Annotated in this window: 52 protein-coding genes and 3 tRNA genes (1 of these 55 running past the window's edge); 30 read left to right on the forward strand and 25 right to left on the reverse strand. The window is 60.4% G+C overall.

Going from position 1 to position 56,642, the window contains the following annotated elements; genetic code table 11:
- Positions 1-54: 54 nt before the first annotated feature.
- Positions 55-444 (reverse strand): ester cyclase, encoded by a 390-nt coding sequence (locus AC2LD7_RS08185; protein WP_484597268.1) that lies wholly within the window; start codon positions 442-444, stop codon positions 55-57.
- A gap of 381 nt (positions 445-825) precedes the next feature.
- Between AC2LD7_RS08185 and AC2LD7_RS08190 the strand changes: the two genes are divergently transcribed.
- From AC2LD7_RS08190 to zigA, 9 genes are all read left to right on the forward strand, one after another.
- Complete coding sequence (locus AC2LD7_RS08190) at positions 826-1,275, forward strand: DUF2231 domain-containing protein (protein WP_484597269.1); 450 nt, start codon at positions 826-828, stop codon at positions 1,273-1,275.
- Positions 1,272-2,567, forward strand: coding sequence for a PQQ-dependent sugar dehydrogenase (locus AC2LD7_RS08195; protein WP_484597270.1), 1,296 nt, complete (start codon positions 1,272-1,274; stop codon positions 2,565-2,567). The genes AC2LD7_RS08190 and AC2LD7_RS08195 overlap by 4 nt, the downstream gene beginning before the upstream one ends.
- A 178-nt stretch (positions 2,568-2,745) precedes the next feature.
- Complete coding sequence (locus tag AC2LD7_RS08200; protein ID WP_484597271.1) at positions 2,746-3,903, forward strand: PQQ-dependent sugar dehydrogenase; 1,158 nt, start codon at positions 2,746-2,748, stop codon at positions 3,901-3,903.
- A 228-nt stretch (positions 3,904-4,131) separates the two neighbouring features.
- Positions 4,132-4,563 carry a GFA family protein gene (locus AC2LD7_RS08205; RefSeq protein WP_484597272.1) on the forward strand — a complete coding sequence of 144 codons (432 nt, stop codon included), beginning with the start codon at positions 4,132-4,134 and terminating at the stop codon, positions 4,561-4,563.
- 439 nt (positions 4,564-5,002) lie between these two features.
- The gene (locus AC2LD7_RS08210; protein WP_484597273.1) at positions 5,003-7,246 is read left to right on the forward strand and encodes an esterase-like activity of phytase family protein; all 2,244 of its coding nucleotides are present in this window, start codon (positions 5,003-5,005) and stop codon (positions 7,244-7,246) included.
- Between the two features lie 182 nt (positions 7,247-7,428).
- On the forward strand, positions 7,429-8,418 hold the full coding sequence (locus AC2LD7_RS08215) for a GlxA family transcriptional regulator (protein WP_484597274.1): 990 nt from the start codon (positions 7,429-7,431) through the stop codon (positions 8,416-8,418).
- A gap of 98 nt (positions 8,419-8,516) precedes the next feature.
- On the forward strand, positions 8,517-9,713 hold the full coding sequence (locus tag AC2LD7_RS08220) for an MFS transporter (protein ID WP_484597275.1): 1,197 nt from the start codon (positions 8,517-8,519) through the stop codon (positions 9,711-9,713).
- Positions 9,714-9,950: 237 nt separating this feature from the next.
- On the forward strand, positions 9,951-10,355 hold the full coding sequence (dksA, locus tag AC2LD7_RS08225; protein ID WP_484597276.1) for an RNA polymerase-binding protein DksA: 405 nt from the start codon (positions 9,951-9,953) through the stop codon (positions 10,353-10,355).
- Positions 10,356-10,364: 9 nt separating this feature from the next.
- Positions 10,365-11,567 (forward strand): zinc metallochaperone GTPase ZigA, encoded by a 1,203-nt coding sequence (zigA, locus tag AC2LD7_RS08230; RefSeq protein WP_484597277.1) that lies wholly within the window; start codon positions 10,365-10,367, stop codon positions 11,565-11,567.
- Positions 11,568-11,692: 125 nt separating this feature from the next.
- Here zigA and AC2LD7_RS08235 read toward each other — a convergent pair whose 3' ends face one another.
- Positions 11,693-12,022 carry a four-helix bundle copper-binding protein gene (locus AC2LD7_RS08235; RefSeq protein ID WP_484597278.1) on the reverse strand — a complete coding sequence of 110 codons (330 nt, stop codon included), beginning with the start codon at positions 12,020-12,022 and terminating at the stop codon, positions 11,693-11,695.
- Between the two features lie 177 nt (positions 12,023-12,199).
- On the opposite strand from AC2LD7_RS08235, the gene AC2LD7_RS08240 reads away from it, so the two are divergent.
- The 3 genes from AC2LD7_RS08240 to AC2LD7_RS08250 all read left to right on the forward strand — a co-directional run bounded on the left by AC2LD7_RS08240 (position 12,200) and on the right by AC2LD7_RS08250 (position 14,686).
- Positions 12,200-12,790 (forward strand): IMPACT family protein, encoded by a 591-nt coding sequence (locus AC2LD7_RS08240; protein ID WP_484597279.1) that lies wholly within the window; start codon positions 12,200-12,202, stop codon positions 12,788-12,790.
- 145 nt (positions 12,791-12,935) lie between these two features.
- On the forward strand, positions 12,936-13,211 hold the full coding sequence (locus tag AC2LD7_RS08245) for a hypothetical protein (RefSeq protein WP_484597280.1): 276 nt from the start codon (positions 12,936-12,938) through the stop codon (positions 13,209-13,211).
- A gap of 524 nt (positions 13,212-13,735) precedes the next feature.
- Positions 13,736-14,686, forward strand: a complete 951-nt coding sequence (locus tag AC2LD7_RS08250; protein ID WP_484597281.1) for an adenosine deaminase — start codon at positions 13,736-13,738, stop codon at positions 14,684-14,686.
- A 29-nt stretch (positions 14,687-14,715) separates the two neighbouring features.
- On the opposite strand, the gene AC2LD7_RS08255 is transcribed toward AC2LD7_RS08250, so the two are convergent.
- The gene (locus tag AC2LD7_RS08255; RefSeq protein WP_484597282.1) at positions 14,716-15,633 is read right to left on the reverse strand and encodes a LysR substrate-binding domain-containing protein; all 918 of its coding nucleotides are present in this window, start codon (positions 15,631-15,633) and stop codon (positions 14,716-14,718) included.
- 108 nt (positions 15,634-15,741) lie between these two features.
- On the opposite strand from AC2LD7_RS08255, the gene AC2LD7_RS08260 reads away from it, so the two are divergent.
- The gene (locus tag AC2LD7_RS08260; protein WP_484597283.1) at positions 15,742-16,755 is read left to right on the forward strand and encodes a zinc-binding alcohol dehydrogenase family protein; all 1,014 of its coding nucleotides are present in this window, start codon (positions 15,742-15,744) and stop codon (positions 16,753-16,755) included.
- 21 nt (positions 16,756-16,776) lie between these two features.
- On the opposite strand, the gene AC2LD7_RS08265 is transcribed toward AC2LD7_RS08260, so the two are convergent.
- The gene (locus tag AC2LD7_RS08265; RefSeq protein ID WP_484597284.1) at positions 16,777-17,982 is read right to left on the reverse strand and encodes a Bcr/CflA family multidrug efflux MFS transporter; all 1,206 of its coding nucleotides are present in this window, start codon (positions 17,980-17,982) and stop codon (positions 16,777-16,779) included.
- Between the two features lie 201 nt (positions 17,983-18,183).
- Here AC2LD7_RS08265 and AC2LD7_RS08270 point away from each other — a divergent pair, with 201 nt between their 5' ends.
- Positions 18,184-18,831, forward strand: coding sequence for a TetR family transcriptional regulator (locus tag AC2LD7_RS08270; RefSeq protein WP_484597285.1), 648 nt, complete (start codon positions 18,184-18,186; stop codon positions 18,829-18,831).
- Between the two features lie 59 nt (positions 18,832-18,890).
- Here AC2LD7_RS08270 and AC2LD7_RS08275 read toward each other — a convergent pair whose 3' ends face one another.
- Positions 18,891-19,082: a heavy-metal-associated domain-containing protein gene (locus AC2LD7_RS08275; RefSeq protein WP_484597286.1), complete on the reverse strand. Its 192-nt coding sequence runs from the start codon at positions 19,080-19,082 to the stop codon at positions 18,891-18,893.
- Between the two features lie 144 nt (positions 19,083-19,226).
- On the opposite strand from AC2LD7_RS08275, the gene AC2LD7_RS08280 reads away from it, so the two are divergent.
- Positions 19,227-21,611 (forward strand): heavy metal translocating P-type ATPase, encoded by a 2,385-nt coding sequence (locus AC2LD7_RS08280; RefSeq protein WP_484597287.1) that lies wholly within the window; start codon positions 19,227-19,229, stop codon positions 21,609-21,611.
- Positions 21,612-21,682: 71 nt separating this feature from the next.
- Entirely contained in the window at positions 21,683-22,081 is a 399-nt protein-coding gene (cueR, locus tag AC2LD7_RS08285; protein WP_484597288.1) for a Cu(I)-responsive transcriptional regulator, read from the forward strand.
- A 49-nt stretch (positions 22,082-22,130) separates the two neighbouring features.
- Here the strand turns inward: cueR and AC2LD7_RS08290 are convergent, their stop codons facing one another.
- From AC2LD7_RS08290 to AC2LD7_RS08300, 3 genes are all read right to left on the reverse strand, one after another.
- Complete coding sequence (locus tag AC2LD7_RS08290; protein WP_484597289.1) at positions 22,131-22,331, reverse strand: hypothetical protein; 201 nt, start codon at positions 22,329-22,331, stop codon at positions 22,131-22,133.
- A gap of 93 nt (positions 22,332-22,424) precedes the next feature.
- Positions 22,425-22,889, reverse strand: coding sequence for a bacterioferritin (gene bfr / locus AC2LD7_RS08295; RefSeq protein ID WP_484597290.1), 465 nt, complete (start codon positions 22,887-22,889; stop codon positions 22,425-22,427).
- Positions 22,890-23,044: 155 nt separating this feature from the next.
- The gene (locus AC2LD7_RS08300) at positions 23,045-23,935 is read right to left on the reverse strand and encodes a PA4780 family RIO1-like protein kinase (RefSeq protein WP_484597291.1); all 891 of its coding nucleotides are present in this window, start codon (positions 23,933-23,935) and stop codon (positions 23,045-23,047) included.
- Positions 23,936-24,093: 158 nt separating this feature from the next.
- Here AC2LD7_RS08300 and ada point away from each other — a divergent pair, with 158 nt between their 5' ends.
- The 3 genes from ada to AC2LD7_RS08315 all read left to right on the forward strand — a co-directional run bounded on the left by ada (position 24,094) and on the right by AC2LD7_RS08315 (position 26,273).
- Positions 24,094-25,131 carry a bifunctional DNA-binding transcriptional regulator/O6-methylguanine-DNA methyltransferase Ada gene (ada, locus tag AC2LD7_RS08305; RefSeq protein WP_484597292.1) on the forward strand — a complete coding sequence of 346 codons (1,038 nt, stop codon included), beginning with the start codon at positions 24,094-24,096 and terminating at the stop codon, positions 25,129-25,131.
- A 62-nt stretch (positions 25,132-25,193) separates the two neighbouring features.
- On the forward strand, positions 25,194-25,439 hold the full coding sequence (locus AC2LD7_RS08310; RefSeq protein ID WP_484597293.1) for a hypothetical protein: 246 nt from the start codon (positions 25,194-25,196) through the stop codon (positions 25,437-25,439).
- 54 nt (positions 25,440-25,493) lie between these two features.
- Entirely contained in the window at positions 25,494-26,273 is a 780-nt protein-coding gene (locus AC2LD7_RS08315) for a TatD family hydrolase (protein WP_484597294.1), read from the forward strand.
- 136 nt (positions 26,274-26,409) lie between these two features.
- On the opposite strand, the gene AC2LD7_RS08320 is transcribed toward AC2LD7_RS08315, so the two are convergent.
- The 6 genes from AC2LD7_RS08320 to nfi all read right to left on the reverse strand — a co-directional run bounded on the left by AC2LD7_RS08320 (position 26,410) and on the right by nfi (position 31,883).
- Complete coding sequence (locus AC2LD7_RS08320) at positions 26,410-26,778, reverse strand: DUF3140 domain-containing protein (RefSeq protein WP_484597295.1); 369 nt, start codon at positions 26,776-26,778, stop codon at positions 26,410-26,412.
- Entirely contained in the window at positions 26,775-27,293 is a 519-nt protein-coding gene (locus tag AC2LD7_RS08325) for a DUF5872 domain-containing protein (protein ID WP_484597296.1), read from the reverse strand. The genes AC2LD7_RS08320 and AC2LD7_RS08325 overlap by 4 nt, the downstream gene beginning before the upstream one ends.
- Before the next feature lie 99 nt (positions 27,294-27,392).
- Positions 27,393-29,423: a methyl-accepting chemotaxis protein gene (locus tag AC2LD7_RS08330; RefSeq protein WP_484597297.1), complete on the reverse strand. Its 2,031-nt coding sequence runs from the start codon at positions 29,421-29,423 to the stop codon at positions 27,393-27,395.
- Between the two features lie 248 nt (positions 29,424-29,671).
- Complete coding sequence (gene ampE / locus AC2LD7_RS08335) at positions 29,672-30,508, reverse strand: regulatory signaling modulator protein AmpE (RefSeq protein ID WP_484597298.1); 837 nt, start codon at positions 30,506-30,508, stop codon at positions 29,672-29,674.
- A gap of 23 nt (positions 30,509-30,531) precedes the next feature.
- Complete coding sequence (gene ampD, locus AC2LD7_RS08340) at positions 30,532-31,083, reverse strand: 1,6-anhydro-N-acetylmuramyl-L-alanine amidase AmpD (RefSeq protein WP_484597299.1); 552 nt, start codon at positions 31,081-31,083, stop codon at positions 30,532-30,534.
- Positions 31,084-31,154: 71 nt separating this feature from the next.
- Complete coding sequence (gene nfi, locus AC2LD7_RS08345) at positions 31,155-31,883, reverse strand: deoxyribonuclease V (protein WP_484597300.1); 729 nt, start codon at positions 31,881-31,883, stop codon at positions 31,155-31,157.
- A gap of 173 nt (positions 31,884-32,056) precedes the next feature.
- Between nfi and AC2LD7_RS08350 the strand changes: the two genes are divergently transcribed.
- Positions 32,057-33,049, forward strand: coding sequence for a GlxA family transcriptional regulator (locus tag AC2LD7_RS08350; protein ID WP_484597301.1), 993 nt, complete (start codon positions 32,057-32,059; stop codon positions 33,047-33,049).
- Positions 33,050-33,147: 98 nt separating this feature from the next.
- Here AC2LD7_RS08350 and zapE read toward each other — a convergent pair whose 3' ends face one another.
- From zapE to AC2LD7_RS08365, 3 genes are all read right to left on the reverse strand, one after another.
- A complete protein-coding gene (gene zapE / locus AC2LD7_RS08355; protein ID WP_484597371.1) occupies positions 33,148-34,242 on the reverse strand; it encodes a cell division protein ZapE in 1,095 nt (364 codons plus the stop codon).
- 154 nt (positions 34,243-34,396) lie between these two features.
- Positions 34,397-35,755, reverse strand: a complete 1,359-nt coding sequence (locus AC2LD7_RS08360) for a tryptophan--tRNA ligase (protein WP_484597302.1) — start codon at positions 35,753-35,755, stop codon at positions 34,397-34,399.
- 39 nt (positions 35,756-35,794) lie between these two features.
- Positions 35,795-36,421: an alpha/beta hydrolase gene (locus AC2LD7_RS08365; protein ID WP_484597303.1), complete on the reverse strand. Its 627-nt coding sequence runs from the start codon at positions 36,419-36,421 to the stop codon at positions 35,795-35,797.
- Positions 36,422-36,673: 252 nt separating this feature from the next.
- Here AC2LD7_RS08365 and AC2LD7_RS08370 point away from each other — a divergent pair, with 252 nt between their 5' ends.
- Complete coding sequence (locus AC2LD7_RS08370; RefSeq protein WP_484597304.1) at positions 36,674-37,105, forward strand: Z-ring associated ZapG family protein; 432 nt, start codon at positions 36,674-36,676, stop codon at positions 37,103-37,105.
- Between the two features lie 44 nt (positions 37,106-37,149).
- On the opposite strand, the gene nadC is transcribed toward AC2LD7_RS08370, so the two are convergent.
- Complete coding sequence (gene nadC / locus AC2LD7_RS08375) at positions 37,150-37,998, reverse strand: carboxylating nicotinate-nucleotide diphosphorylase (RefSeq protein WP_484597305.1); 849 nt, start codon at positions 37,996-37,998, stop codon at positions 37,150-37,152.
- A 338-nt stretch (positions 37,999-38,336) separates the two neighbouring features.
- On the opposite strand from nadC, the gene AC2LD7_RS08380 reads away from it, so the two are divergent.
- The 3 genes from AC2LD7_RS08380 to AC2LD7_RS08390 all read left to right on the forward strand — a co-directional run bounded on the left by AC2LD7_RS08380 (position 38,337) and on the right by AC2LD7_RS08390 (position 42,425).
- Positions 38,337-40,619, forward strand: a complete 2,283-nt coding sequence (locus tag AC2LD7_RS08380; protein ID WP_484597306.1) for a DUF1631 domain-containing protein — start codon at positions 38,337-38,339, stop codon at positions 40,617-40,619.
- Between the two features lie 279 nt (positions 40,620-40,898).
- Positions 40,899-41,072 (forward strand): DUF3094 family protein, encoded by a 174-nt coding sequence (locus AC2LD7_RS08385; protein ID WP_408102138.1) that lies wholly within the window; start codon positions 40,899-40,901, stop codon positions 41,070-41,072.
- A gap of 60 nt (positions 41,073-41,132) precedes the next feature.
- Positions 41,133-42,425 carry an NAD(P)/FAD-dependent oxidoreductase gene (locus AC2LD7_RS08390; RefSeq protein WP_484597307.1) on the forward strand — a complete coding sequence of 431 codons (1,293 nt, stop codon included), beginning with the start codon at positions 41,133-41,135 and terminating at the stop codon, positions 42,423-42,425.
- A 176-nt stretch (positions 42,426-42,601) separates the two neighbouring features.
- Here AC2LD7_RS08390 and AC2LD7_RS08395 read toward each other — a convergent pair.
- The 6 genes from AC2LD7_RS08395 to rluD all read right to left on the reverse strand — a co-directional run bounded on the left by AC2LD7_RS08395 (position 42,602) and on the right by rluD (position 47,630).
- Positions 42,602-42,677 (reverse strand) — tRNA-Lys (locus AC2LD7_RS08395).
- Positions 42,678-42,682: 5 nt separating this feature from the next.
- A tRNA-Pro gene (locus tag AC2LD7_RS08400) sits at positions 42,683-42,759 on the reverse strand.
- 9 nt (positions 42,760-42,768) lie between these two features.
- Positions 42,769-42,844: transfer RNA gene (locus AC2LD7_RS08405), tRNA-Asn, on the reverse strand.
- A gap of 217 nt (positions 42,845-43,061) precedes the next feature.
- Positions 43,062-45,632 carry an ATP-dependent chaperone ClpB gene (clpB, locus tag AC2LD7_RS08410; protein WP_484597308.1) on the reverse strand — a complete coding sequence of 857 codons (2,571 nt, stop codon included), beginning with the start codon at positions 45,630-45,632 and terminating at the stop codon, positions 43,062-43,064.
- Positions 45,633-45,921: 289 nt separating this feature from the next.
- Positions 45,922-46,659 carry a peptidoglycan editing factor PgeF gene (gene pgeF / locus AC2LD7_RS08415; protein WP_484597309.1) on the reverse strand — a complete coding sequence of 246 codons (738 nt, stop codon included), beginning with the start codon at positions 46,657-46,659 and terminating at the stop codon, positions 45,922-45,924.
- Positions 46,656-47,630 carry a 23S rRNA pseudouridine(1911/1915/1917) synthase RluD gene (rluD, locus tag AC2LD7_RS08420; RefSeq protein ID WP_484597310.1) on the reverse strand — a complete coding sequence of 325 codons (975 nt, stop codon included), beginning with the start codon at positions 47,628-47,630 and terminating at the stop codon, positions 46,656-46,658. The genes pgeF and rluD overlap by 4 nt, the downstream gene beginning before the upstream one ends.
- 392 nt (positions 47,631-48,022) lie before the next feature.
- Here rluD and AC2LD7_RS08425 point away from each other — a divergent pair, with 392 nt between their 5' ends.
- The 4 genes from AC2LD7_RS08425 to AC2LD7_RS08440 all read left to right on the forward strand — a co-directional run bounded on the left by AC2LD7_RS08425 (position 48,023) and on the right by AC2LD7_RS08440 (position 52,417).
- On the forward strand, positions 48,023-49,030 hold the full coding sequence (locus tag AC2LD7_RS08425; RefSeq protein WP_484597311.1) for an outer membrane protein assembly factor BamD: 1,008 nt from the start codon (positions 48,023-48,025) through the stop codon (positions 49,028-49,030).
- Positions 49,031-49,132: 102 nt separating this feature from the next.
- Entirely contained in the window at positions 49,133-49,369 is a 237-nt protein-coding gene (locus AC2LD7_RS08430) for a PP0621 family protein (protein WP_484597312.1), read from the forward strand.
- Complete coding sequence (locus AC2LD7_RS08435; RefSeq protein WP_484597313.1) at positions 49,359-50,951, forward strand: sensor histidine kinase; 1,593 nt, start codon at positions 49,359-49,361, stop codon at positions 50,949-50,951. The genes AC2LD7_RS08430 and AC2LD7_RS08435 overlap by 11 nt, the downstream gene beginning before the upstream one ends.
- 125 nt (positions 50,952-51,076) lie before the next feature.
- The gene (locus AC2LD7_RS08440) at positions 51,077-52,417 is read left to right on the forward strand and encodes a sigma-54-dependent transcriptional regulator (RefSeq protein ID WP_484597314.1); all 1,341 of its coding nucleotides are present in this window, start codon (positions 51,077-51,079) and stop codon (positions 52,415-52,417) included.
- A 149-nt stretch (positions 52,418-52,566) separates the two neighbouring features.
- Here the strand turns inward: AC2LD7_RS08440 and AC2LD7_RS08445 are convergent, their stop codons facing one another.
- Positions 52,567-53,622 (reverse strand): DUF2333 family protein, encoded by a 1,056-nt coding sequence (locus tag AC2LD7_RS08445; protein ID WP_484597315.1) that lies wholly within the window; start codon positions 53,620-53,622, stop codon positions 52,567-52,569.
- Positions 53,623-53,827: 205 nt separating this feature from the next.
- Between AC2LD7_RS08445 and AC2LD7_RS08450 the strand changes: the two genes are divergently transcribed.
- The gene (locus tag AC2LD7_RS08450; RefSeq protein WP_484597316.1) at positions 53,828-55,450 is read left to right on the forward strand and encodes a diguanylate cyclase; all 1,623 of its coding nucleotides are present in this window, start codon (positions 53,828-53,830) and stop codon (positions 55,448-55,450) included.
- A gap of 38 nt (positions 55,451-55,488) precedes the next feature.
- Positions 55,489-56,642, forward strand: partial view of a methyl-accepting chemotaxis protein gene (locus AC2LD7_RS08455; RefSeq protein ID WP_484597317.1) — the 5' portion only. Its footprint extends 823 nt past the window's final position; the window shows 1,154 of its 1,977 coding nt (coding positions 1-1,154); it begins with the start codon at positions 55,489-55,491; the stop codon falls past the right edge of the window.

Consider the following 56,642-nt stretch of genomic DNA (forward strand, 5'->3'; position numbering starts at 1 on the left):
GTGGAATCCGGGTATTTTGCCAAAATCTGGAAGTCTTCTTCAGAGTTTCCCTAACTAACCAAGTTGCGCCTCAATCGTCACCTTGTCGATAACCGACCACACACTCCAAATCCGCCCCTCCCGAAACTCATAAAATACGTTCTCACCAAATTCAACGCGCCTGCCGTTTACCGGCAGGCCGAAGAGCGCCCCAATGGGTGTGCAGTCAAACTGCAGCCGGCAGGCTACGTTTGGCGGGTCGACGATCAGTTGTTGAATATTAAAGCTCAGATCCGGGATCGCCTTGAAGTCATCTTCCAACATGGCGCGATAACCGGAAAGGCCTATGAGCCGGCCGTTGTAGTGGGCATCGCTGTGAACGAAGGCCCCGAGGTTCGGCCAGTCCTGCTGGTTCAGGCAGGCGATGTAGCGGCGATAGTGCTCTACGAGATCGGATTTCTTCATGAGTTGGGCAAAAGGGTCGGGGAAAAGTATTTGTCCGGCGCCTTGTATCGGCTGGGTAGTTCACCTGTGCTGAATGTAACTAGCCCATCGAAACCCGTTCGATTGCATAGCGACACGCGGCTCCTACAGTTGTTTAGTCGATACGCAGCCTATCGTCGAGTTACTCGCGGCAGGAACGAACGTGCAACTGATATCAGTTGCACGATTCACAGTCGAAAAGTGGCGCGAGGCAGTCATTCCGATGGCACTAGGCACGCCGATCAGAGTGAACTAATTCCCCAGCGGTACGATCCCCTCTTATGCACATTCAGAGCGAACCCGGCGGGCTAGCGCATCCGCAACGGCATCAGGCCAGGGTCGCCCAGCGATGAGGAGGCCTTCGTGACCGTTATCACCCACAACACTCACCACACGACACACAGCATCTCCCGCCACATACCGAACCCGCTGCACGCGACGCTACTTGCCGGCACCGTTCCCCTCTTTCTCGGCGCCATGCTCAGTGATATCGCCTACTACCGCACCTACGAGATCCAGTGGACCAATTTCTCCTCCTGGCTGATTGCCGGGGGCCTGGTTTTCTGCGGGCTGGCGATACTGTTTGCGTTGGTCAATCTGATCCGAGCGACGCAGAAAAAAGGGCGACCGCTGGTTTACCTTCTGCTCCTGCTGGCCACTTGGGTGCTGGGCTTCATCAACGCACTCGAGCACGCCAAGGACGCCTGGGCAGCGATGCCCTCAGGCCTGGTTCTATCGGTAATAGTCACCGTACTGGCCTGCGTGGCGACCTGGATCGGTCTCACCAATCTGCGTGCAGGAGGTGAAGCATGAAGCACACGAGCCCACTAACCATCCTGACCGTGGCGTTGTTTTTGAGTGCATGTGGTGGCGAGGATCAGAATATCGCTCAATCGCTCGGCGCCGACCCCAAGCTCCCCGAGCCCCAGCGAGGTCTGCTGCCCAGCATGACGATCGCTGAGCCGGCCAACTGGGGCGACGAGAAGCCGACGGTGCCGCAGGGTTACGCCGTCACGGCCATCGCTACCGATCTGAAGATCCCGCGCCAGACCCTCGTCCTGCCCAATGGCGACATCCTTGTGGCAGAAGGCCGGGGGGGCAATGCACCGAAGCTGAAGCCAAAGGATGTGATCGCCGGTTACATCAAGGCGCAGGGCAACACCTCCGTTAAAAGTGGCAATCGCCTGACGTTGCTGCGAGATGCCGATGGCGATGGCACCTATGAACTCCAGACCGTATTTGCCGATAACCTCAACGCGCCGTACGGGCTGGCCCTGTTCGAGGGCAACCTGTACGTAGCCAATCAGGATGCACTGGTACGCTTCGATTATCAGGAGGGTCAGACCGAAGCCAGCGGTACGCCGACCAAGGTCACCGATCTCCCATCGGAGATTAACCATCATTGGACCAAATCGCTGGCCGTTAGCCCCGACGGACGCTTTCTGTATGTCGGCATCGGTTCCAACAGCAACATCACCGAGCGCGGACTGGAGGCGGAAGTCGACCGCGCCATGATCTGGCAGATCGACGCCGAAACCGGTGCCCACAAGCCTTATGCAACCGGTGTACGCAATCCAACGGCGTTGGCGATACAGCCAGGGTCCGGCCAATTATGGGCGGTGGCGAACGAACGGGACGAGCTGGGCCCGAATCTGGTTCCGGATTACTTGACCTCAATACGAGAAGGCGGTTTCTACGGCTGGCCGTATAGCTACTGGGGTCAGAATGTCGATGATCGTGTGCGACCGCAGAATCCTGACTTGGTCGCCTCTGCGATCAAGCCGGACTACGCGTTAGGCCCCCACGTCGCCGCGCTAGGCCTGGACTTCTCTTCGCCGGTCATGGGTGAGAAGTTCGCAGAAGGCGTGTTCGTCGGCGAGCACGGCAGCTGGAACCGCGAGGCCCCGTCCGGCTACAAGGTCGTCTTCGTGCCATTCAGCAACGGTCGCCCATCCGGCGAGCCGATGGACTTCGTGACGGGCTTTCAAACCTCCGACGCGAAGACTCGTGGGAGGCCGGTGGGTGTGACCGTCGACCCGAGCGGTGCGCTGATCGTCGCCGACGATCTGGCAAACACCGTATGGCGGGTGACCCGCACGCAGTGATCCGTTTAATCGGACACTAAGCGAAGCCGACAACCCCACGGTTGTCGGCTACTGCTGGGATCGAACGACCGCCGCCCGGCAATTTACCGCTGGAGCTTTGCGAAGCATCACTGGGCGCCCTGCCCTGACGCGCCAAGTAACAAATCCGAATTCAATATCGATCACCTTGCGCAGTAACGTGGCGCTGACTTTCGAGGAGAGGATGGTTATGACGCGTGTTTCCAAGCAGATCGCCAGCACGATCGCCTTAGGTTTCGCCTCAATCGCTGCAACTGCAGCACCGGAGGTGCTTGAGGAGGGCCAATGGCCCTTCAGCGCAACGCCACGCGCCACCTTCTCCGAGCCCTGGGCGATGACCTTCCTCTCGGACGGCACGGCGCTCGTCACGGAAAAACGCGGCGTGCTCAAGCACGTCGATGTAAAAACGGGTAAGACCCATGAGATAGACGGCGTACCCGACGTGGCCTACGGCGGCCAGGGCGGGCTCGGCGACGTCATCCTTCATCCGGACTATGCGCAGAATCGCGTCGTTTACATCAGCTACGCCGAAAAAGGTGACGGCGGTAATCGTGGCGCGGCCGTCGCACGCGCAACACTCGAGCTGGGCGCTGATGGCGGCTCGCTTTCCGATCTGAAGGTGATCTGGCGGCAGACGCCCAAGGTTTCCGGCGGCGGGCATTACGGGCATCGCCTCGCATTCGGCCCGGACGGCAAGCTCTGGATTTCGTCTGGCGAGCGGCAGAAGTTCACCCCGGCACAGGACATTAAAAGCAACCTCGGCAAGATCATCCGCCTGAACGAGGATGGGAGCGTACCGTCCGACAATCCGTTCGCTGATCAAGGCGGCGTGACGGCGCAAATTTGGTCACTGGGGCATCGCAATCCACTCGGGATCGCGTTCGACGCCCAAGGTCGCCTGTGGGAACACGAAATGGGGCCGGAAGGGGGCGACGAGTTCAATCTGATTCAGAAGGGTGGCAACTACGGTTATCCGGAGGTCTCCAACGGAGATCACTACGGTGGAAAGCCCATTCCAGATCACGACACGCGCCCCGAATTCACCGCACCCAAGATCTTCTGGACGCCGGTGATCTCCCCTGCTGACCTCATCATCTACGACGGTGAGCGGTTCGCCGACTGGGGAGGCGACGCACTCATCGGCGGCCTTTCGGCCAGGGGCCTACTGCGCATCACCTTGAATGGTGAAGAAGCCACTGAAGCGGCACGCTACGACATGGGTGCGCGCATCCGCGAAGTCGAACAAGGCCCTGATGGCAGCATTTGGTTGCTGGAAGATGGGGGCGACGGTCGTCTGTTGGAACTTCAACCGAAGTAGTACCCAGCGAAAGGTGTCCGCGACACGGGAAATGTTTATTAGCGTGTGGACAGCGCGCTAAATATCCGCTCCCTTTAGGCCCCAACCTCCACTCGACAGGCTCGATCAGCTCCTGTACATATCGCCGAGCCCCACGCGGACCGAGCCGCTGGCAAAGACCCACACAGCGGGAAACTCTCGGCACGTGCCATGACTGACCTGCTTGCAGATCGAAAGCGAACAGGCTGATTGAACAATCGTTATCACAAGGAAGGCGAATCAATGAATCAATCAGGCAGTTGCCTCTGCGGCGGTATCCGATACGAGATACAGGGTCCCCTCACGGACGTTCTGAACTGTCACTGTTCAATGTGCCGAAAGCTGCATGCTTCTGCTTTCAGAACCCGCGCCAAGGTGCGCTCGGCGGACTGGAAGACCGTCACTGGTCAAGAACTGATCAAGTTCTATGAGTCATCCCCAGGCGAGCACAAAGGGTTCTGCTCGAACTGCGGTTCTAGCCTGTACACGAAGTTCGACGCCCACCCCGAGGTGTACGGTTTCCCACTGGGAACACTCGATACCGATCCAGGGGTAAAAGCGCAGCGCCACGTGTTTGTCGATAGCAAAGCGCCGTGGTTTCAGATTACGGACGATTTGCCTCAGCATGCTGAGTACGACTGAGGCAGGCTGAGCGATGAGACAGGCTGTTACCCGTATCCTCTGGATTTGGCTCGCCAGTTGCCTTCTACATGGCTTGATGTTGGCGCTCGCGATTTTCACCCCAGCGTTTCAAGGGACGCCATTCGAGGCCTTCGGAGTTACTGCGGTGGCGCTTCCGTATCTCCTGCATCAAGTCGGTTTGCCTGTTTTGCAGAATGGTGGTTTGAGCGGTTGGGGAATGTCATCCCCCAATTTTTTGGGTTGGCTTCTTTCGGCCATGGCCTGGTTTGTAATCTATTGGCTTGTCGCCACGGCCCTTGAGCGACTCGCCCGGTACTGAGCGGATGTGCGGCACGGTTCACCTCATCTAAGTTCGTCCCTCCATTTGCGTAACGCCCTCGTAACAATCCCCGCCTAGCGTGTTTTGGCTAACTCCCAATTACCGAACGCCGAGGCCCGCATGAGAACTCCGACCCGCCTGACCCGCACCGCGCTTTCCACGGCGCTGACACTGACCCTGCTGCCGTTGGCCTCGCAGGCCGCGTCTTCGCGTGCCGCGGCCTCACATGGGGTCGACTATTTCGAGCGGGTCGCGACCTTTCCGGTGTACCGCAATCTCGGTTCGGACGAGGACGTCACGCGCCAGACGGTCGCCGAAATCACCGCGGTGAGCCGCGATGGCCGGACGCTGATTTACACCGACAGTCCCGGCGGGCGGATCGGCTTGGTGGACATTCGCGATCCGAAATCACCGAAGCCCGCAGGCTTCGTGCAGCTCGAAGGCGAACCGACGTCTGTGGCCGTGCACCAGCACTATGCACTGGTAGCGGTGAACACCTCGCTCGGCTTTGCCCAGCCCGACGGCGTGCTGGCGGTGTTCGACATTCGCAACCCCGCGCAGCCCAAACGCGTCGCCACGCTGCCCATGGGTGGCCAGCCGGACTCCATCGCCATCAGCCCGAGGGGCCGTTACGCCGCGGTAGCCATCGAAAACGAGCGTGACGAGGAGCTGAACGACGGACTGATCCCGCAGTTGCCAGCCGGCTTTCTGCGCATCGTCGACCTCAAGGGTCAACCGTCGCGCTGGAGCACACGGGACGTCAATTTGACCGGCCTGGCCGACGTGGCACCGAGTGATCCCGAGCCCGAGTACGTCAGCATCACTGATCAAGACGTCGCTGCCGTCACCCTGCAGGAGAACAACCACATCGTGCTCGTCGACCTGCGCCGTGGCCGCGTGCTGCGCCACTTCAGCGCCGGTCAGGTCGATCTGGACGGCGTCGACGTAGAGGAAAACGACCGCATCGAACCGGTCGGCGTGCTCAAAGGCAAACGCCGCGAGCCGGACTCGATTGCCTGGGTCGGCCCGCTGCTGGCGACCGCCAATGAGGGCGATTACGAGGACGCCAATGGCGAAGAAGGCGGCAGCCGAAGCTTCACCCTGTTCGATTACAACGGTCAGCTCTGGTACGAATCCGGCGCGTCGCTGGAGCAGGCATTCATCCGCGCGGGCCACTATCCGGAAAGCCGTTCGGAAAACAAAGGCATCGAGCCGGAAGGCATCGCCTCCGCCAGTTTCCGCAAGCAGGATTTTCTCTTCGTCGGCAGCGAGCGTGGCAATGCGGTGGCCGTCTATGACGTCGCCCGCCCATGGGCGCCGGTAGTGCACCAGCTGTTACCGGCCGGCATGGGTCCGGAAGGGATTCTGCCGATTCCCTCGCGCAACCTGTTGGTGGTCAGTAGCGAAGAAGATTCGGCCGAAGACGGCTATCGCTCGACCATCTCGATCTATCAGTTCGGCGCCAAGTCTGCGTCGTACCCAGAGATCCGCTCGACCGAAAGCAAGCTGATCCCTTGGGGCGCGCTCAGCGGCCTGGTCGCGGACCGTGCGCAGGAAAACCGCCTGTACGCGGTGCCGGACAGCTATTACCAGGCCTCGCGCATCTTCAATGTCGATACGAGCAAGACGCCGGCCGTCATCGACGGGCAAATCGAGCTACGCAAAGCAGGCGCGACCGTCGACTACGATCTGGAAGGTATCGCCCAGGCCGCCAATGGCGAATTCTGGCTGGCGTCGGAAGGCAACGGCAAGGCCAAGCCAAACCTGTTGATCCACACCAACGCGCAAGGCGAAGTGCTTGAAGAACACGCTCTGCCCGCAGACGCGGCGGCGCAGCAGACCAGCAATGGTTTCGAGGGCGTTGCGGTGGTCGGCGAAGGCGCCAGCACCCGCGTGTACGTAGCCTTTCAGCGGGAGTGGCAGAACGACCCGGCCGGCAAGGTGCGCATCGGCGTGTTCAATCCGAACAGCGGTGAGTGGGGCTTCTATCACTACCCGCTCGATCCGGCTGTCGAAGGCGGTTGGGTTGGATTGTCTGAGCTCACGTCGATCGGCAACGGCCAGTTCCTCGTTATCGAACGCGACAACCAGCAGGGTCCTGCAGCTGAGGTCAAACGGCTCTACCGCATCGACCTGAGCGGCATGCAGCCGGCTGCCGAGGGTCAGAGTTTCCCGCTTGTCACCAAGCACCTGGAACGCGACCTGCTGCCTGATCTGAAGAGCACCGGCGGCTGGGTGCTGGACAAGGTCGAAGGTGCCGCGGTCGACAAGCAGGGCCGTCTGTTCGTCGTTACCGATAACGACGGTGTGGAGGATGCCAACGGCGAAACGCGCTTCATGCGTCTCGGGACCATCAAGCGATAAGCGCAACCGGGCCGCGGAGCGGCGGCGCGCGCTGCGTTGTCCTCCCACCGACTAATAAGCGAAGCGCCCAAGACGTTGGGCGCCAACCCGAGCGCAAAATGGCAAGATCCGTGGGAAGCTTGTCATTGTGACAATGGCACAGCCGCCACACACTGCACCCCACTTTCCTGTAGAGGTGCACCATGGACGCTACTCGCACCATCGCCTGTCTGGTTTACCCGGATGTCATGAGCCTTGACGTCACCGGTCCGATGCAAGTCTTCGCGTCGGCCAATGTCGAGCGCCGACGGCAAGGTCTGCCGTCCTATTACGAACTCCTGCTGATTGGCGAAAAGCCCGGTCCCTTCGCAACCTCGGCGGGGCTGCAGCTGGTTGCAGACGCCGAGTGGGCCAGTATCGATCCGGTCGCGCTGGATACGTTGTTGATTCCGGGAGGCAATGGTGTGGAGCTGCAGATGCACAACCGGCCTTTGCTCGACTGGCTGCGACGCGCCGAACCCAGTGTGCGTCGCCTGGGATCGGTGTGTTCCGGCGCCTTGATTCTGGCCGAAGCCGGGCTGTTCGACGGTCGCAAGGCCACCACCCACTGGGCCGATCTCCAGGCCCTTGGCGAATACCCGACCGTGGATGTGCAAGGCGACCGGCTGCACACTTACGATCCGGCGGATCCAGAAACGGCTCACCTATTCAGTTCCGCTGGCGTCACCGCCGGCATCGACCTCGCGCTAGCGCTGGTCGAGGCCGATCTCGGGCGCGCACTGGCCCTCTCGGTCGCCCAGCGGCTGGTGATGTTCCTCCGCCGACCGGGCGGCCAGACGCAGTTCAGCCCCATGCTGGCCGCACCGACCGGCGGCGTGGCCCGTCTCGCCGCGCTGCTCGAATGGATACCCGGCAACCTGGGCGATGACCTGTCCATCGAAGCCTTGGCCGACCAGGCGCACATGACGCCGCGCACCCTGTGCCGCCTGTTCAACCAGGAAGTGGGCATGGGACCGGGGCAATACATCGAGCGAGTGCGGCTGGAGGCCGCCCGCAGCCTGCTGTTGAGCGCCGAGGCGTCGATCGCGACGGTGGCGCGCCTGACCGGTTTCGGCCATCCGGAAAATCTCAGACGCAGCTTCCAAAAACATCTTTCGGTGAGCCCTCGGGACTTTTTCCAGCGCTTCGGCTGATCGGAATCCCAGCCGGACATCAACTCCTCAACCACAACAGGCCCGGCGTCAAGCCAGGCGCGGCTGTGCCTGCTTTCTCATGACACGGGATTGACCTTATGCATCTTCTATTCAGCAACGCCCAAATTTTCCGACTGTTCGTCGCCCAAGCGCTGTTCTGGTCTTGCGCGATGACCGGCATCATCCTCACCTCGATCGTCGGCCTTCGCCTGGCACCGTCAGCGGGCCTCGCGACCCTACCACTCGCCCTGCTGATGCTCGGCGGCCTGCTCGCCTTGCAGCCCATTGCTTGGCTCATGCAGCGGCGTGGTCGTAAGGTCGGCTTTCTATTCGGAGCCCTGGCCGGCGTGGCGGGCGGTCTTATTAGTGCGCTATCGCTCTGGCTCGACAGCTTTACCTTGCTCTGCCTCGGCGCGCTGCCAATCGGCGCCTATCAGGCGTCGGCTATGTACTACCGTTTTGCCGCGCTGGAAGCGGTGGGCGAGTCCTTCAAAGGCCGGGCCGCGGCATGCGTGATCGGCGGTGGCGTGGTCGCCGCGCTGGTGGCGCCTTCACTCGGCACAACCGCCCGTGGCTTGGTAACCACACCCTTTGCCGGTGCCTACCTGCTGATTGCGGTTCTGGCCGCAGCGGGGCTCGTAGTCCTTGCTGGGCTGAAGCCAGGCAGCGGTACATCCGCCTCGCAAGTCGCCTCTTCGTCAGTGGCCCCTTCGTCTGTGTCGTGGCGTGAGCTTCTCGCGCGGCCCACCGTGAGGGCCGCCGTGTTGACCACCGCAGCCGGACACGGCCTGATGGTGCTAGTGATGAACGCGACGCCATTGGCGATGCATGGCGAAGGCCTGAATCTGCAGGCCAGCGGCCAGGTGATCCAGTGGCATATGCTCGGGATGTTCCTGCCGGCGTTCGTTGCCGGGCCGCTGGTGGACAGGCTGGGCAGCCGACTGGTCGCCTGTCTTGGCGGCGCCTTGCTCATATCCAGTGCCATGATTGCCCTGCTCGGTGTTAGCCACTGGCACTTCATGGTCAGCAGCGGCCTGCTCGGTATCGGCTGGAACCTCATGCTCGTGGCAGGCACCACCCAACTGGGCCACGGCCATGCACCGGAAGAACGAGCGCGTGCACAAGGCCTCATGGAGCTCAGCAATGGCAGCGTCGCCGCGGTGATGTCCTTCGCCTCAGGCGCGCTCATCGCTCAGGCGGGTTGGGCCGCCGTCAACATTGGGCTCTTGCCGATCGTGACTCTGGTTGTGCTGGTGCAAATTGCGGAAGCCTACCGTGATCGCCAGCCAGCCTGAGGCGTGAATTTCCAGGCGTTTCGACCCGGAACGATAGCGATGCGCTGATCCACTTCGACCGCGCCTACACGCCTGCAAGGCCGCCTGATTCTTCTCGCGTCCCCCTGCGCCTTTTCAGGCGCAGGTCTCTCCTTCCAATCCTCCCCCAGCTATCGACCCTCCGATGGGTTGCTTTGCATGGCTCGATAAATGTTATGTTATAACTACAAACTAGCAACCACTACCCGCGCACGTCCCATGACCGAAGCAGAACTTCTCGCCCAACCCGCCGACGCCTACATGAACGAAGCCCAGCAAGCCTTCTTCCGTGACCTGCTGCTGCGCCAACGCGCGGAATTACAGGCGCGCATCGCCGAGGAATTCCTCGTTCTGCGTGAGCAGGAGCCCAGCAGTGATCCGGCCGATTTGGGCAGCGCTGAGGAACAGCGCCAGTGGCAGCTGCGCTTGCTGGAGCGCGAGAAAAAGCTGCTCGACAAGATCGACGATTCACGCGCCGACCTCGCGCGCGGTGAGTACGGCTGGTGCGCTGAAACCGGCGAGCCCATCGGCCTGAAACGCCTTCTGCTACGCCCCACCACGACGCTGTGCATCGAAGCGAAAGAACGCCAGGAAGCACGTGAAAAACATCAACGAACCGCCTGAAGGATCGCCATGAACCGCCTCCCTGTAACCGTGCTGTCCGGCTTCCTAGGTGCCGGCAAGAGCACCCTGCTCAACCACATTCTGAAGAACCGCGAAGGCCGCCGCGTGGCGGTCATCGTCAACGACATGAGTGAAATCAACATCGATGGCGCCGAGGTCCAGCGCGACGTCAGCCTCAACCGCGGCGAAGAAAAACTGGTGGAAATGAGCAATGGCTGCATTTGCTGCACCCTGCGCGAAGACCTGCTCGAGGAAGTCGGGAAGCTGGCCCGCGAAGGACGTTTCGACTATTTGCTGATCGAATCCACCGGTATATCCGAGCCCATGCCAGTGGCCGAAACCTTCACCTTCCGCGACGAACAGGGCGATAGCCTGGCGGACCTGGCGCGGCTGGACACCATGGTCACGGTGGTCGACGGGGTGAACTTTCTCCGCGACTTCCATGAAGCGGAAAACCTGGCGAGCCGCGGCGAAACCCTCGGTGATGATGACCAGCGCTCGATCACCGACTTGTTGATCGAGCAGGTCGAATTCGCCGACGTCATCCTAATCAGCAAGGTCGATCTGATCTCTAGTACCGAACGCGAAGAGCTCACCGCGATCCTTGGCCGCCTGAACACCCATGCCGAAATTCTGCCGATGAGCATGGGCAGCATGTCGCTGGCGAAGATCCTCGACACACGCCGCTTCGACTTCGAGCGCGCTGCCGAGGCACCAGGCTGGCTCAAGGAGATGCGCGGAGAGCACGCGCCAGAAACCGAGGAATATGGCATCGCGTCCACCGCGTATCTGGCGCGACGGCCGTTTCATCCACAACGCTTTCACGACTTTCTCAACCGCGAGTGGAGTAATGGCCGGCTTCTGCGCTCGAAGGGCTATTTCTGGCTGGCGAGTCGGCCACAAGAGGCGGGCAGTTGGTCGCAGGCCGGCGGGCTGATGCGCTACGACTATGCCGGCCGCTGGTGGCGCTTCACCCCCGAAGCACAATGGCCGGAAGACGATGAAAGCCGCACGACGATACGCAGCAAGTGGCATGAGGAATGTGGCGATTGCCGCCAGGAATTGGTGTTCATCGGCCAACACATCGACTTCGATCAGCTGCGCGCCGAGCTTGATGATTGCCTGCTCAGCGATACCGAATGGCAGCTCGGCCCGGAACACTGGCTGCGCCTGCCGGATCCGTTCGGCGCCTGGCATCAGGCGATCGCCTGAGTTCGCCGGACACACACCGTGACGCCCCGGCAGCTTCGGCGAAGCTGCCAGCGATTCTAGCTGTCCGGCGATCTGTCAAAAAGGTCATGCAACCGCTGAAGCATGACCTTTCGGTCCGAGTGACATCAGGCAGCCATGCGCTCGCATTCTTCGGCGCACTGGCGGCAGGCTTCGGCACAAGCCTGACAATGGTCCATCTGATGTTTGCCGCATTCTTCGCCGCACTGGCGGCAAACTTGTGCGCAGAGCTTACAAAAAGCTTGGGCATAGGCGCTGTCACGGGTCATCAACACCGCGGCCATTGCGCACATATCGGCACAATCGCGGTCCAGCTCGATGCAGCGAGCCATCATCTTCACGTCCTCCTCGCGCAGGCAGGACGCAGCGCAGGTTTCGCAGACCAGCGCACAATTGGAACAAGCCTGGATGCACGCCTGATACTTGGAATTGAGCATCGCTGTTTCTCCTCGGTGATTGCGGTTGGGTATGGATCACCCCCGGCGTCTGTCTTTCGTTGGGGGATGCCGGGCGACTTAAAGTTCAGCCTGATCCACCGAGCGGCATCCCGGCACATCGGCGGAACGCACAGGGCGCCGCTACAATGCTCGCTCATTCCAAGCCCACGCCGCCCTATGACGTTCACCCTCGCCGCGCCTTGCGATTTTCAGGAAACCATCCGTAAAAGCCGCTTTCTGGCCAAGGCCGCCCCCGTATCCAGCCCTGAGGAAGCCCAGGCGTTCGTTCAGGCCGTCAGCGATCCCACCGCGTCGCACAATTGCTGGGCCTGGAAGATAGGCAATCAATATCGCTTCAGCGATGACGGCGAACCCGGCGGAACGGCAGGGCGGCCGATGCTCACCGCCATCGAAGGTCAAGATTGCGACCGGGTCGTGGTTGTGGTGATTCGCTGGTTCGGTGGCATTCAGCTCGGCACCGGCGGGCTGGCCCGCGCCTACGGCGGCTCGGCGGCGAAATGTTTGCAGGCCGGCAAGCGCGCCGAGCTGGTATCGCGGGTTCGCTGCAGCTTTCATTGCCGCTTCGCCGAATTGGCGCTGCTCAAGGCACGCTTGAGCGAATACGACGCTCTGATCGAAAGCGAGGCGTTCGATGCGGAGGGCGCCGAACTCCAGTTGGCGCTGCCTGCAGCGGAGCAACCAAGGCTGCAGCAATTGCTTGCCGACATCAGCCGTGGACGAACCACGTTGCGTTCGCTGGACACCTGAACACCTCACTCCGTTGAACTGCGTGCAACCGGAGAAGTCCCTACTACAACGGCACTTACCGTTGGGCCGGTGTTTTACAGCGCGCTGATCGGCAAACGAGTGAAAGTGCCGAACGCACCTTCCGTTGCGAAAGAGGAGTCAACCAATGAAAAGCAATTACAAGTGGCTCATCCCAGGAGCCGTATTGCTCGCTTCCATAGGCCTGGCCGGTTGCGATGTCGAAAAAACCGAGGAAGGCTCGCTGCCCGACGTGGAAGTCGAAGGCGGCAATCTGCCCGAGTACGATGTAGATGCCCCGGACGTGGACGTTGGCACCAAAGAAAAGACTATTACCGTGCCTGACGTGGACGTGAACATGCCCGAGGACGATGAGCCAGATATGGGCGAGCCGGTCGAGCCTGCACCTACACCACAGAATTGACCGCTAGCTGATACGTGTGCCTTCATGGCGCGCGTTTTAAGAGCCATGCCCGACTTCGGTCGGGCATGGCTTTTTTCGTTAGCAGGTTACCCACTGATGAGGTGCATCAATCTGTGGATAACCTTGGGAACAATTGACCGACCCCAGCAGTGACGTGGACTTGAGAGGCCAGATCAAATTTTAGCCTAAACAATTTGACCCCTTCTTGCATGTAAAAAATCATTGATTTTCAAGGTTTTTTAGACAAATCAAACACGCCGTACGCTAAGCATTCAAAGCTATCAAGTTGTATTCGCTTATACCCAGATCACGTGGAAAACATTGTGGATAACCACTGGAGAAAGCGCGCTGAAGCGCGCCGGCTCTCTTGTGGGCCGCTGTGGTCGTTTTTTGCACAAACGTCGAATGCTGCCCGCGGCTTGTTCACCTTGCATTCCAAACAGAACGCAGCGGTTAAGTTGACCCTGGGGTCAAGGAGCCAACAATGGTTAGAATGCGGTTTTATTCCAGACGGGGTTTCTCCTATGTACGACTGGCTCAACGCCTTGCCCAAAGCCGAGCTGCACCTGCACCTCGAAGGTTCACTGGAACCCGAGCTGCTATTCAAACTGGCCGAACGCAACAGGATTGCCCTGCCCTGGGCTGACGTCGAGGCGCTACGCAGTGCCTATGCCTTCGGCAACCTGCAGGAGTTTCTCGACCTCTACTATGCCGGCGCTGACGTGCTGCGCACCGAGCAGGACTTCTACGACCTGACCTGGGCCTATCTGCAAAAGTGCAAAGAGCAGAACGTGGTCCATACCGAGCCCTTCTTCGACCCGCAAACCCATACCGACCGCGGCATTCCGTTCGAAGTGGCGATGCGCGGCATCAACGGCGCGCTGGTCGACGGCCGCAAGCTTCTCGGCGTCAGCAGCGGCCTGATTCTCAGCTTTCTGCGTCACCTATCCGAAGAAGAAGCCTTCAAGACGCTGGAACAGGCAATGCCCTTTCGCGACGCCTTTTTCGCGGTCGGCCTCGACAGTTCGGAACTTGGTCATCCGCCGAGCAAGTTCGAACGGGTTTTCGCTAAAGCCCGTGCCGAAGGTTTCCTCGCCGTTGCTCATGCCGGTGAAGAAGGCCCGCCGGAATACATTTGGGAGGCGTTGGATCTGCTCAAAGTCAGCCGAATCGACCATGGCGTTCGCGCTGCCGAAGACCCAACGTTGATCGCACGGCTGATCGAGGAACAGATCCCATTGACCGTCTGCCCGCTGTCGAACACCAAGCTCTGCGTGTTCGACGACATGAGCCAGCACAACATCCTGCAGTTGCTGGAACAAGGCGTGAAGGTCACGGTGAATTCCGACGACCCGGCCTATTTCGGCGGCTACGTAACCGAGAATTTCATGGCCCTGCACGACGGCCTGGGCATGACCGAAGATCAGGCGCGGCGCCTGGCGCAGAACAGCCTAGACGCGCGCCTGGCCAACTGAGTCGCTCGGAGCCGATGCAGCGGCTCGGCTCAGCGCATGAACGGCGCCTGATCGATCAGCACCCGGCAACGCTCGATCAGGTGTTCGCGCAACAGGCGCAGGGTTTCACTCAGGTGAGCGCGATGCGCGCAGATCAGGTTTAGCGGAGCCGGCTCTCCCAACAGAGACGGCAACACCACCGTTAACCGCCCGGCCTGCACGTCTTGTGCGACATCCAGCCACGACTTGTAAACCAGCCCATGACCCGCCAATGCCCAGCGATGCACCACATCGGCGTCGTCGCTGATGCGATCGCCCGCTACCACCTGCGCCATCTCCCTTCGCCCGTCATGGAAACACCAGCGCTCGTGAACGCGCCCGGCCAGCATGAAGCGCAGACAATTATGTTCGGCCAGTTCATTCAGCTGACGCGGCACACCATGAAGCGCCAGATAGGCTGGCGCGCCGCACAGCACGCGTCGATTCGCCGCTGCCACCGGAAGCGCCACCAGACTGGAATCCTCCGGCGTGCCATAGCGCAAGGCGATATCTACCGGCTGGCGGAAAAGATCAGCATTGCGGTCAGCCAGGAGCAGTCGCAGGCTGATTAGAGGGTGCCGTTGCTGAAACTCATCGAGCCAGGGCAACAACACATTGCGGCCGAGATCCGACGGCGCGGCCAACTGCAGCTGGCCACTGATGGATGCTTTGCCACCTGCCAACAACTGCTGCCCTTCGGCCAGGCTTTGCAAAGCCGCTCGTGCATGCATCAAGTACTGCTCGCCTTCGCCCGTCAGGCGCAAGCTGCGCGTGGAGCGCACCAGCAATCGACAACCCAGCTCCGCCTCAAGCCGCTTGAGAGCGGCGCTGGCCACCGCTGGCGATAGCTCCAATGTGCGGGCCGCCGCGGACAGGCTGCCAAGATCAGCGGTGCGAACGAAAACTTGCAGATCATCGGTGCGTAGCATTTTCAATGTTCCGTTGAAAGAGCGTCGTCGAATATGCGGTTTTTCTTCGCAGCGCGAAAGCCGAAGATGGCATCCCTCGCTCAATCGCGCCATCAACAAAGGAACAACATGAAAGCCATCGCGTATCGCCAATCGCTCCCCATCGATAACCCAGAATCGCTTATGGATATCGAGCTGCCCGAGCCGACGCCGGGACCGCGTGATCTGTTGGTCGAGGTCCGTGCGATTTCGGTGAATCCGGTAGATACCAAGATCCGCATGCGCGTGCAGCCGGAGGACGGCCAACATCAGGTGCTAGGTTGGGATGTCGCCGGCGTGGTGCGCGCCGTGGGCGACGAGGTCAGTCTGTTCAAGCCTGGCGACGAGGTGTTCTATGCCGGCGCACTGGATCGTCCGGGTGCGAACAGCGAGCTGCATCTGGTCGATGAACGCATCGTCGGTCGCAAGCCATCTTCGCTGGATTTCGCGGCGGCGGCGGCTTTACCGCTGACCTCGATCACGGCTTGGGAGCTGCTGTTCGAACGGCTGCAGATCATTGAGGGAACCGAAGATCAAAACCAACGCCTGTTGATCATCGGTGCCGCCGGCGGTGTCGGCTCTATCCTTGTTCAACTAGCCCGTCAGTTGACCGGACTGAAGGTAATCGCCAGCGCCTCGCGCCCCGACACCCAGGCGTGGGTCCGCGAGCGCGGCGCCCATGAGGTGATCGACCACAGCCAGCCGCTCACTGATGAACTGCAGCGCTTGGGCATCGCCGACGTCACTCACGTCGCCAGCTTGACCCACACCGACCTGCATCTGCCGCAGATCGTCGAAGCCCTGCAACCGCAGGGACGCCTGGCGCTGATCGACGACCCGGCGAGCCTCGATATCAGCCTGCTCAAGCGCAAGAGCTTGTCGTTGCACTGGGAGTTCATGTACACGCGCTCGCTGTACCAGACGCCGGACATGATCGCTCAGCACCATTTGCTCAACCGCGTCGCCGAGCTGATCGACAAGGGTGTGCTGAAGACGACCCTGGGAGAGCATTACGGGCAAATCAACGCACAGAACCTGCGCCGCGCCCATGCCTTCATCGAAAGCGGCAAAGCCAAGGGCAAGATAGTGCTCGAAGGCTTCTGAGTCGATCTGCGCAGCGGTGCTTCAGTTCGAAGGCGAGGCACTGCTGTTGTGCCGCTGCGAAACCATCTGCTGCCCGGTGTACCAGGCCAGGCAAGTCGCGAGCAACGCACAGACGGCGATCACCAGTGCCATCGGCACCGCCGTACCGTTGTGCAGTGCGCCGACCGCCGCCGACGCACCCGCCGCGATACCGAACTGCAAACTACCCATCAGCGCCGACGCAAGCCCGGCCTGCTGGCCTTGCTTAGCCATCGCGCAAGCCGTGGCGTTGGGCAAAATGCTGCCGAGACTGGCCATGCCCATGAACAGCGGGATCAGTAGAGGCCAGAGCGCGTCGGGCTTGCTCAGCGCGATCACCAGCAGTACCGCAGCACAGGCCAGGTAGAACCAGACGAAACGCCGCAACCAGAACCCTGGCCCCCGTAACCGCAGCAGGCGAGCATTGATCTGCGTGACAACGATGAAGCCTGCCGCGTTGGTGCCGAACAGCCAGCCGTAGTGCTCGGTCGGGACGCCGTAGAGCTCGATGAATATGAATGGGGACCCTGCGATATAGGCAAACATGCCGGCCATTCCCACCCCGCCGCAGAGTGCGAAAGCGATGAACTCTCGATCACGGAACAACTCGATGTAGCGCCTGAAAGTGCCGCTGAGGTGCAGTTTGGGTGCATCCGTCGGCAATGTTTCCGGCAACCACAAGGCGATCGCGACACCGCATGCGGCACCGAATATCGTCAGCGAGACAAAAATCGCATGCCAGCCGAACGCATTCATCAATAGGCCGCCCGCCAGCGGTGCGAGGATTGGCGCCAGCCCCATGACCAACATCAGCTGGGAAAATACTTTCGCCGCCTGCACGGCATCACAGCTGTCACGCACGACGGCGCGCGTAACCACCATGCCGGCACAGCCGCCAAGCGCCTGAACGAATCGCGCCGCAATCAGCCAATCCAACGTCGGTGCGAAGGAACATGCCAGCGATGCCAGCGTGAACAGCGTGACCCCGATCAACAGTGGCCAACGCCGTCCGTAGCGATCAGCCAGGGGACCGTAGGCCAGTTGACCCAGGGCAAGCCCGATGAAATAAGCCGCCAACGATAGCTGCACATGCTCGACGTCGGTCGCGAAATCTCGCGCCATCGCCGGAAAGGCGGGCAGATAGAAATCGATAGCCAGCGGGCCGAAGGCGCTGAGGGCACCCAATATCAAGAGAAGCGGGAGGCGCATTGAGGGGACTCGCAAGCAGAAAAGTCGATGCGCCAGCGCACGACAGGGTCGCGGCTGAGATCGAACGTTTACAGAGAAGGTCAGATGCTGTTACATACACAGACGATTGTAAACAATCAAAGTTGCAGATATTGAAGAACGAATCCCGCACTACCCGCCCGACAGGGCCCTAACGCAGCCCGACGCTGCCGTAGCTCAGACATGCGAAGAACCAAAGAAGACGCTGAAAAGACTCGTATTGCCCTGCTCGCTTCCGCCGAGCGCTTGTTTCTGGACAAAGGGGTAGCTCATACCAGCCTCGACCAGATCGCCCGCGACGCTGGCGTCACCCGCGGTGCGGTGTATTGGCATTTCCAGAACAAGGCTCACCTGTTTCACGAGATGCTCAACCAGGTCCGTCTGCCACCCGAGCAGCTTGCGGCCCGTATCTACAGTTGTGAGGGCCAAGCGCTGAAAACCCTGCGCGACCTGTGCATCGAAGCCATCGAGTCGCTAGGCCGGGATGAGCAAAAAAAACGAATATTCACCATTCTGCTTCATCGTTGCGAATTTACGGAGGAGTTACGTGAAGCCGAAGAGCGTCATCACGCCTTCATCAATGAGTTCATTGATCTATGCGAAAAGCTGTTGGCCAGCGCCAGCGACCGTTTACAACCAGGCGTTACGCCACGCCTGGCGGCGCTGGCACTGCATGGATTGATTATTGGATTATTCAGTGACTGGACCCGTGACCCGAAGCTGTTCGATCCGGCGCGCGACACCGCGGCACTGATCGACCCTATGTTTCGAGCGCTCATCCGTGATTGGCATAACGTCCAGGAAACACCCGTCATGTCGGCCCCTGTCTAAAGACGCAGCCGGGGCAGCGTGCTGCGATCACCGCGACGGCTATCCAGACGTCGCACCCGCTACTGAACCTTATAACCCTCTTCTTCGATCGCCTCGCGAATGGCCTTTTCGCTCAAGCTTCCCTCAACCTGTACCACGCCCGCGCCGAGATCTACATGAACCTCGGCGCTCGCATCGCGCGCCTGGATAGAATCGATCACCGCGCGCTCGCAATGCGAGCAGGTCATGCCATTCACGTTGAAGGTTTGCATCGATACCGCCTCCTGCCTATGAGCAGGCTCAACCTTGCCACATTGAACAAGGTTCATGCCCGCCGCTGCGACAACTGGCACCGGGCTTGACCTTGCCATAAGGTTAAGGTTGATCATCGCTGACAGGCTAATCGGGAGCGAATCATGTCCAGCTCATCAATCTATACCCTGCCCATCACCGGCATGACCTGCGCCAGCTGCGCCGGACGAGTCGAGCGCGCGCTGCTGAAGGTCCCCGGTGTGGAACGCGCAGCCGTGAATTTGGCCGCCGAGCAAGTCCGTATCGAAACCGCCGAGGCCGATCTTGCCGGGCTGATCCAGGCCGTGGAGAAAGCCGGTTATGGGGTACCGGTACAGACTCTCGAACTGGCAATCGACGGTATGACCTGCGCCAGTTGCGTAGGCCGGGTCGAGCGCGCGTTGCTAAACCTGCCAGGCGTGCGTAGTGCGTCGGTGAATCTAGCCAGCGAGCGCGCTCATATCGAGGTGCTCGGCACAGTTGACCCAGCAGTATTGATCCAGGCGGTCGAAGCGGCCGGCTACAAAGCCCAGGCCAGCGGCTCGGAACAGCCGGCCTCAGACAATACCGAGCGTCGTCTACGCCGCGAACGCTGGGCGGTCATCGCCGCGCTGCTGCTGGCTGCACCGCTGGTAGTGCCGATGTTCGGCGAGCTACTCGATCAACACTGGATGCTGCCGCCCTGGGTGCAATTTCTCCTGGCGACACCGGTGCAGTTCATCCTCGGCGCGCGCTTTTACATCGCTGGCTGGAAGGCGGTGCGGGCCGGCGCCGGCAACATGGACCTGTTGGTTGCCATCGGCACCAGCGCTGGCTACGGCTTGAGCCTCTACCAATGGTGGGTCGCGTCTGCCGGCCAAACGCCGCATTTGTACTTCGAGGCATCGGCAGTCGTCATCGCCCTGGTGTTGCTCGGCAAGTATCTAGAGAGCCGCGCCAAACGCCAGACCAGCGCCGCCATCCGCGCGCTCGAAGCGCTGCGTCCCGATCGTGCGGTGCGGGTCGTGGGAGGTAGCGAAGAGGAAGTCGCTATCGCTGCGCTGCGGCTGGATGACTTGTTGCTGGTGAAGCCCGGCGAGCGTTTCCCGGTTGATGGCGAGGTGGTCGAAGGCGAAAGTCAGGCCGACGAGGCGTTGATCAGTGGCGAGAGCCTGCCGGTTGCCAAAGGCCCCGGCGACCGCATCACCGGCGGCGCTATCAATGGCGAGGGGCGTTTGCTGGTACGCACCACCGCGCTGGGTGGCGAGACAGTGCTGGCGCGCATCATCCGCCTGGTCGAAGACGCCCAGGCTGCCAAGGCGCCGATCCAGAAGTTGGTGGACAAGGTCAGCCAGGTATTCGTCCCGGCCGTGCTGGTGATCGCCGTATGCACGGTGATCGGCTGGCTGGTGGCTGGCGCCTCGGTAGAAGTCGCTCTGATCAATGCAGTCGCGGTGCTGGTGATTGCCTGTCCGTGCGCCCTCGGGCTCGCCACCCCAGCGGCGATCATGGCCGGCACAGGCGTGGCGGCGCGCTACGGCATTCTGATCAAGGACGCCGAGGCGCTGGAAGTCGCACATGCCGTCACGGCGGTAGCCTTCGACAAGACCGGCACCCTCACCTCAGGTAAGCCGCGGATCGTGCATCTGCATGCGAACGATGGCGACGAGACCGCGCTGCAGCAGCAGGCCGGCGCGCTGCAACGCGGCAGTGAACATCCGCTGGCGCGGGCGGTGCTCGATCGCTGCGAAGAGTACGGGCTGGACGTGCCTGATGTGGAGCAGAGCCAATCGCTGACTGGGCGCGGCATCGCTGGTGATCTCGACGGCCGTTCGCTGGCCCTGGGCAATCGGCGCCTGCTGGACGATAACGGCCTGCAGCCGGGCGCTCTCACCAGTCAGGCGCAAGCCTGGGAAGCCGAAGGACGCACGCTGTCCTGGTTGATCGAGACGGCTCCGCAGCCGCGTGTGCTTGGCCTGTTCGCTTTCGGCGATAGCCTTAAGGACGGTGCGGCGGAGGCTATCGCCGCGCTGAACACGAGACGTATCAAAAGCCACCTGATCACAGGCGACAACCGTGGCAGTGCCCGTGTGGTGGCCGAGGCACTGCATATCGACAACGTGCATGCCGAGGTCTTGCCGGCGGACAAGGCCGCGACTGTTACCGAGCTGAAAAGAGCCGGCGCGGTCGTAGCGATGGTCGGCGATGGCATCAATGATGCGCCGGCACTGGCTGCAGCCGACGTCGGCATCGCCATGGGCGGCGGCACCGACGTGGCCATGCACGCAGCCGGCATTACGTTGATGCGCGGCGATCCGCGGCTGGTGCCTGCTGCGCTGGAAATCAGCCGACGCACGTATCGCAAGATTCAGCAGAACCTGTTCTGGGCGTTCATCTACAACCTGGTGGGTATTCCGCTAGCGGCCCTGGGTTTCCTCAGCCCGGTGGTAGCGGGCGCGGCGATGGCGCTGTCGAGCGTCAGCGTGGTCAGCAATGCGCTGTTGCTCAAGCGCTGGAAACCGGAGGAATAGTAGATGCACCAATCGCAACGAAACCTCGTTAAACCGATGCAATCTCGATCCGTGTCAGCCGTGGAGAGAGCATGAATATTGGTCAGGCAGCGAAGAAAACCGGGTTGTCGGCGAAGATGATTCGCTACTACGAATCCATCGATTTGATCAGCCCCGCCGGGCGCAGCGCCAACGGCTATCGTCACTATGGCGAGGAAGACCTGCATCGCCTCGCCTTCATCAAGCGCTCACGCGATATGGGGTTTTCTCTCGAAGAAGTGGGCAAGCTGCTCACGCTCTGGCAGGACCGCCAGCGCGCCAGTGCCGACGTGAAGGCGCTGGCTGGTGCGCATATCGACGCGTTGAACCAGAAGATCGCCGAATTGGTGGGCCTGCGCGATACGCTGCAGGAGCTAGTCGAAACCTGCCACGGAGATGACCGGCCAGACTGTCCGATCCTCAAGGATTTAGAATCGGGTGGATGCTGTTGAAGAGCGCGTGCGCGCCCTCACAGGTACGGTCGCTGTGGAATCAACGCGACTATCGTCGACGATGCGCGGTCCAGATCAGGAGGCAGATCAGCGCAGTCATGATGCTCATCTCGAGCATCAACGGCGCAGTAATCAGCTGATGCAGGACGCTCCGGTCCTGATTAAGCAGGTAGGCCACCAGCAGCAACAGTGCCAGCGCACCCATGAATACAGCAGTACCTTGAACGACTCCTTTCCAGCGCTTCATCATTCGTCACTCCCTGCGACGTTCGGATTTGCATACTGGCGTATTGAACCCGTCGGAGTGATCTGGTTCCCAACGTGCGAAAAAATCTGGCAGTCGTCAGGCCTGCGACTGCAAATAATTTTGCAACCCGATACGGTCGATCAGCGCGAGCTGCTGTTCCAGCCAGTACGCATGATCTTCTTCCGTGTCCAGTAGCTGCAGCGCGAGGATGTCGCGCGTCTGGTAATCGCCGTGCTGCTCAGCCAGTGCCATACCCTTGGCCAGGGCTTCACGAACCTTGTACTCCAGAGCCAGATCGCTGCGCAGCATCTCCGGCACGGTATGTCCTGCGTTTATCACCTCAGGCGTCATATCGGGCGTGCCTTCGAGGAACAGGATGCGTTTGAGCAGCGCATCGGCGTGCTGGGTTTCTTCTTCCATCTCGTGGTTGATGCGCTCGTAGAGCTTGGTGAAGCCCCAGTCGGCATACATCCGCGAGTGCAAGAAATATTGATCGCGCGCGGCCAGCTCTCCACGCAGCAGTTCTTTCAGATATTCGATGACTTGTGGCTGACCTTGCATTGCGACTCTCTCCTGCTCGCATTGAAACGCCGACAATAATACGCCCAATCCGCGGCTGACGAAGCGTGCCCCAGCCGTTACCGGATAAGCGTGCCCCGTGAGTCAGCATAGGCCGACAACTCATATGAAGCATGTCGGCACCACTCAGAGGCAGCTTAGTTACGCATCCACGGCGGTGTCGGCGGCTCGTCGCTGGGCTCGTCCGTCGCATTGCGCAACGCTTCCTTGCGCGCCTGATCAGCGAGTGTCGCCTTGATTTCACGCATCACCGCATCGAGATCGGCAGCATCTTCCGGTTCGGCGAATTCCCCGCTCAGTTCGGTATCCGGCGTCAGCTTGCCATCTTCATAAAGCGCCCACATTTCCTTGGCGTAGCGAGTGAATTTGAGCTCCGGAGCGAACTGTCCGAAATAGGCCGACATGTTGCCCACATCCCGTTCGAGCATCTCGAATGCATGGTTGTTGCCAGCCGCATCCACCGCCTGTGGCAGGTCGATGATCACCGGGCCATGTTCGTCGAGCAGCACGTTGAACTCGGACAGGTCGCCATGCACCAGGCCGGCGCAAAGCATCTTCACGACCTCGCCGACCATGAAGGCATGAAATTCCCGGGCATCGTCTGGATGCAGATCAACGTCGTTGAGACGCGGTGCGGCATCACCGTCTTCGCCCGATATCATTTCCATCAACAGCACGCCGTCGAGGAAATCGTACGGCTTGGGCACGCGCACCCCGGCATCCGCCAGACGGAACAAGGCGGCGACTTCAGCGTTCTGCCAGTTCTCTTCCTTTTCCTTGCGCCCGTGCTTGGAGCCCTTGGCCATGGCGCGGGCGTCGCGGCTGCTACGCACCTTGCGCCCTTCCTGATATTTCACTGCCTGGCGAAAACTGCGGTTGTTGGCCTCTTTGTATACCTTTGCGCAACGCAGTTCGTCACCACAGCGCACCACATATACAGCTGCTTCCTTGCCGCTCATCAGCGGCCGCAGCACTTCGTCGATCAGCCCATCCTCGACCAGCGGCTCGAGTCGTTTTGGCGTTTTCATCAGCGGCTTACAGACCCTATTCGACTATGCAGGTCTGCAGGTTACGGTAATCGTCAGCACGCTTCCATGCTCGCCCGCAAGTTTGAAAGCGCATTGCGGATTGGCGTCGAAGGCGAGCAGGACGGACAATTGAGCACAACCACTCAAGGAGTCGCGAAATGATCGATTTCGAACGCTGCTGGCAAGCCCTCTGCGAACGCGATGCAGGCTTCGATGGCCGCTTCGTATTCGCCGTCCGCTCGACCCGTATCTTCTGCCGCCCAAGCTGCCCGGCGCGCCGGCCGCGGCGTGACGGCGTCAGTTTCTTCAGTAATGCCGCTGATGCCGAAGCCGCTGGCTATCGCGCCTGCATGCGCTGCGCGCCTCACGGGCAGAGCCCAGCCGAACAGCTGGATGGCTTGGTAATTGCCGCTTGCCGTCTGCTCGACGCAAGCGCTGCGCCGATGACGCTGGACACGCTGGCTGCCCGCATTGGTCTGTCCTCGTCGCATTTGGCTCGCGCGTTCAAGGCCCGCACCGGTCTTACGCCTCACGCTTGGGCCGCAGCGCGTCGCCGCGAGCGGCTGGAGACGCATTTGCCCGCTGCCGACTCGGTGCTGGATGCAGCACTGGATGCGGGCTACGGCAGCACCCGCGGCGCCTATCAGAACGTCACGGCACTGAGCCCAGCGCAGCGCCGGCGCAAGGGTGCCGGCGAGTCGCTGCGCTATGCGATTAGCACGTGTCCGCTGGGTCTGCTGTTAGTCGCTGCCAGCGACAATGGCATCTGCGCCCTGTTGTTCGGTGACGATGAGCAGGCGTTGCTGGGCGAGCTTCAGTCGCGCTTCGCCGCAGCCGAATTGCGGCTCGATCAGACTGGCTTGGGCGGCTGGTTGCAGCCGATTCTGGCCCAACTGGACGAGCCATCACGTGCCGTTCGGCTACCGCTAGACCTGCGCGGCAGCGCTTTTCAACAACGCGTCTGGCAAGCATTGCAAGACATTCCGCCTGGCCAGACCCGTCGCTACGGCGAGCTCGCCGAAAGTCTCGGCAGCCACGCCCGCGCGGTCGCCCGTGCCTGCGCGAGCAACCCAGTCGGATTGCTGGTGCCCTGCCATCGGGTCGTTGGGGCCAACCAAGCGCTGACCGGCTACCGCTGGGGCATCGAGCGCAAAGCAGCACTGCTCGAATCGGAGCGTGAAGACTCGGGAGCCTGAGGGCGATTCGGCGGTCGGATACTCCATAGCCCCCGAACCGTAAATCCAGACCGAGAGCCGCCATGACCGAACTGAAACGCTACCGTATTCACTATCTGATCAACGGAAACCCAGCCTCGCTGACGCTCAGCTCCTTCGAAGAACCCGGCCTGGAACAAGCCGAACTGGAGATTCTCCTGCATCATGTCCGCGAGCCACGCGCGGCGACCGACGCACCCTGGGAAATCCCGGTACGTCCGAGCGAGCATAGCCGCATGGCTGAATTGGGCGTCAGCGACATCCAGATCGAGGAAGAAACCGTCCGCTGAGTTCAGCAATTTCCGTGTCCCAGTCCTTACCAATACCAGGCCAGGAGATCTGCCGTGCCCCTGATCGATACCCACACGCACCTCGACTTCGACCCCTTCGACGCCGATCGCAGTGAGGTGTTGGCCCGCTGTGCGACGGTTGGTGTGGAGCGCGTGCTAGTGCTAGGCGTGCATCAGGCGAACTGGGAAAGGGTCTGGCAACTGGCTCTGGACGAGCCGGCGGTGTATGCGGCGCTGGGGTTGCATCCGGTATTTCTGCAAGACCACAGGCCCGAGCATATCGACAACCTGCACGGCTGGCTGCAGCGCTTGCGCGGGCAGGACAAGCTCTGCGCAATCGGCGAGATCGGCCTGGACTATTACATCGAGAATCCGAACAAGGAGCGCCAACAGCAAATGCTGGAAGCTCAGCTCGACCTGGCGGACGAGTTCGACCTGCCGGTGCTGTTGCATGTGCGCCGCGCCCATGCCCCGATGATTGCCACCCTGAAGCAGCGCAAGCTCAAGCGTGCGGGTATCGCCCACGCGTTCAGCGGCAGTTGGGAGGAAGCGCGGGAATACATCAGACTCGGCTACAAGCTCGGTCTCGGCGGTGCCGGTACCTGGCCCCAGGCGCATCGCATGCATCGGGTGCTTCAGCAGTTGCCGCTAGACAGCATCGTGCTGGAAACCGACGCGCCGGATATCACGCCGCACAGCCATGCCGGGCAGCGCAACAGCCCGGCATTTCTTCCGGACATCTGCCGCGAGCTGGCCGAGCTGCGCGGCATCAGCCCCGAAGAACTGGCGGATGCCAGTTACCGCAACAGCTGCGAGCTGTTTGGCTGGACGTAATGATCATCTGACTGAACCGGCACGTGCGTCATCGAACGCCGCATCGCCGCAGCTGCCAGCGAATCATTACGATCAGACGGAACGCCCTGTCAACGTTGAAGCCGAGGTCACCCGCTTCAATACGGAACAGCGGAACTCAGTCCTCCAGCGGATCGTGGCCCCAGTTCATCAGCGAATGGCGCCAACGGCTATCGTGTATGTCGCCCTTTGGCCGCTGGGCCAGATGCCGGTGAACGTAGCCGATGACCTTGCGCATGGCTTGGTAGTCGTCTTCTTCGAGATCAGCTTGACGCCGCCCCTTGAGTTCCAGAATGCGCTCGCCCATGGCATGGCCAACCGCTTCGCCATCGCCCGGCGCGGTGACTTTCTCCCCCTCGGCAGTCATGCCAACGCTGCGGCTGGTCTCGGTCTCTAGCCAGCGGCGCAGGGCAGATGACGCCATGTTCACGACCTGATGGAATTCATCGCGGATGTCCCGACGGGCATTGTCATCAAGTGTGCTCATCGCTCGCCCTCGCGTTCGAGCGCCTTGATCAGCTCGTCTTTCTTCATCTTCGAACGACCACGAATATTGCGCCGGGCAGCGCGGCGCATCAGCTCGGTCTTGTTCAGGCCGCTGAGCGCTGGTTCGCGTTCGCGACTGGTCTTGCGCGCCACATCGGCGGGCTGGCTTGAATGCTGCTGCCCGCGGCGACTGTCGGCGCGCTTCTTGAGCGTGGTGCGGGCATATTCTTCGTCGTTGAGCGACTCGCGGGCATGCTTGGGCAGGTACCGTTCGCCGGTTTCACCGGAGGGCTTACCGGATTTTGTGCCCCAGTCCTCGCGGGTCCACTCACGCAGATGGTTGTCGGTTGATTTCTTGCCTTCGTAGCCACCGCCGCGCTTTTTGTATTCCTGCACGGCATATTGCGCCTTGCGCGCAGACCACTGGCCGGGCTCGCCGCCCTTGTCGCCATCGGTGACTTCTTTCTTGACCCGCTCCCACAGTTGCGGATCGGTCTTTTTCGCGGTGCTGGACATAGCGCGCTCCCGGGTTCGCCTTTTTGGCAGACCGGGTATGCGAGGCGCTGTTCACAAGGATGCGATGGACGGTTGCGCGTCGCCGCCTGAGGCCGACGATCAGACCCGGAACGCGCCGATCAGCTGTTGCAGGCGTCCCACCAGTTCGGTCAGTTCGCGGCTGGCTTGCTCGGTATGCCCGGCTCCTTCAGCAGTACGCTGGCCGGCTTCGTTGATGGCGACGATGTTGCGATCGATGTCGTGGGCCACTGCCGTCTGTTCCTCTGCAGCGGCGGCGATCTGCTGGTTCTGGTCAACGATGGCGCCGACCGCGCCGAGAATATTTTCCAGCGCCTGACGAACCTGCGCCGACTGGCTGACCGTTTCCTCGGCCATCGAATGGCTGGAATGCATGGTCTTGACCGCAGCGCCGACACCGCCCTGGAGTCGCGCAATCATCTGCTCGATTTCTTCGGTGGATTGCTGGGTGCGCTTGGCCAGACTGCGCACTTCGTCAGCGACCACAGCGAAACCACGCCCCTGTTCGCCGGCCCGTGCGGCCTCGATTGCGGCATTGAGTGCCAGCAGATTGGTCTGCTCGGCGACACCTTTAATTACATCCAGTACTTGGCTGATGGCCTTGCTGTCGCTGGCGAGCTGATTGATCACGTTGACCGACTGCTCGATCTCCGCCGCCAACCGTTCGATGCCGCCGACCTGCGACTCGACCAGGCTGCGACCGCTAACCGTTTCCTCATTGACACTCTGCGCGCTGCCGACTGCCGCTTCGGCACTGGTTGCGACCTCTTGGGCGGTCGCCGACATCTGGTTCATCGCAGTGGCGACCTGCTCAATCTGTCCGCGCTGCTCGGACACCGTCTGATTGCTCTCGCCAGAGACGGTTTCGACGCGCGAAGCCTGGCGTTCCACCTCACCGACCGTCTGGCCGACCCGCTCGATCAGCTCACGTATCTTTGCCACGGTCTCGTTGAATACCTGGCCCAGCTCGCCCAGTTCATCGCGGCTCTGCACTTTGAAACGCGCGGTCATATCGCCAGCGGCGACCTGACCCATGGTCGCACCGAGGCTGCTCAGCGACGCGCGAGTCGACATGTAAAAGGCGCTATAGAGATAGACCACCAGCACGAACACCAGTACCAACGCGGCCAGCAGCAAAGTCATGAGCAGGCGCTTCTGTTCCAGACGCTGTTCCAACTCCGCATCAAGGAATCCGAGAATCGCATCGTTGAGTGCGTAGGTCTTCGCCATCTCCGCGCTGATCAAATCGTAAAAATTTTCCCATGGACGATCCAGCGCTTCGGCCATGATCACCTGGTCCTGAAAGACATCGCTGCTGATCTTCAGGGAATCGCGACTGCTGGCAGTGTAGCTGTCGAGCTGGCGTTGCGCGGCAGCACTACTGCCAAGTACGTCCTGCAATTGAGCGCTGTATTGAGCCTGTTGTTTTTCCAGCTCGAGGAGCAGTTCGTCCAGCTTGTTGCTGGCGTCGGAGTTCAGATAGCCCTGGCCAAAGGTGTAAGAACCGATCGCCCGACCCTCGCCGAGGATGGCGGTGATCGAGGGTGTGACCGAGGTCAGCAGCTCGGCCAGCATACGCACATCGCGCTGACTGTCCTGACTCAAGCCGGATTGGCTGGCGATCAGTTTGATCATCACCTGCGCCTTGCCTAACAACGCACGTGCCATGGCGGCCTTGGCCTGCAGCGATTGCTGCGCCTGGGCCTCGCGCAGGGCTGCGTCGAGTTCGTCTCGGCGGGTGTTGAACTCGGCAACCTGTTCGGGATTGTCGCTGACCGGCGTCAAACCCTGCATCCGTGCCGACAGATCTCGCTCGGCATCCGCCAGCCGGGTCACCAGCGCCTGAACCTCCCCGGTCTGGCCGATGATTCCCTCGATCTCGACCAGGTCTTTCCAATCTTCCATCTCGCGCCGCAACTGCAATGCCGTACCCAGCAGTTCAAGGCTTTGCAGCTCAGTGCGGGTGCCGACGAACTCTCGGTACGAGTCGCGCACCAGATAGAAATTAGTCAGCAGCATGGGGACGAAGAAGAGGACGCTGATCAAGCTGAACTTCATGCCGAAGCTCAGGCGATTCATCAATGCGATAGCGGGATACAACAGGCTTTTCAAAAGACGTCTCCCAGTTTCTTGTTGTATTGCTGGCAACATTCGATGGCTGCAGCAGGGCTCGTCAGAGAGGTGGCACGAGAAAACTTATACGGGATATCGGTCGCGGGTTATGTAACTTAAGGTAATGGCAGGGTGATGGCCCGACAAGTGGCAGAAGGCTCGCCGATTCCGGCATATCCACGGTACTTATGCCGATGATCGGTAACTGTCAGAGCAGTGCGAGGGGCAGATCCGGCAGAACGAATCTGTCAGAGAAGAATCGCCCAGATCGCGATGGCTGCGTACCAGAGCATGCGTGCGCGCACCAACAAGGCTGCAAGGCTGTCCAGTCGGGCAAGACCCGCCTCGCCTTCAAAGGGCTCGCTCAGATCGGCCGCAGCCGGGCCGACGTCCGCCAGCAGCTGCCTGGCCGGAATCTCCCAGTGCAGCAAGTCATGCAGCAAGGCGCGATTGACCGCGACGAAGTTGCCAACCAGCCCGAAGCTGGCAAGCAGGACTCGCACCGGCAGCCAGTCGAATGCGTGTAGCAGCTGCCCGGCCCGCTCGCGCATGGCCTCGCTCCGAGCGTGCTCGACGGTCAACGAAAGCAGGCGGTAGGCCAGCGCGGCCATGGGACCAAGCAACACATACCAAAAGATCACCGCAAAGAAGCCTTGGTGGCTGCGCCAGAGCAGCTGCGCCTCCACAGCGCGCAACAGGCTTGGCGCGTCCGACGCACTGATACCCAGGTCGCGCTCGGCCACCAGCCCCGCCGCCTCACCATCGTCACGACGCCAGGCATCACGGAACGGTCCGAGTTCGCGTTTACTCTGCCCGCGTCCAAGGCTGTAAAGCAGCACCAGCAGATGCAAAGGCAGGCTGAGCCAGCCGTAAGCCAAGGGCTGGAGCACGATCAACAATAGGCCGAGCAACAGGACCGGCAGGAGCACCCCCAACAGCAGGCTCAACCATGGCCTGGGTATCAGCTCCGGGCGACTTTCGATCCGTCGCAGCAAGTGCAGCCAAGGACCATCTTGCTGCACACCGCGCCGCCAATCGGTAAGTTTGTCGATCAGCAGTACCAGCAACACCACGAGAAAAATCATCTATCTATCCTCTGCTGGGCAATTCACGCAACGATCGCCGCCGCGCGCAAGCGCTGCCAGTCGAATGCCGGGCCTGGGTCGGTCTTGCGCCCCGGAGCGATGTCGCTGTGGCCACAGACCCGATCCGGCGTGATCGCCGGATAGGCTTGCTGCAGTGAGCGGCAGAGCCTGATCAGACTGTCGTACTGGGCCTCACTGAATGGCGCGTCATCGGTGCCTTCCAATTCGATGCCAAGGGAAAAATCGTTGCAACTGTCGCGCCCGCCGAAGCGCGAGATGCCGGCGTGCCAGGCGCGATCCAGACAGGAGACGAACTGGGTGATGGCACCATCACGCTCGATGAGGAAATGCGCCGACACCTGCAGAGTCGCGATTTCCTCGAAGAATGGATGTTCATCGGTGGGCAGGCAGTTCTGAAAAAACTGCTGGACCTTACCAGTCCCGAAGCAACCGGGCGGCAGACTGATGTTATGAATGACCAGCAGCGATATTTCCCCGTCGGGGCGCTGATTGAAGTTGGGCGAGGGGCAATGGTGAATACCTCGACACCAGCCTGTCGCGTGATCCAGCTGCATCGGGGCGGACCTGGGTAATCTGCGGGCTTGCAGGCTAGCGCCTGCAAGCTGCTGGCTGCAAGCCGCCCGCGCTATTCGAAGTCCATGGCCTGTTGAGTAGCGGCGCGCTTTTCGTCCCGTCGCGAGGCTAGGCGATCGGCGAGCCGTGTCGGTTCCGGCAGGCGATAGCGGGTGACGTATCGCATCACCATCTGCGGCGCGGTCGCCAGGCTGACCCGATTGCCGGGCGAGATGATCAACGGCCGCACCTTGTCCTTGCTGCGCAGAACAGTGCCGATCACTTTGCCATCCTTGGCCAGTAGATCGACCCTATCGCCACGCTGCTCGCCGAGTTCCGCGTGTTGGCCGGTAAGAATCTTCTTCGCCACACCGATCGTCGGCAGTCCGGTAATGACACCCAGGTGGGCGGCAATGCCGAGCCCACGCGGATGAGCGATGCCGTGCCCATCGGAAAAAATCAGATCCGGCACCTGCCCAAGCGAATCGAGCGCCTGTAGCACGGCGGGCAGCTCACGAAAGGACAACAGGCCCGGGATATAAGGCATGCAAGTCGGTATCCGCGCCAGTGCCTGCGCCACCGGCTCGAGAGTTTCGGCATCGAGCAGGACCACCGCAGCGCGTGTGATTTTGCCACCCTCCTCGAAGCCGACATCGACGCCGGCTATCAGCCGCAGCGGGCCAAAGTCATCTTCCAGCACGACCTTGCTCGCCAGTTGCTTCTGCATTTCCCGGGCGGCGGCGGTGCTGCCATCCCATCCGGAAAACACATCGGGACGGCCTTGTGGTGCGGCTGTTGTCATGAAAACGCCCTCTCTGATGTAAGTCTGATGGGCAGCGCCGCGAGCGGTTCCGCCCGATTAGACTGATTGCGACTGGACAGTCGCGGAAAAAAATAAGACGCTCCCGCCGGATAACGGCAGATTTACCCTGCTTTGGCCTTATAAAAACAACCGGAATAGCCAGAAGAAAACGCATGCTCACCGCCCAACCATTGAAACGCATCAGCATTCTGGCCACTGAGGGGGTGTTCGCGTCCACCCTGATGCATGCCAAGGATTTCTTTCATATGGCCAGCCTGCGCTACGGCAAACAGCTCGGCCTGGGACTCACACCTGCTTTCGAGACCTCATTAGTCAGCCCCGACGGCAAAGCTGTGAGCACATTCAGCGGTACCCGTATCGAGGTGGACAGTGCATTGGATGTAACCGATGCAGTGATTTTGCCGGCGTTCTGGGGCGATTTCGACGCGCTCTGCCAACAATATCCGCAAGTAACACCCTGGTTACTCGAGCGACACGCGGCCGGCAGCGCAATTTGCGGCGAAGCCACCGGAGCCTTCTGGATGGCCGCTGCGGGATTGCTCGACGAACGTGAGGCCACTACTCACTGGCGCTTCGCCCGCGAATTCACCGAGCGCTTCCCTCGCGTGCTCTTCTCGCCGGAAAGGCACCTGACCGACAGCGACAATCTCTACTGCGCCGGAGGCATCACTTCGGCCTCGGACCTTTACATGCATCTCGTCGAGCGCTTCTGCGGCTCGAATGTCGCGCAGGGCATGGCGCGTGACATTCTCTTCGAGGTGCAGCGCAACTACAGTCCGGGACGGATAGGCTTCGGCGGACAGAAGCTGCACCTGGACACACGCGTACTGCAGATTCAGGAATGGCTGGAGGAACATTTCGCGGAGAAATTCCGCTTCGAGGACGTGGCGCGGGAGCATGGCATGAGCATCCGCAATTTCATGCGGCGCTTCCAGACGGCGACCGGCGATAAACCGCTGCACTACCTGCAGCGATTACGAATCGAAACCGCCAAGAGCCTGCTCTCGACCACGCGCAAAAGCATCAAGACCATCAGCTATGAAGTCGGTTACGACGACGCGAGCTTCTTCGCTCGGCTGTTTCGCCAGCACACCGAGCTGTCACCAAATCAGTATCGGCAGCAATATCGGCATAAGGGCGGCTAGAGGAGGCTGGAGGCTGGAGGCTGGAGGCTGGAGGCTGGGAATTTGAACTGCCCCGGTTTTTTCGTCCAGCTTTCCCGCTTCCAGCGCTCTTATCGGCTTCAGGGCCTATGTGGCCTTGCCAGATATTCGTGCGATTGCATCTCCAGCAGACGGCTCAGGGTGCGCTGGAATTCGAACTCAAGGCGCCCGCCTGCGTACAGATCCTTCAGCTCGACTTCCGCGGAGAGGATCAGCTTGACGTTGCGGTCGTAGAACTCGTCCACCATGTTGATGAAACGCCGCGCCATGTCGTCCTTGGAGACGTCCATTCGCTCGATGTTGGAAACCAGCACTGCGTCGAAAATCTTGCCCAGTTCGATGTAATCGTTCTGGCTGCGCGGGCCATCGCACAGCTCGCGGAACTCGAACCAGGCAACGCCATTGGAAACCTTGCGCGCAACGATTTCGCGGTTCTCGATCACCAGCGCTTCGTTTTCCTGCACCCGGCACTGTTCCGACAGCAGGCTGCGGAAGCTCTTTTCCAGACTCTGCTCCGCCTCGGCGTCCAGCGGGAAGTGATAGAGCTCGGCCTGTTCCAGCGCGCGCAGACGGTAATCGATGCCGCTGTCGACGTTGACGATTTCGGTGTGCTTTTTCAGCAGTTCGATAGCCGGCAGGAAGCGGGCACGTTGCAAGCCGTCCTTGTACAGACCGTCCGGCACGATGTTCGAGGTCGCCACTAGGCTCACGCCGTTCTTGAACAGCTCCTCGAGCAGAGTCGCGAGAATCATCGCGTCGGTAATATCGGAGACGAAGAACTCGTCGAAACAGATCACCCTGGACTCGTCGGCAAAGCGCTTGCCGATGATCGTCAGCGGATTCTTCTCGCCCTTGAGGGTGCGCATTTCCTCATGCACGCGCTTCATGAAGCGGTGAAAGTGGGTGCGCGTTTTCTGTTCGAACGGCAGGGCGTCGAAGAAGGTGTCGACCAGATAGGTCTTGCCGCGGCCCACGCCACCCCAGAAATACAGTCCCTTGATCGGGTCCTGACGTTTTTTACCGAACAGCTTGCCTAGCAGGCCGGATTTGTTGCGGTCGTCGGCAACCAGATCGTCATAAAGACGCTGCAAATGGCGCACAGCAGTTTCCTGGGCGGCATCGTGGAAAAAGTCAGGACGTTTCAGGTCTGCCTGATAGCGCTCAAGAGGGGTCATGGCGGGGTCTGGGTAGTGAAACGGGGTCGACACTTTAGCCGCGCCCTCGGTGGTTGGCAATTTACGCAGATCGTTCAAGCGTTTGAGCCTCGAATGGAGTCAGGGGGTCAGCCGAAACCGCCGGTCGCTGCCCGACCGGCGGTTCCGGCTCGTATTACACGGCAAGTGTCGCCAACGCCTGGCGCAGACGCAGCATGGCTGCTTCCAGCGCCTCTTCATCGGCATAATCGGGGCTGTCGGCGATGCATTCGCCATCAAGCCACAAGGTGAACTGCCTGCCCTCGTCGGCACGTAGCTCCAGTGCGCTGACACCCTGAGCGATCAGGCGCTGGCTGACCACACCAATCGCCTTGGGGTCGCTGAATGGATGCGACAGCAGTAACTCTTCACCATCGGCAGCGAAGAAGCGAAAACGGAAGCTACCGTCGTTCTCGCGAAAACTGGCGAAGCGGGCGGCTTTGCCACCTTTCTTCTTTGCAGGGGCCGCGCTTGTCGCATCGCTGCGAAAATTGCGCAGCCCTACAGCGTCACGCAATTCTCCGAGGAATGGCGTCGCTACCTTGCGCGCCTTTGCTGCGCCGGCTTGCAGGATGTCTTCCAAGTCACCGGGGCGCTGCATCAGCGCGTGATAGCGCCCGCGCGCCTCGCCCAGTTCGTTGTCGAGCAGTTGGAACAGTCGCTGCTTGGCCTCGCCCCAGGCGAGCCCAGCAAGCAGCTCGCCACGAAACTCCACCAGCTGCGCTGGGGTTGCAAAAGCCTGATAAAGCGTGAACAGATGAGAGTCGTCCGGATCCTTGGGTTCGCCGGGTAGCTTCGAGTCGGTAACGATGCGCGCGATAGTGCTTTTTAGTGCCTTGGCGCTGGCGAACAGCGGGATGGTGTTGTCGTAGCTTTTGGACATCTTGCGGCCATCGAGACCCGGCAGAGTCGCGACACCTTCTTCGATCAGCGCTTCTGGGGCCGTGAACAGCTCTTTGCCATTGCCGAACAGATGATTGAAGCGCTGGCCAATATCGCGAGCCATTTCCACGTGCTGGATCTGATCACGACCGACCGGCACCTTGTGCGCGTTGAACATCAGGATGTCAGCAGCCATCAGCACCGGATAACTGAACAACCCCATGGTGATGCCCGCATCCGGGTCTTCGCCCTTCTCGACATTTTTGTCCACCGACGCCTTATAGGCGTGGGCACGGTTCAGCAGACCCTTGCCGGCGACACAGGTCAGCAGCCAAGTTAGCTCGGTAATCTCGGGAATGTCCGATTGGCGATAGAAGGTCACCCGGTCCGCATCCAGCCCGCAGGCCAGCCAGGTGGCGGCAATTTCCAGGCGCGACTGCTGAATGCGCAGCGGATCATCGCACTTGATCAGCGCGTGGTAATCGGCGAGGAAGTAAAAAGAATCGGTATTGGCTTCGCGACTGGCCACGATAGCCGGCCGGATGGCCCCGGCGTAGTTGCCTAGATGAGGCGTGCCGGTAGTGGTGATACCGGTAAGGATTCGGGTTTTCATACGATCATCTCGATTCAGTCGGCGCTGGTCGCGGTGAAGCTAGCCCAGCCGAGGCGCAACCAGCTCCTTGAGCTCCACCAGCTTGCCGTGGAAAAAGTGGCCGCATTCTGCCACTTTCAGCAGCTCGTGGGGGCGCTGAAGCCCGGCGGAGAAGGCATGCACCGACGTCGGATCGATCACTTCGTCATCGTCGGGCTGGATGATGGTCAGTACGCAACGCTCCGCCAGCGGCTGATCCGCCAGTCGCGAGACCGCCGGCGCGACCATGAACAGATTTTCCAGCGACTCTCCACGCGCCTCAACCCGCCCAGCCAGCGTCGCTGCAACGAAACCGCCAAAGGAAAACCCGAGTAAAGTCAGAGGCAGCTCAAGATGCTGTGCTCGCAACCACTTCAGCGCAGCCTCGGCATCGTCAACTTCGCCCGTGTTCATGTCATGGCTGCCAGCACTGCCGCCAACCCCGCGAAAGTTGAAGCGAAGCGTCACGTAGCCCGCATCGCGGGCCGTGCGCTGCAGCGTCGAGACCACCTTGTTCAGCATGGTCCCGCCCTTGACTGGGTTGGGGTGACAGATCAGCGCCAGCCCGCGCGCATCGGGCTGATCGAAATACAGGCCTTCCAACACACCGGCCGGGCCCTCTATGGAAATTGGGATTTCACGTTTCAACTAAATAACTCCGTGACCTTGGGGCAAATCGACTCGTCTTGCTACACGCTGACTCATGATTACCGCATCGTGTCGCGGTATACAGGGCAGGTACGAGACGTTAACGTATCAGGCCGTGGAAAAACCACTGCACCAGGCGGTGCAGAGCCCGGCTATCAGCTGCGTCCTGACCTGATAGCCGTCCTGCCCGCCCGTCACCGCATGGTTATCCGCGGTCTGAACAGCACAGCCGTTTATATAGAGGAAGTACTCGTGGAACAGACCCTCGCGACCTGGTTGCTCCCGATTGTCGGTGTGATTGCCGGCATCGCTATTGGTTATCTAATCGCGCGAAACAGTGCGCCGAACAGCACGCAGCGTCAGGTAGATGAACTGCAAGAGCGCCTCGACACCTATCAAAGCGAAGTGGTTACCCATTTCAATACAACCGCCAGCCTGCTGCGCAAGCTGACCAACAGCTACCAGGACATGCAGAATCATCTGTCCGAAGGCGCCGACAAGCTCGCGCTGGACGAGCAGACCCGTCAGCGCTTGCTCGCCGCGCTGCACAGCGAGGAGACCCATAGCCATCGGGAGCGCCTCAACTCACCGACCTTCACCGAGCCGCCGAAAGACTATGCCCCCAAGGACGCCGACGTCCCGGGCACGCTGCATGAGAATTTCGGCCTGAAAAGCAAGCACTGAGCCAGAACGGCGGCGCACCTCGTGGCCGCCTTGCTTGCGTAGATCTACTGCTTTAGACGCATCGACAGATCGATTGCCCTGACATGCTTGGTCAGGGCACCGATCGAAATGTAGTCCACGCCGGTTTCAGCAACCGCGCGCAGCGTCTCCTCATTGACCCCGCCCGAGGCCTCCAGCTTCGCCCGACCCGCGGCAATACCGACCGCGGTGCGCATGTCGGCCAAACTCAACTCATCCAGCATCACGATATCGGCACCCGCGCGCAGCGCCTGCTCCAGTTCGTCGAGGTTCTCCACCTCGACCTCCACCGGCTTGCCCGGCGCGATGCTATGAGCAGCCGCGACGGCTTCGGCGATCCCTCCGCAAGCCGCTATATGGTTTTCCTTGATCAGAAAGGCGTCGTAAAGGCCGATCCGATGGTTATAGCAACCGCCACAGGTCACTGCGTACTTTTGCGCCAAACGCAAACCGGGAATAGTTTTGCGGGTGTCCAGCAGGCGGACACCAGTACCTTCAACAAGATCGGCAAAGTATCGGCACCGGGTAGCGACACCCGACAGCGATTGCAGAAAATTCAATGCCGTACGTTCACCGCTGAGCAGCGCTCGCGCCGGCCCTTCGAGATGAAACAGCACGCGATCAGCAGCAACCTGCTCGCCATCAACAACCTGCCAGTGCACCGCAACCCGCGGATCGAGCTGGCGAAATACTGCATCCACCCAAGCCGTACCACTGACGACAGCCGCCTCGCGAGTGATGACCGAAGCATGGCCGAGCCGCTCGGCCGGGATCAGCTGCGCCGTGATGTCGCCGGCACCGATATCCTCGGCCAAAGCTTTGCGCACATTGGTTTCGATTTCGGCGGAAAGATCCGCAAGAGTGAGATTGGTCACGACGGGCTCCCATTGAATTCGGCGAGAGTATAAGGCTTCATCCGAGCATGGCGCAGAGACGCAGCGCTTCGAGAAGATGACACGATCGCCTGACTTGGGCTCCGCCTGTGGCATTTCTGACCGCCCGTAGGAATTCCAGGGAGTATCTGTGAGCTACATCATGTCCAAAACAAATCCGGGCTAGGCTATCGAACTAGATGCCTATAATGACCTCATAAATTGGCGCCACCGAAATGGCGATGATTACTGGAACCTGACAAGCCGTTGCCCCCATTCATTATCAGCGGCATGCTACGCGTTGTTGAGCGCCTGAATCAGCAGGCGACCGGAGAGTTTCGATGCGAACCGATGCGAAAGTGGTGCACCTCAAGGCTGCCCCTGAGCAAAAGCCGACCTCACCGGCAGGTAGACTGCCTGTCGCGCTTATCAGTGTGCGCGACAAGGCCGCGCAGCAGCTGCGGCTGGCGCTGCAGACCCTATTCGACAATGCCGATGATTCGCTTTTCGAGATAGCCGACCGCGCCACCAGTAACGCCGAACAGAATGCGTTCTTCGAAGCCATGCGCGACCTGCGCATGAAGCGTCGCGGTATCGAGCGCGGCTTCCTGCAACAGGTCTTCGAATCCTTCGCTAAGCTTAATCAATACGAGATCGGCAAACCTGCACAGCAGGAAGCATCCTTCGAAAGCCTGGCACTGGTGCAAAACGACGAGCTGGAAGAATCGGTTGCGATCGATACCATGGTCGCTAAGGTGATGACCCGTACCACCCAGCCGCTCAGCCATCTGACTACCCGAATGAATGCACTGGTGAGCAAGAAGCTCGACGACAAGAGCAATCCGCTCGGTCCCCAGCAGCTTTGCGAGTACTTTCTGGAGGCCTGCCGCAGTCTGGGCGTCGAAATTAAGGTCAAGCTGATCATCCTCAAATTATTCGAGCGCTACGTGCTGACTGATCTCGATCAGCTCTACGCCGAATCGAACCAGACACTGATGGCAGCCGGCATATTACCGGAGCTGCAATCGGCTCAGCCACGCCGCGCACCCCACCGCCCAGCCGCGCCGGGAAGCAGCGCATCTCGACCAGGCCTCAGCGAATCGACGGGGTATGTGGACGAGGGTGTTCACGAAGCGTTTGGCGCCTTGCAAACTCTCCTTTCGGAGTTGCGCGGAAGCGCCCTGCCAGCGCGTAGCACCCCCATCGACGCGGTGCCGATCTCCAGCAACGACCTGATGCGCCTGCTCTCCCATCTTCAATCACGCACACCGCAGCAGGTCAATGAATTCGACCTACAGAGTCAACTTGAGCAGCTGCTGCATCGCGTTAGCGCCAAGAGCGGCAAATCCCGCGTGGTCGGTGAAGTCGACGAGGACGTCATAAACCTTGTGTCGATGCTGTTCGAATTCATCCTCGACGACCGCACGCTACCCGACTCACTGAAAGCGCTGATTGGCCGCCTGCAAATCCCCGTGCTGAAGGTCGCTGTTCTGGACAAGACCTTCTTCAGCCGCGGCAGCCACCCGGCCCGCCGACTGCTCAACGAAATCGCCTCCGCCGCCATGGGCTGGGTCGATCAGGATGAAGCACAGCGAGACAGCCTGTATCAAAAAATCGAACAGGTCGTGGTTCGCCTGTTGAACGACTTCGTCGACGACCCTGCCATCTTCTCTGAGTTGCTGGCCGACTTTCTCGCTTTCACCGGTGACGAGCGGCGTCGTAGCGAGCTACTCGAACAGCGCACCCGCGATGCCGAAGAAGGACGCGCCAAAGCGGAAATGGCTCGCCAGGAAGTCGAGCATGCGCTCAATCAACGACTGCTCGGCAAAACCCTTCCCGAAGTCGTGGTGCGCCTGCTTCAGGAGGCCTGGAGCAAGGTTCTGCTGCTGACCTGTCTGAAACACGGCACCCAGTCCGAGCAATGGCAGGCGGCCCTGGCAACAATGGACGATTTGATCTGGAGTGTCGCCCCGCACGACGATCCGGAGTCCCGAGCACGGCTGCTGGAGCTGGTCCCAAGCCTGCTGAAAAATCTTCGTGAAGGCTTGGTCAGCGCAGCGTTCGACCCCTTTTCCACCAGCGATTTTTTCACCCAACTCGAAGCACTGCATGTACAGACGCTGCAGCAATTCAAGCAGCCGGATCAACCGACACCGACTAACGACCCGCTCGCCCACGGCGAGATCGTCACCGAACAAAAGCTGGAATTACCTCCACGCGAAGAGCACGCCGCCGAAGCCGAAGCCCCTGCGATGGTTGAGGTTGTCGCGGAAATTGTGCTGCTTGCCCCCGGCGAGAGTCGCGAGCAGGAGCCCGAGATAAACCTGGCAGACAATGACGAGGCACTGACTCAGGTAGACAATCTGCGGGTCGGCAGTTGGGTTGAGTTCCAAGAGGACGAAGATCACAAGCTGCGCTGCAAGCTGGCAGCGGTGATCAAGCCCACGGGCAAATATATTTTCGTCAACCGTACCGGCATGAAAGTACTCGAGAAGACGCGCATGGGCCTCGCCATCGAATTCCGTCGTGGCGCGATCCGCCTGCTCAACGATGCCCTGCTGTTCGATCGCGCACTGGAATCGGTGATCGGAAACCTGCGTAGCCTGAAGAACAGCTCGCACTAACAGTGCCGTTGAAAAAGTAGGCTAAGCGGCTAACACAAGACGAGAATCGCAGGGAAAGCAGACCGGGCTCTTATGAATTACGAATCGCAAATGCGATTTTTAACGCAGTGCTGGCAACGCAGTATCTAACAGCCTGCTAGTCCGATCGCTTCCGCACACCACTCCACATGTCAGTTTCCAGCTGGCACGTCTGATTCACCGGCAATTATTGACCAACCTACGCGCTTGGCTTTTGCCGTCGCGCAGCTAGAATGCCTGCATCCCCCTTTCGAGGTGCGTATGCCCAGCCGCCTAAAACCCGAAGACCAGAAACGCGTTGATCAATATCTCAGCGCACCACAGCACCAAGTCGAGCGCCAGCCTTTTCGGCCCTGGCTGCTCCTTGTGCTGGTACTGGCCGTGGTGATTGGCCTGGGCCTACTGAGCCGCCTTCTGAGCCGCCTGGTGTTATGAGTATTTTCTATGCTCACCCCGGCGCAGACCGAATTCCGCAAAGCCTTATGAGTTCATTTAATGACACATCGCATCGTAATCGTCGGCGGCGGCGCCGGCGGCTTGGAGCTTGCCACCCGCCTGGGTAGAACCCTGGGCAAGCGTGGCAAGGCCCGCATCACCCTGATCGACGCCAACCTGACGCATATCTGGAAGCCCCTGCTGCATGAGGTGGCCGCCGGTTCGCTGAATTCGTCCGCCGATGAGCTTAACTATGTCGCGCAGGCCAAATGGAACCACTTCGAGTTCCAGATGGGCCGCATGAGCGGCTTGGAACGTGAACGCAAGTGCGTTCATCTTGCCGCCTCGCTCGATGAACACGACGTCGAGCTAGTACCTGCGCGCGCCCTCACCTACGACACCCTGGTGATTGCGGTCGGCAGCACCACCAATGACTTCGGCACCAAGGGCGCAGCCGAGCACTGTATTTTTCTCGATACCCGCGCGCAGGCTGAACGCTTCCACCGCCGCCTGCTCAGCCACTACATGCGCGCCCACGCCAGCGGGGGCCACCACGGCATCAACATGGCCATCGTCGGCGCTGGCGCAACTGGTGTCGAACTGGCCGCAGAGCTTCACCATGCCGCGCGCGAATTGGCCGCCTATGGTCTGGACGGAATCAAACCTGAAAACGTCCATATCAGCCTTATCGAAGCAGGCCCGCGGGTTCTGCCAGCGCTACCGGAGCGCATCAGTCAGCCAGTACATCAGACGCTCCAGAAGCTGGGTGTGACCGTACTCACCGACGCTGCAGTCAGCGAAGTAACGGAAGAAGGGCTGCATACCAAGAATGGCGACTTCGTGCCCGCCACACTGAAGGTTTGGGCCGCCGGCATCAGAGCGCCGGGCTTCCTCCGCGACATAGATGGCCTGGAAACCAACCGGATCAATCAACTGGTGGTATTGCCGACTTTGCAGACAACCCGCGACGAGAACGTCTTCGCCTTTGGTGACTGCGCCGCCTGTCCGCAACCGGACAGCGACCGCAACGTGCCGCCGCGAGCGCAGGCCGCACACCAGCAAGCCTCGCTACTGGCCAAGTCGATCGTCCGGCGGCTCGAGGGCAAAAACCTGCCCGACTATCGTTACCGCGATTACGGCTCGCTGATTTCTTTGTCGAGCTTTTCCGCCGTAGGCAACCTGATGGGCAACCTCACCGGCAATGTCATGCTCGAAGGTTGGCTGGCACGCATGTTCTATGTCTCGCTGTACCGGATGCATCAGATTGCACTGTATGGGATCGCCCGCACTGCACTGATGATGATTGGCGACAAACTCAGCACCAGCACCGTACCACGCCTCAAGCTGCATTGATTGCGCCTGCCGCAGCGCCTCTCCCGAACTGCATAGAAAGGCGCTGGGGCGGCAGTGGAAGCGATTGCGATCGATGGCGACGTGACATGAATTTAGGAAGAAAAAAACGCAGACAAGAAAAAACCGGAAGGTCCTTTCGGACCTTCCGGTTTCTTACGCCTCTTGCGAAGCGGTTTTGGTGGGTCGTGTGGGATTCGAACCTACGACCAATTGGTTAAAAGCCAACTGCTCTACCAACTGAGCTAACGACCCAAAAATGGTCGGGGTAGGGGGATTCGAACTCCCGACATCCTGCTCCCAAAGCAGGCGCGCTACCGGACTGCGCTATACCCCGATTGGAATTTGGCTCCGCGACCAGGACTCGAACCTGGGACCCAATGATTAACAGTCATTTGCTCTACCGACTGAGCTATCGCGGAACTACTACTTCCAGCTCATTGGGTGGCTTGCTGTACCGCCTTGCAAACCCCCCTCAGAGGCGCGCCATTTTACGGTTCTCGGCGCGCCTGTCAACAGAAAAAATGCGATTTACTACAACGCGTTGCGCGACACCATGACCGTTGTGGACAACCATGTTCTGGACCCCATCAGCACAACCGCGAAGCCGCCCTGCCCGAGCGGCTCTGCGAAGCGAGGTCAAGCTCTGGCGAAGCGGATCTCGCCGGCCTCCACCTCGCCAACGATGGTTGAACCTGGCCCGAACTCACCAGACAGTATGTTCTGGGCAAGCGGGTTTTCGATCCAACGCTGGATGGCGCGCTTCAGCGGGCGCGCACCATAGACCGGGTCGTAGCCAACGGCGACCAATTTATCCATGGCCTCGTCACTCAGCTCCAGGCTCAGCTCGCGCTCGGCCAGACGCTGACGCAAGCGGCCCAACTGGATCTGCGCAATGCCGGCGATCTGCTCGCGCGCCAGCGGGTCGAACACCACCACCTCATCGATGCGGTTGATGAATTCCGGCCGGAAATGACTGCTCACCGCATCCATCACTGCTGCGCGCTGCGCATCGGGATCGCCCACCAGCTCTTGAATCTGTGTCGAACCCAGGTTCGACGTCATCACGATCACGGTGTTGCGGAAATCCACCGTGCGCCCATGGCTATCGGTCAGGCGTCCATCTTCCAGGACCTGCAAGAGAATGTTGAACACGTCAGGATGAGCCTTTTCAACCTCATCCAGCAGCACCACCGAATACGGCTTGCGGCGCACTGCCTCTGTCAGGTAACCGCCCTCTTCGTAGCCCACATAGCCCGGCGGCGCGCCAATCAGACGGGCCACCGAATGCTTCTCCATGAACTCGGACATATCGATACGAATCATCGCCTCCTCGGTATCGAAGAGGAACTCCGCCAGCGCCTTGCACAGCTCGGTTTTGCCCACCCCGGTCGGGCCGAGGAACAGGAAGGAGCCGCTGGGGCGATTCGGGTCGGCCAGCCCGGCACGCGAACGACGGACCGCATTGGCGACCGATACGACTGCTTCGTGCTGACCGATCACGCGCCGGTGCAGCAGGTCTTCCATCTTCAGCAGCTTTTCGCGCTCGCCTTCGAGCATTTTCGACACTGGAATACCGGTCCACTTCGAGACCACCTCGGCGATCTCCTCGTCGGTCACCTTGTTGCGCAGCAACTGGTTCTCCGATTTGCCATGCTGATCGACCATCTGCAGGCTGCGTTCGAGATCGGGGATGATGCCGTATTGCAACTCAGCCATGCGCGCCAGGTCGCCCTTGCGCCGCGCCGCCTCAAGATCGGCCTTGGCTTGCTCGATTTTCTGCTGCATCTGAGCAGAGCCCTGCACTTCGGCCTTTTCCGATTTCCATATCTCATCGAGATCGGCGTATTCGCGTTCCAGCTTGACGATTTCCTCGTCGAGCTTGGCCAGGCGCTTCTTGGTCGCTTCGTCGTCCTCGTTCTTAAGCGCCTCACGCTCGATCTTCAGCTGGATTAGGCGCCGGTCCAGTCGATCCAGCTCTTCCGGCTTGGAGTCGATCTCCATGCGAATACGGCTGGCCGCCTCGTCGATCAAATCGATGGCCTTGTCCGGCAGCTGCCGGTCGGTGATGTAGCGGTGCGAGAGCTTGGCTGCGGCGATGATCGCGCCATCGGTGATGGAAACACCATGGTGCACCTCGTAGCGTTCCTTAAGGCCGCGCAGGATGGCGATGGTGTCTTCCTCGCTCGGCTCATCGACCTGCACGCGCTGGAAACGTCGTTCCAGCGCGGCGTCTTTCTCGATGTACTGGCGGTATTCATCGAGCGTGGTCGCGCCGACACAATGCAGCTCGCCGCGGGCCAGGGCCGGCTTGAGCATATTTCCGGCGTCCATGGCGCCTTCGGCCTTGCCCGCGCCAACCATCGTGTGCAGCTCGTCGATAAACAGGATGACCCGACCTTCCTGCTTGCTTAGCTCGTTGAGCACGGCCTTGAGCCGCTCCTCGAACTCACCGCGAAACTTGGCACCGGCGATCAACGAGCCCATATCCAGCGCCAGCAAACGTTTGTCTTTGAGACCGTCCGGCACTTCACCATTGACGATGCGCTGGGCAAGGCCTTCGACGATGGCGGTTTTGCCGACGCCAGGCTCGCCAATCAGTACGGGGTTGTTCTTGGTTCGCCGCTGCAGCACCTGGATGGTCCGGCGAATCTCGTCGTCGCGACCGATGACCGGATCGAGCTTGCCGTCCTCGGCGCGCTTGGTCATGTCAACGGTGTACTTGTCCAGCGCCTGGCGTGACTCCTCGGCGTTGGGGTCATTGACCGCATCGCCACCGCGCAGATTGCTAATGGCGTTTTCCAGCGCTTTCTTGCTAACGCCTTGTGCCAGCAGCAGCTTGCCCAGACGGGTGTTGCTGTCCAGCGCGGCGAGCAGTACCAGTTCACTGGAAATGTACTGGTCGCCCTTCTGCTGCGCTAGGCGGTCAGCCTGGTTCAGCAGGCGCGCCAGATCCTGCGACATATTCATGTCGCCCGTAGGATTCTGTAGCTTGGGCAGCTGATCCAACTCTTTGGTCAGTGCTTGGCGCAAACCGTTGATATCGAAACCCACCTGCATCAACAGCGGCCTGATCGATCCACCCTGCTGATCGAGCAGCGCCTGCATCAGGTGCAACGGCTCGATGGACGGATGATCGAGACCAACAGCAATAGACTGGGCATCGGAAAGCGCAAGCTGCAGCTTGCTGGTCAGACGATCGATACGCATGTAATCACCTTCTAAGTAAGGCAGGCGGGCGCACTCAATCGCACCTCGACAAAAGCCTGCGAGATGGAACTTAGATGAGGTTGATTGTTAGAGATTCAAGCCAGGGTGGATTGATGCATGTGGCTGGAGGCTGGAGGCTGGAGGCTGGAGGCTGGAGGCATTAGCGTGCGGGGCCTCACTGAATTCCTGTCGAGCTTTTCAAGGGCTAACGCTGTCACTGGCGGGTTGCCCCCCTATGCCAACGTGGCCTTTCCATCCAGCTTCCAGCCTACAGCGCTCCTGTCGGCTTTTAACCGTTTATCCAGATCAAACTGGCGAAGCGCCCGGTACGGGCGGCGCGGCGATAGGAATAGAAGCGAGGATCGTTGAAGGTACAGAAGCCACCTCCGAAGACTGCCGTGACGCCACAGGCAGCGAGACGGATACGGGCTAACTGATAAAGGTCAGCCATATAACGGCCGGCATTGCTGCTTGGAACAAAGGCCTCAGCCGCCGCTGGATGCTGCGACACGAACGCCTCGCGCACCTCGCCACCAACTTCGAACGCACTGGGCCCGATCGCGGGCCCGAGCCAGGCCATCAGCTTCGCACCGGGGCCGCCAATCGCCGCCACAGCTTCTTCCAGTATGCCTGCTGCAAGCCCGCGCCAGCCGGCATGCGCAGCGGCCACTCGAGTCCCGTCCATGTTACAGAACAGCACGGGCAAACAATCGGCCGTCAGCACAGCACAGGCGATGCCTGCAGTGTCCGTCCAGCTGGCATCCGCGACCGGGCAAGTTCCCGGATCAGCTTCAACAGCCGTGCTCGAATGTACTTGACTCATCCAGGCCGGCCTGCAGGCGAGTGCGCCATGCAACCGCTGTCGATTTGCAGTCACAACCGCCGGGTCATCACCTACGTGATCGCCCAGATTGAAACTGTCGAACGGTGTCTGGCTCAGCCCCCCGTTACACGTCGTTACGCAAGCCCGCACATGCGGGGGCGCCGGCCAATCGGGGGTGATCCAGTCTTCAGGCCAGCGATTCACCCGATGAACGCCTCGCGATCCTGCTGCAGTAGCGTCAGCAGCCAGACGAAATCATCCGGCAATGGCGACTCCCATTTCATCCGCGTACCACTGACGGGATGGTCCAACTCGAGGAAGCGCGCATGCAGCGCCTGACGCGGAAAATCTCGCAGGGTCTGCACCATGGTCGGATTCGCCGCGGGAGGAATGCGGAAACGGCCGCTGTACAGCGGGTCGCCGACCAGCGGATAACCAACATGTGTCATGTGTACGCGAATTTGGTGGGTACGCCCGGTTTCCAGCTTGACCCGGACATGGGTATGCGAGCGGAAGCGATCAAGCACACGGTAATGACTGACGGCGGGCTTACCCCCTTCGACCACAGCCATGCGCTGGCGCTGCTGGCCGTGACGCCCGATCGGTGCATTGACGGTGCCACCCGTAATGATCACGCCAATGACAATGGCTTCGTAGATTCGGCTGACGCTTCGCGCTTGCAACTGCTCGACCAGACGCGTTTGCGCCTGCAACGTCTTGGCGACGACCATCAGGCCGGTCGTATCCTTGTCCAGGCGGTGCACGATACCTGCGCGAGGCACATTGATCAGACCCGGCACATGGTGCAGCAAGGCATTGAGCAGCGTGCCATCGGCATGCCCGGCCGCTGGATGCACCACCAGACCGGATGGCTTGTTCAGCACCAGAATGTGCTCATCCTCAAAGACGATATCCAGCGGTATATCCTGTGCGATCCACTCACCCTGCGCCTGCTGTTCAGCGGAAAGCTCCAGAATCGCGCCCGCATGCACCGTGTCGCGCGGACGCAACGAGGCGCCGTCGACCGTCAGTTGGCCATCCTTGATCCATGCAGCGAGGCGCGAGCGGGAATGCTCCGAGAAAAGCTGAGCCGCGACCTGATCGAAGCGCTGCCCACCGAGGTCGAACGGCACCTCGGCGCGAAGTTGAATGGCCTGTGTGGAGATCGTGGACATAATTATGGGCGCTTCATAGTAAGAGGGAGCTAGCGGCGTGGCCGTCTTGCCGAGCAAGACGTAGCAGGGCGAGTGCGGCTGCGTGCAATAGCAATAGCAGGTCTTGTCATCGACGGAGGCACCCACGGTGGCTCAAAGAGCTGCAGCCTAACGTGGGTCGCTCATTGGCCATAGGCAGCACGACGGCACAAAATTACCTATCGGCCTCAGGCGCCCACCGAGGCTGTTTACCACGAGGAACATAGCCTTTGGCTGCGGCGCAAGTGGAGCCTTTGGTTTCGGCAACACGCTTGTGTTTAAATACGGCGTCTTTGTCCCGGCCAGCCGGGGCGCTCATCATAACAGGACGGCTCAGCGCGAGACAGCCAGCCGTCACAGGGACGCAAGCCGCCATGCAAGTGAAACACCTGCTGCTGATCGCCATTTTCGCCCTTACCGCTGCCTGCTCATCCAACGAAACCATCAGCGAGAACCTCGGCGAAGCGGAACTGTACCGGCAGGCGCAGACCGACCTGGACAACAAGAGCTACACCAGCGCCATCAACAAGCTGAAGGCCTTGGAGTCTCGCTATCCCTTCGGCCGCTTCGCCGAACAGGCACAACTGGAGCTGATCTACGCTTATTACCGGAATACCGAGCCGGAAGCCGCTCGCTCTTCCGCCGAACGCTTCATTCGCCTACACCCTCAGCATCCCAGCGTCGACTACGCCTATTACCTGAAAGGACTGGCCTCCTTCGACCAGGACCGCGGACTGCTTGCGCGCTTTCTGCCGCTGGACATGACCAAGCGCGATCCGGGTGCCGCTCGCGATTCCTTCAACGAATTCGCACAACTGACCACACGCTACCCGAACAGCCGCTACGCACCGGACGCCAAGGCGCGAATGGTCTATCTGCGTAATTTGCTGGCAGCTAATGAGATCCATGTCGCCGACTACTATTTGCGCCGCCAGGCCTACGTTGCTGCAGCCAATCGCGGACGCTACGTAGTGGAAAACTTTCAGGGCACGCCAGCTGTTGGCGATGGCCTCGCAGTCATGACTGAAGCCTATCAACGACTGCAGCTTAACGACCTCGCCAATACCAGTCTGGAAACCCTCAAGCTCAACTACCCGGAACACCCCAGCCTGGAAGACGGTGAATTCGTGCCACGGGAAAAGGAAGCCGACAATCGCAGCTGGCTGTCCCGTGCCACTCTCGGCCTGATCGAAACGGAAAACGCGGCGCCGGATAGCTCACAATCCAACCGAGACGTAGTACGTCAATATGAAAACGCCGCGCAGGACCTGCCTGACGAGCTGCGCCCGGTCTTGAGGGAGGCCGAAGCAGAAGCAGAAGATGAACGGCAAAGCGAAGGCCGCTCCTGGTGGAGCTATCTGACCTTTGGACTGTTCGACTGAGATAGCGGTCAATCCGCAAAAGGCTGACCCATCGATCTAAACACAGCGTACCGCACGGAGCCTGCCAGACCGGCAGGCCATGGCTTAGCCAGGAACTAGAATATGGGTCTGTTTCGTCTGCTGTTCTGGGTCATCTTGATTGCTGCAGCGTTCTGGCTCTGGCGTCGTTTGGTACGCAAACCAGCGAATATCAACAAACCGCAACAGACCACTGTAACGATGGTTCGCTGCGCCCAGTGCGGCGTGCATCTGCCACGCGAGCAAGCATTGCAAAACCACGACCAGTGGTACTGCAGCCAGACGCATCTGGAACAGGGCAGCAAGTCGGGTGGGCACTGAAGGGCTGACGTTTCTGGGCTACCAGGGCCGGCGCATCCTTCGCCTTTATCATCTTTATCGCGTCGCGATCGGGCTCGTGCTGGTCCTGCTGATAAGCAGCGATTTGCACAATGACCTGATGCGCATGAGCAATCCGGCGGCGTTTCACTACGGCGCCTGGCTCTATCTGATCCTCAATATCGTTATCGCCGTCCTGCTGCAGAACCCGAAACGGGAGCTGCCCGTTCTAGCCCTTGCGCTGATGGATGTAACGTTACTCGCAGCGCTGTTCTATTTCGCTGGCGGCACGCCAAGCGGTATCGGCAATCTGCTGATCATCGCCGTTGCCATTGCGAACGTTCTGCTACATGGTCGCATCGGTTTTTTCATTGCAGCGGTTGCTGCTACCGGTCTTATCTACCTGACCTTCTATCTCAGCCTCAGCGATACCACCGCTAGCAATCAATATATCCAGGCTGCTGCGCTAGGGACGTTATGCTTCGCCGCAGCGCTGCTGGTACAAGGCCTGACGCGTCGACTGCAGGTCAGTGAAACCTTGGCCCGCCAGCGCGCAGAGGAAGTCGCCAATCTCGAGGCGCTGAACGCGCAGATCCTGCAGCGCATGCGGACCGGGATTCTCGTGCTCGACCCACAGCAACGCGTGCTGCTCGCCAATCAAGGGGCGCTGGAGCTGCTCGGCCAACAATCGCTGACCGGAGAAAGACTGGCACCCCACTGTCCCGAACTAATCAAAGCGTTGCAACAATGGAGCGATAACCCAACGCTGCGCCCTCGCACTTTCAAGGCAACGCCGGGCGGCGCCACCCTGCAACCGAGCTTCGCGGCCCTGCAGCATGGTGTGAAGCAGGACACGCTGGTCTTCCTTGAGGACATCTCGCAAATTGCGCAAAAGGCTCAGCAGCTCAAACTGGCATCGCTCGGCCGGTTGACAGCGAGCATCGCCCACGAAATCCGCAACCCGCTCGGTGCAATCAGCCATGCGGCGCAGTTGCTGCAGGAGTCCGAAGCGCTAGATCCTGCAGACCTTCGGCTGACACAGATCATTCAGGATCATTCGCGACGGATGAACCTGGTTATCGAGAACGTGCTGCAACTGTCGCGCAGACGCCAGGCCGAACCACAATTGCTAGACCTGAAGTACTGGGTGCATCGATTCGCCAGTGAGTTTCGCGGGGCGCTGCCGGCCCACCAGAGCGTGCATGTGGACACCAGGGGCAGATCGCTGCAGACCCGCATGGACCCCAACCAACTGATCCAGATCCTGACTAACCTGGTGCAGAATGGCCTGCGCTACAGCGGCCAGGCACACGGCCAGGCACAGGTATGGCTACATTTGTTCCGCGACGAAACCAGCGACCTGCCAGTACTCGAAGTGCTTGATGATGGGCCCGGCGTGCCAATCGAGCAGGTACAGAACATCTTCGAGCCGTTCTTTACCACGGAGAACAAGGGTACCGGGCTGGGACTGTACATTTCACGGGAGCTGTGCGAAAGCAATCAGGCGCGCCTGGACTATCGTGAAAGAGACGTGGGCGGCAGCTGTTTCCGTATCGTCTTCGCGCATCCGCGCAAGTTGGGTTGATACCTGCCGAGTCGGCAACAGGTCACACACCGGCGACGGTCACGGTACAAAACGCGCGCGGTGGCGTTAACATTGCAGACCCTCGCCAACCGGGCGACAACCGTAGTAATCGAAAGACCGAGACCATGACCACCCGCCAAAAAGCGTTGATCATCGATGACGAACCCGACATCCGGGAGCTCCTGGAGATCACCCTTGGGCGGATGAAGCTGGACACTCGCAGCGCCCGTAATCTCAAGGAAGCCCGGGAGTGCCTGGCGCGCGAGCATTACGATCTGTGCCTCACGGATATGCGTTTGCCGGACGGCTGCGGGCTTGAGCTAGTGCAGTTCATTCAGCAACAGTATCCGCAACTCCCGGTGGCTATGATCACCGCCTACGGCAGCCTCGATACCGCCATCGGGGCGCTGAAGGCCGGGGCGTTCGATTTCCTGACCAAGCCGGTCGACCTCGGTCGGCTACGTGAGCTGGTCAATACTGCGCTGCGATTGCGCAGCCCGAACCCTAACGACCTGACCGTTGATAGTCGTTTGCTCGGCGCCTCGCCACCGATGAACGCGCTGCGTAAGCAGATCAGTAAATTGGCGCGCAGCCAGGCTCCGGTTTACGTCAGCGGCGAGTCCGGTAGCGGCAAAGAGCTGGTAGCACGACTGATCCACGAGCAAGGACCACGCCACGAACGTCCGTTCGTGCCGGTCAACTGCGGCGCGATTCCATCGGAGCTGATGGAAAGTGAATTCTTCGGTCACAAGAAGGGTAGCTTTACCGGTGCTATCGAAGACAAGCCGGGGCTGTTCCAGGCGGCAAATGGCGGCACATTGTTTCTCGACGAAGTGGCCGATCTTCCGCTTCCGATGCAGGTGAAGCTGCTACGCGCCATCCAGGAAAAAGCCGTGCGCTCGGTCGGCGGCGCAAAGGAAGTCGTTGTGGACGTACGGATTCTCTGTGCCACCCACAAAGATCTTGCCAGCGAAGTCGCAGCCGGTCGTTTCCGCCAGGACCTTTACTATCGCCTGAACGTGATAGAACTGCGCGTGCCACCGCTGCGTGAGCGCCGCGAAGATATCATCCAACTTGCTGATGTCATGCTGCGCCGGCTCGCCCACGAATGTAGCGACAGCCCGGCGCGCCTGCATCCCGATGCACTAGCTAAACTGCAGAGCTATCGATTTCCGGGCAACGTACGCGAGTTGGAGAACATGCTGGAGCGCGCCTATACGCTTTGCGAAGGCGAGGAAATCAAGCCCAGCGACTTGCGCTTGTCCGACGCGCCAGGCATGCCCGAGAACGGTGAAGCAAGCCTGGCCCAGATCGACAATCTCGAAGACCACCTTGAGAACGTCGAGCGCAAGCTGATCATGCAAGCGCTGGAAGAGACTCGCTGGAATCGCACAGCCGCCGCCCAACGGCTGGGTCTATCGTTCCGCTCAATGCGTTATCGATTGAAGAAGCTCGGCCTGGATTGACTGGAGGCAAGCGCGGTGATTCACCGGCCTGACAGTGACAGTAGAGTGGGTGGGCCGGGCGGCGCTCCGTTTCAGCCCACCAGAACGGGGCGCTGGAAAACTTTTCGCCCCACTTTCCAGCCTCCAGCGCCTTTATCGTCTTTTCGCCTTTACCCCTGCGACAGCAAATTGCGCAAATCGATGATCGCCGCGTTCGCGCGCGAGATGTAGTTCGCCATTACCAGGGAATGATTGGCTAGCACGCCATAGCCGCTGCCGTTGAGCACCATAGGGCTCCAGAGCGGCTCCTGCGCGGCTTCGAGCTCGCGAATGATTTGTCTGACGCTGATCGTGGCGTTCTTCTTGGCCAGTACATCGGCAAAATCCACTTCAACGGCTCGCAGCAGATGCGATAACGCCCAGGCCTGCCCTCGCGCTTCGTAGAAAACATTATCGATCTGCAACCAAGACGTCTCGACACGCTCCTCCTCGACCACGGACGCCACGCCGTCACGCTCCAGTTCCGGCGCCACCCGGGCGTCCAATCGCACACGGCCGACGCTGGCCGATAGTCGTTGGGATAGCGATCCCAACCGGGTTCCTACGTCTCCCAGCCAGTTGTTGAGGTTATCCGCACGGGTATAAAACTGCGCCTTGGGTGCCGGATCACTCAAGCGCGCCAGGTAGCGATCGAGGAACCGGATGCCGTTACGGTACTCCGATTCGCTCGCGGGCAGTGCCCAGCTGCGGTTGTCGAAATTGAACAACGGCTCGGCCTTGGACAGATCAGCGTCCTCGGTGGACTGGGATTGCGAACGTGCAAAATCTTTACGCAACGCACGGCTTAGATCACGCACCTGAACCAGCACACCGTATTCCCAGCTGGGCATGTTATCCAGCCATAGACCAGGAGGTGCGATGTCGTTGGTCAGATAGCCGCCTGGTTTGTTCAGCAGGGTGCTGGCCACCTGCTTGAGCGTCTCGACCGTGGTATAGCCATTGACGATCTGCCGCTGCGAAGCCTCCGCCGCTTGCCGAACATGCTGCTGCACCGGGAATCGGTCAGGTTCGGAGCTCCAATACCAGCCAAGAACCAACGCTACCAACAGGCAGAGACCAACCAGGACGGCGAGTGCCAGCAATAGCGGATTGCGAGTCGCTCCTTCCGTTGTGGCTGTATTTCCCGACGAGCCGAGGCGGCCGAAGCGGTTCTTCCAATCCAACATGGGCATCTGTCCTTCTTTCTCGGAATTCAGAGATTCGACCGCCGGTCACTCGGAGCGTTGCGGCAAGTGAACCACTATAACGCAGCCAGTCCATGCCAAGCGCCATAATGAGAACCAGAGCGCTTATGCAATCGCCTTGCGGCGGCCAGATCAGTGGTAGCATGCCGCCACTAGCGCCCTGCCGCAGCGGGCCAGGGAACCGGACATGTCGGACCAGGAAGAACTTAAACAACACTTCGCGCAGCGGGTCATTCACCAAGCAAGAGAAGTGCTCGAAGTTTGGCAGCAGCTGCAGCGCAGCGAATGGAGCGATGCCTATCGAGCCGCTCTTGCCGATGCCAACCAACGCTTGCGACGTTTCGCCGAGCGCTTCGAGCAGAACGAGCACAGGCAACTCGCGCTCGGCATCGAAGACTGTCTCAGTGAGATCAAAGACAACCGGGGCCGACTGTCAAGCGACACCATCGCCACCCTTAGCCAACTGATCTATCGCCTAGCCCGTACCGGCCTGCGCCACAGCGATCCTCGCGGTCAGTCCGGCTATATTCCACCGCTGAGCAAGCCTGTCTACATCGCTCTCGAGGATAATGAGCGCGCCAACCACGTGGTCCGTCAACTCGAATTCTTCAGCATGACCGCCCAGGCTTTCGCCAGCGATAGCGAGTTTCGTGCGGCCATGCATGAGCGCCACCCTGCGGCTTTGGTGATGGATGTCGACTTCAATGGCCCCGGCGAGGGATTGAAGCTCGCCGAACGCGTGCAACAAGGCCTGGAAGAAAAACTGCCACTGATCTTTTTCAGCCATCAGGAAACCGATACCCCCATGCGTCTGGCCGCCGTACGCGCCGGTGGGCTGGAATTCTTCACCGGCGCCATCGATGCATCGAGCCTGCTGGAGAAAATCGAGATATTCACCCGCACCGCCCATTATGAGCCGTTCCGAGTGCTCATCATCGATGATTCGCGTGCGCAGGCGACGCATACCGAGCGGGTACTGAACAATGCGGGAATCATCACTCAGACACTCAACGAACCGATTCAGGCCATCAACTATCTGGCTGAGTTTCAGCCCGATCTGATCATTCTCGATATGTACATGCCTGAGTGCATGGGTACCGAGCTGGCCAAGGTGATTCGCCAGCACGAACGCTACGTGAGCGTGCCGATCATTTATCTTTCGGCTGAGGATGACCTCGATAAGCAGCTCGATGCGATGAATGAAGGTGGCGATGACTTCTTGACCAAACCGATCAAGCCCAGCCACCTGATCGCCACAGTGCGAACCCGTGCCGAGCGAGCGCGCAATCTCAAGGCACGAATCGTTCGCGACAGCCTCACGGGCCTCTACAACCATACGCATAGTCTGCAACTGCTCGAAGACGCCAGCTCGCGAGCCCGCCGCGATGGCAAGCCTCTATGTTTTGCCATGATTGATATCGATCACTTCAAGAAGGTCAACGACACCTACGGACATCCCATGGGGGATCGGGTCATCAAGAGCCTCGCCCTGTTCCTCAAGCAGCGCCTGCGCAAGACCGACCATATCGGTCGTTACGGCGGGGAGGAATTCGCCGTGGTACTGCCGGATACCTGTGCGGAGGATGCGCTCAAGGTGCTGAACGATATCCGCCAGCGCTTCGCCGAAATCCGTTATCCGGCTCAACCGGCCGATCTCTCGTGCACCTTCAGCTGTGGCATTGCCGAGCTGACGCCCGATGCCGACGTCAAGGCGCTTACCCAACAAGCCGACGAAGCCCTTTACCGTGCCAAGCACGGGGGGCGCAACCGAGTCGAGCGGTTCCCCTGTCACGCAAGTGACATTAAATAGCCATACATTGCTGACCTCCCAACCGACCGGAGGTCAGGATGCGCCTGAAGTCGCTCACCACGCTCAACACATTCCTGCTCATTGCGATCTGCCTCGCACTGGGCGTCACGCTCTGGTGGTCGGAGCGCGCACTGGAGCGCCCCTATCAACTGATGGATCGCTACCTTGGCCTTTCTCAGCAGTTCCAGCTTCGCGTCGCGCGAAATATTCACGATTATCTGGCCAGCGGTAATGCGGTCCGCCACAGCGAGGCTCTGCAAGCACTGGACGGTCTTGCTGCGGACGTCACTGCCTTACCGGCGGAGTTTGCCGACCGGCTAAGACCCAGCCTGGAGCAACTGAGCCAATTCACAGCCTTCGAGTTGCTGGCAGCCGGCAAGCTCGCCGGAGATCCGCAAGGGCTGCTGCTGCAAGCCGAGCGGGAAATGGCCGGCACACTGGAGCAATTGCAACGCTACGCCACGCAAGGTACCCAGGCTTCTGCTGCCATTTACCAGGCGCCTTTATTCGAGGCCAGCCGTCAACTGCTGCGGCTAAGCCATGCACGCGGCAAGCTGGTCGCCAGCGGTCAGGACGAACTGGCTATCGAGGTGGAGCAAGCGCTGCAGGCACTGAGCAAAGAGGCGGCAAGGCTCGATGCACTTCCGTTATTGGGGATCGCAACCGAGCAGCGCTCTGGCGCCAGCGCCTTCGCTGCGCTGCTCGACCTCGACCTCGACCTCGACGCCCAGAAACAGGAGCAATCCAGCGAAGACAAGGGTATTGGGTTAAAGCGCGACCTCGCCAGCTTGATCAAGCGCTACCCTGCGGAGCTTCAACGGACCCGTGAACTCATCCACCAGCGCAGCGAACTGATGGCCAATAGTGAGCGGAAGATAGCGACACTGCAGCTGGCACTCGCCGAACTGGAGCCCGTCGTACGCGCTGAGCACGGTGCAATTCAAAAAGAAGTGCGCGTTATGCAGGGAACGATCATCGCCCTGATATTACTCATCGCGCTAGCCATCGACCGCGTCCAGCGCCAGCTGACATACGCGCTGGGCCAACTCGCTCCCGCCCTCTCCGCTTGGGCTCAGGGCGATTTCGGTACAGCGGCGCAGCTCAAATCGAAAACGCCCGAGATGATCGAGATTGCGGCATCCCTGAATCAATTACGCAGCTATCTGCTGACGCTTGTCGGCACGTTGCGCCA

The sequence above is a fragment of the Stutzerimonas sp. genome (assembly GCF_982611455.1).

What these genes read in the sequence shown, in the direction of transcription:
- AC2LD7_RS08185 (WP_484597268.1), bottom strand. Translation starts at nt 444, where the DNA reads ATGAAGAAATCCGATCTCGTAGAGCACTATCGCCGCTACATCGCCTGC.
- AC2LD7_RS08195 (WP_484597270.1), top strand. Translation starts at nt 1,272, where the DNA reads ATGAAGCACACGAGCCCACTAACCATCCTGACCGTGGCGTTGTTTTTG.
- AC2LD7_RS08210 (WP_484597273.1), top strand. Translation starts at nt 5,003, where the DNA reads ATGAGAACTCCGACCCGCCTGACCCGCACCGCGCTTTCCACGGCGCTG.
- AC2LD7_RS08215 (WP_484597274.1), top strand. Translation starts at nt 7,429, where the DNA reads ATGGACGCTACTCGCACCATCGCCTGTCTGGTTTACCCGGATGTCATG.
- AC2LD7_RS08220 (WP_484597275.1), top strand. Translation starts at nt 8,517, where the DNA reads ATGCATCTTCTATTCAGCAACGCCCAAATTTTCCGACTGTTCGTCGCC.
- dksA (WP_484597276.1), top strand. Translation starts at nt 9,951, where the DNA reads ATGACCGAAGCAGAACTTCTCGCCCAACCCGCCGACGCCTACATGAAC.
- zigA (WP_484597277.1), top strand. Translation starts at nt 10,365, where the DNA reads ATGAACCGCCTCCCTGTAACCGTGCTGTCCGGCTTCCTAGGTGCCGGC.
- AC2LD7_RS08235 (WP_484597278.1), bottom strand. Translation starts at nt 12,022, where the DNA reads ATGCTCAATTCCAAGTATCAGGCGTGCATCCAGGCTTGTTCCAATTGT.
- AC2LD7_RS08240 (WP_484597279.1), top strand. Translation starts at nt 12,200, where the DNA reads ATGACGTTCACCCTCGCCGCGCCTTGCGATTTTCAGGAAACCATCCGT.
- AC2LD7_RS08245 (WP_484597280.1), top strand. Translation starts at nt 12,936, where the DNA reads ATGAAAAGCAATTACAAGTGGCTCATCCCAGGAGCCGTATTGCTCGCT.
- AC2LD7_RS08250 (WP_484597281.1), top strand. Translation starts at nt 13,736, where the DNA reads ATGTACGACTGGCTCAACGCCTTGCCCAAAGCCGAGCTGCACCTGCAC.
- AC2LD7_RS08255 (WP_484597282.1), bottom strand. Translation starts at nt 15,633, where the DNA reads ATGCTACGCACCGATGATCTGCAAGTTTTCGTTCGCACCGCTGATCTT.
- AC2LD7_RS08260 (WP_484597283.1), top strand. Translation starts at nt 15,742, where the DNA reads ATGAAAGCCATCGCGTATCGCCAATCGCTCCCCATCGATAACCCAGAA.
- AC2LD7_RS08265 (WP_484597284.1), bottom strand. Translation starts at nt 17,982, where the DNA reads ATGCGCCTCCCGCTTCTCTTGATATTGGGTGCCCTCAGCGCCTTCGGC.
- AC2LD7_RS08270 (WP_484597285.1), top strand. Translation starts at nt 18,184, where the DNA reads ATGCGAAGAACCAAAGAAGACGCTGAAAAGACTCGTATTGCCCTGCTC.
- AC2LD7_RS08275 (WP_484597286.1), bottom strand. Translation starts at nt 19,082, where the DNA reads ATGCAAACCTTCAACGTGAATGGCATGACCTGCTCGCATTGCGAGCGC.
- AC2LD7_RS08280 (WP_484597287.1), top strand. Translation starts at nt 19,227, where the DNA reads ATGTCCAGCTCATCAATCTATACCCTGCCCATCACCGGCATGACCTGC.
- cueR (WP_484597288.1), top strand. Translation starts at nt 21,683, where the DNA reads ATGAATATTGGTCAGGCAGCGAAGAAAACCGGGTTGTCGGCGAAGATG.
- AC2LD7_RS08290 (WP_484597289.1), bottom strand. Translation starts at nt 22,331, where the DNA reads ATGATGAAGCGCTGGAAAGGAGTCGTTCAAGGTACTGCTGTATTCATG.
- bfr (WP_484597290.1), bottom strand. Translation starts at nt 22,889, where the DNA reads ATGCAAGGTCAGCCACAAGTCATCGAATATCTGAAAGAACTGCTGCGT.
- AC2LD7_RS08300 (WP_484597291.1), bottom strand. Translation starts at nt 23,935, where the DNA reads ATGAAAACGCCAAAACGACTCGAGCCGCTGGTCGAGGATGGGCTGATC.
- ada (WP_484597292.1), top strand. Translation starts at nt 24,094, where the DNA reads ATGATCGATTTCGAACGCTGCTGGCAAGCCCTCTGCGAACGCGATGCA.
- AC2LD7_RS08310 (WP_484597293.1), top strand. Translation starts at nt 25,194, where the DNA reads ATGACCGAACTGAAACGCTACCGTATTCACTATCTGATCAACGGAAAC.
- AC2LD7_RS08320 (WP_484597295.1), bottom strand. Translation starts at nt 26,778, where the DNA reads ATGAGCACACTTGATGACAATGCCCGTCGGGACATCCGCGATGAATTC.
- AC2LD7_RS08325 (WP_484597296.1), bottom strand. Translation starts at nt 27,293, where the DNA reads ATGTCCAGCACCGCGAAAAAGACCGATCCGCAACTGTGGGAGCGGGTC.
- ampE (WP_484597298.1), bottom strand. Translation starts at nt 30,508, where the DNA reads ATGATTTTTCTCGTGGTGTTGCTGGTACTGCTGATCGACAAACTTACC.
- ampD (WP_484597299.1), bottom strand. Translation starts at nt 31,083, where the DNA reads ATGCAGCTGGATCACGCGACAGGCTGGTGTCGAGGTATTCACCATTGC.
- nfi (WP_484597300.1), bottom strand. Translation starts at nt 31,883, where the DNA reads ATGACAACAGCCGCACCACAAGGCCGTCCCGATGTGTTTTCCGGATGG.
- AC2LD7_RS08350 (WP_484597301.1), top strand. Translation starts at nt 32,057, where the DNA reads ATGCTCACCGCCCAACCATTGAAACGCATCAGCATTCTGGCCACTGAG.
- zapE (WP_484597371.1), bottom strand. Translation starts at nt 34,242, where the DNA reads ATGACCCCTCTTGAGCGCTATCAGGCAGACCTGAAACGTCCTGACTTT.
- AC2LD7_RS08360 (WP_484597302.1), bottom strand. Translation starts at nt 35,755, where the DNA reads ATGAAAACCCGAATCCTTACCGGTATCACCACTACCGGCACGCCTCAT.
- AC2LD7_RS08380 (WP_484597306.1), top strand. Translation starts at nt 38,337, where the DNA reads ATGCGAACCGATGCGAAAGTGGTGCACCTCAAGGCTGCCCCTGAGCAA.
- AC2LD7_RS08385 (WP_408102138.1), top strand. Translation starts at nt 40,899, where the DNA reads ATGCCCAGCCGCCTAAAACCCGAAGACCAGAAACGCGTTGATCAATAT.
- AC2LD7_RS08390 (WP_484597307.1), top strand. Translation starts at nt 41,133, where the DNA reads ATGACACATCGCATCGTAATCGTCGGCGGCGGCGCCGGCGGCTTGGAG.
- clpB (WP_484597308.1), bottom strand. Translation starts at nt 45,632, where the DNA reads ATGCGTATCGATCGTCTGACCAGCAAGCTGCAGCTTGCGCTTTCCGAT.
- rluD (WP_484597310.1), bottom strand. Translation starts at nt 47,630, where the DNA reads ATGTCCACGATCTCCACACAGGCCATTCAACTTCGCGCCGAGGTGCCG.
- AC2LD7_RS08425 (WP_484597311.1), top strand. Translation starts at nt 48,023, where the DNA reads ATGCAAGTGAAACACCTGCTGCTGATCGCCATTTTCGCCCTTACCGCT.
- AC2LD7_RS08430 (WP_484597312.1), top strand. Translation starts at nt 49,133, where the DNA reads ATGGGTCTGTTTCGTCTGCTGTTCTGGGTCATCTTGATTGCTGCAGCG.
- AC2LD7_RS08440 (WP_484597314.1), top strand. Translation starts at nt 51,077, where the DNA reads ATGACCACCCGCCAAAAAGCGTTGATCATCGATGACGAACCCGACATC.
- AC2LD7_RS08445 (WP_484597315.1), bottom strand. Translation starts at nt 53,622, where the DNA reads ATGTTGGATTGGAAGAACCGCTTCGGCCGCCTCGGCTCGTCGGGAAAT.
- AC2LD7_RS08450 (WP_484597316.1), top strand. Translation starts at nt 53,828, where the DNA reads ATGTCGGACCAGGAAGAACTTAAACAACACTTCGCGCAGCGGGTCATT.